Source organism: Enterocloster sp. 210928-DFI.2.20, from assembly GCF_020554465.1.
GTDB lineage: Bacteria > Bacillota > Clostridia > Lachnospirales > Lachnospiraceae > Enterocloster > Enterocloster bolteae.
Window position 1 is genome coordinate 1 of sequence record NZ_JAJCHK010000030.1, and the last position, 56489, is coordinate 56489.

Here is a 56489-nt window from a genome sequence, read left to right on the forward strand (position 1 = left end):
AGAACTATTTCAGGCTCCCGTTTTCCCAAAATATTTTGCCAAAAATGTTGAGAATATTTGCCAAAAATGTTGGGCGCGCACACTTTCAAGTTACGGTTTTAAAGTTATGAAATATCCCTTCCATTTTTATGGGAAATAGGATAAAATGGAAGTTGGTGCCCTCAAAGGCCGTAGAAGTCTCTGATGGCCTGTTTTGTATAATTTTAATTGATATAACATATGATAGGAGTTTGAATTGTGTCTGGAAAAAAAGGTATGAAAACGAAGAAGCTTTTGGAAAGCTTCCTTCCATATTATGGAAGATATAAGAAGATTCTGATATTTGATTTATTCTGTGCGGCTCTGACTACATTGGGAGAACTGATTCTTCCTCTGATGCTGCGCTATATCACAAACCAGGGGATGCAGAATCTGGCATCCATGACAGCCGGAATTGTAATCAGAATCGGCGGTCTGTACCTGCTTCTGCGGATTATTGACTCCCTGGCAGCCTATTACATGGCCTATACAGGGCATGTGATGGGTGTATACATTGAAACAGATATGCGCCAGGACGCCTTTGAGCATTTGCAAATGCTGTCAGACAGTTATTACAGCAACACAAAGGTTGGACAGATCATGTCACGTATCACCAGTGATTTGTTTGACGTGACGGAATTTGCCCACCACTGTCCGGAGGAGTTCTTCATAGCAGCCCTAAAAACCGTGGTCTCCTTCATCATCCTGTCAGGCATCAATCTGGAACTGACCCTGCTCATATTTGTGCTGGTGCCGGTTATGATTATTTCCTGTACCTGGTTTAACATGAAGGTGAAGGAGGCATTCCGCAGGCAGAGAAACCAGATTGGCGAGCTCAATGCCCAGATTGAGGACACCCTGCTGGGCAACCGTGTGGTCAGGGCCTTTGCCAATGAGCCGGTGGAGATTGCCAAGTTCGGCAAGGGCAACCGGGATTTCATGGATATTAAGAAGTATACCTACCGCTACATGGCGGCTTTTCAGATTACCACCAGGTCCTTTGACGGACTGATGTATGTGGTGGTGATTGTGGCAGGAGGCATTTTCATGATTCAGGGCAAGGTGGAGCCGGGAGATTTGGTGGCCTATACCATGTATGTAACCACCCTTCTTACCACTATACGCAGAATCATAGAGTTTGCGGAGCAGTTCCAGCGTGGAATCACCGGTATCGAACGTTTCCAGGAAATCATGGATGTGGTGCCGGATATCAAGGACAGCAAAAATGCAAAGAAGATGGAGCATGTAAAGGGAGCCATTTCCTTTGACCACGTAAGTTTTGAGTATCCGGATGACCATGTGCCGGTACTGGAGGACATAAACATCACCGTAAGGCCAGGGGAGAGGATTGCCCTGGTAGGTCCCTCCGGCGGCGGTAAGACCACCATGTGCAACCTTCTGCCCAGGTTTTATGATACCACCTCAGGCAGCATTGCCATAGACGGGCAGGATATAAAGAACGTTACACTGCAGAGCCTTCGTTCCAACATCGGCGTGGTACAGCAGGACGTTTACCTGTTCTCAGGTTCTGTCTATGAGAATATCAGCTACGGGCGTCCGGGAGCCACCAGGGAAGAAGTTATGGAAGCTGCCAAACTGGCAGGCGCCCATGAGTTTATCACTGAGCTGCAGGACGGATATGATACGTATGTGGGTGAGCGGGGGGTCAAGCTGTCAGGAGGACAGAAGCAGCGTATCAGCATTGCCCGTGTATTCCTGAAGAACCCGGCCATTCTTATTCTGGATGAGGCTACATCGGCTCTTGACAATGAGAGTGAATACCTGGTATCCCAGTCATTGGAGAAGCTGGCAGTGGGCCGTACCACTCTTACTATTGCCCACCGCCTGACCACCATCCAGGGTGCGGACCGCATACTTGTGCTGGCAGGCAATAAGATTGTGGAAGAGGGGAATCATGAACAGCTGCTGGAGAAGAAGGGAATGTATTACCAGTTATATACAACTGCAAACAGGCTGAACCAGGGGATTGCATAAAGGAGAACATTTAATATGAAAATAGCTATTGTTGCGGACAGCAACAGCGGAGTAACGCAGGATGAGGCAAAGGAGCTGGGCATATATGTGCTTCCCATGCCTTTCATGATAGACGGGCAGGTTTTTTATGAGGGAATTGATTTAAGCCATGAAGATTTTTACGCAAGGATGGAGGAAGGGGCTGAAATCACCACATCCCAGCCATCGCCTAAAGACGTGACGGAACAGTGGGAACAGCTTCTGGAGGACCATGATCAGGTGGTGTACATTCCCATGTCCAGCGGACTCAGCGGTTCCTGCCAGACGGCTCTTATGCTGGCGGAAGATTATGAGGGGCGCGTTCAGGTGGTGAACAACCAGAGGATTTCTGTTACCCAGAGACAGTCTGCCCTGGACGCCAGGGATTTGGCAGAGCGGGGATGGAGCGGTGAGCAGATAAAGGAAAAGCTTGAGACAACCAGGTTTGACAGCTCCATTTATATCACGGTGGATACCCTTAAATATCTGAAAAAGGGGGGCAGGATTACACCTGCTGCGGCAGCGCTGGGGACATTGCTCAAAATAAAGCCGGTGCTCACCATCCAGGGAGAAAAGCTGGATGCGTTTGCAAAGGCAAGGACCATGAAGCAGGCCAAGACCATCATGCTGACTGCCCTGGCCCATGACCTGGAGGATCGTCTGGCAGATCCGAAGGCAGAACACACCTATCTGCAGATTGCCCATACATGCAGTGAGCAGGCAGCCCAGGAGCTGGAAGAGACTGTAAGGGAGTTGTATCCCGGGGTTCCCGTGTTTGGGGCTCCCCTGTCCCTCAGCATTGGATGCCATATCGGCCCTGGCGCCCTGGCAGTCGCCTGTACCAGGAAATTAAAGGAGCTGGAATAAGTGTCGGAAAAGAAATTTGTTAAGAAGCTGCGTACCTTCGGCATGAGCATGAAGGTACCGCTGACAGCCATCATCATAGGCGCTGCCCTGATTCCTCTCTTTCTGGAGGCCGGCATTATGCTGGGAACATTCCGGCAGAGCCAGCTGGACGCCAGGTTTATAGAGATACAGAACCAGTGTGTTATACTCAGCAATAAGATGACCCGGTCCGGCTATATGACGGCCGAGAAAAAGAACAATGCCAGCCTGGACAGCCAGATGCAGACCCTGTCTGATGTCTATAACGGAAGAATTGTCATTGTGGGAAGCAATTTCCGGGTGGTGACAGATACCTTTAATCTGGCCACGGGAAAGTATTATTTATCAGAAGAAGTCATCAAGTGTTTCAAGGGTGAGAACAGCAGCCATTACAACAAGGATATGCAGTATTTTGCCCAGACCATTCCCGTGTATGACACGGCGGACGCAAAAGCTGTGAGCGGAGTCATTGTGGTTACCGCATCCACGGAGAACATTCTGTCCCTGACAGATAAGGTTATGGGAAAGTCCCATCTGTTTCTGGTGTGTATGGTTCTTCTTATCAGTGTTTTGGGGGTGGCGGCGGCCCATTTGCTGCTGCGTCCTTTTAAGAAGCTTCAGATGTCCTTTGACAGGGTGGCCCAGGGAGATTTGGATGCGGACATCACAGAGGAGACTTACAGGGAGACCAGGCTCCTGTCCCAGTCAGTCCAGAAGTCCCTGAGCAAGCTCAAGGCTGTAGACCAGTCGCGCCAGGAGTTTGTCTCCAATGTGTCCCATGAGCTGAAAACGCCCATCACCTCTATCCGTGTGCTGGCTGATTCCCTGATGGGGATGGAAGACGTGCCGGTGGAGCTGTACCGGGAGTTTATGACGGATATTTCGGATGAGATTGACCGGGAGAACCAGATCATAGAGGATTTGCTGATGCTGGTCAAAATGGATAAGACAGCCGAGGACCAGATGAACATAGAGCAGGTGAATATCAACGGGGAACTGGAGCTGATTTTAAAACGTCTGCGTCCCATTGCCAAACGTGGAAATGTGGAACTGATCCTGGAGAGCATCCGGGAAGTGACAGCGGATGTGGATAAGGTAAAGATATCCCTGGCAATCACCAATCTGGTGGAAAATGCCATCAAATACAACCGGGATTCAGGTATGGTTCGCGTGACCCTGGATGCAGATCACAAATATTTCTACATCAAGGTGGCTGACACCGGTATCGGGATACCGGAGGACGCGCTGGAACATATATTCGAGCGGTTTTTCCGGGTGGATAAGGCCCGCTCCAGGGAAGTGGGCGGCACCGGGCTGGGACTGGCTATCGCGAAAAATGTCATTCAGATGCACCATGGTATCATAGATGTGGAGAGTACGGTGGGAGAGGGAACCACCTTCAGCGTGAGGATACCCCTTAACTATGTACCGAGACAGGAGGCAAAGCCATGAGCAGAAATACCGCGAGCAGACATACTGTGAGCAGAAATACCGTGAGCAGACATGTCATGAGCAGACATACCATGGGAATACATGCGGTGAAAAGGCTGATACTGCCTTTGATGGCGGTTGTATTCCTGCTGTCGGGCTGCGGAGAGGGGGAAAGCCCTGTCTCCAATCCTGCCGAGGGCAGATATCTGATTTATTATCTGAATGCGTCCATCACCAAGCTGGTTCCCCAGGAGTACGAGACGGAAACAAAGGATAAGGGGGAGCTGGTGAATGAACTGATGGACCAGTTCCTGAATGTGCCAAAGGATTTGGACTGCCAGCCCGGCCTGACGGACCGGGTAACCTACCAGGGGAGCCGCCAGGAGGAACAGGTGCTGTATCTGTACTTCGACATGAATTACACAGCCATGAAGGCGGAACGGGAGATTCTCTGCCGGGCAGCCCTCACCAGGACCCTGACGCAGATTGAGGGAATTGACTATATCAATATTTACTGCGGTGACCAGCCTCTGATGGACCGGCAGGGAAATCCGGTGGGAATGCTGTCGGCCACTGATTTTATCATGAATACCAGCAATGTAAATGCCTACGAAAAGACGGAGCTGACCCTGTATTTTGCCGATGAGACAGGCAACCGCCTGGTGCCGGAGAAACGGGAGGTAGTCCACAACATCAATACCTCCCTGGAACAGCTGGTAGTAGAGCAGCTCATTGCAGGACCGGGACAGGAGGGGCATAATCCCACGCTTCCGCCAGACTGCAAGATACTGAGCCTGTCAGTGACAGATAATGTATGCTATATCAACTTTGATTCCGCCTTTGCCAATACAACTCTGGCAGTGAATGAGTATATCCCGATCTATTCCATTGTGGATTCTCTTTCAGAGATGACAACGGTGACAAAGGTGCAGATTATGATCAACGGCTCCCAGGATGTGATGTTCCGGGATGTGGTGTCCTTAAATACCACCTTTGAGAGAAGCCAGAATTATATTGACGGAAAGAATGAATAGACGAAAGGAAATTTAACTGAATATGAAGAGACCGCTGGTTGTACTGGCAGCAGGTTACGTACTTGGAGAGGTGCTGGCCCTGCAGGTTAAGACGGCGGTGGACTTAGGTGTTCTGGCGTGGCTGTGTGCAGCTGCGGCAGGAATCCTATGGCTTTTGGATACAGGGAGGGGAGTACTGCGCCCTTCTGCTCCAAGAGAGAAGATGCAGGGCAGGAGCAACCGGAAACATAGAGTGCTTCTGCTCTTTTTGGTATGTCTACTGTCTGGTTCGTCTGTGGGAATGACAAGAGGACAGCAGGAAAAAGGGATTCTGGACCATGAGGAGTCCGTGGCCCGGACCATGGCCGGCGTCCGGATATTGGTAAGAGGAGTAATTAAAAAGGCAGAACAAAAGGAAAATACGATTACCCTTATGCTGGAGGAGGTGACGGCCGAGGCAGGTAAAAGGTCTGTGAAGTTCAGGAGGATGGTGGTGTATGCGGAGAACAGGACAACGGAGAAAGATGATTCTGACTTAGGGGAAGAGCTGGCTGTGGGGGTAAAAGTACAGGTGAGAGGCAAGCTGGCTCCGGTGGAAGGGCCGGGAAATCCCGGAGAATTTGATTTCAGGACCTATTACCGAACAAAGGGAACTGCATGCAGGCTGTACGGGGAGAACCTGGCAGTGGCGGGAGGAGAGGCAATCCCTTATTACAAGGGAATCGCAGAGTTTCGGATGCAATGTGCCGGTGTACTTGAAAAGATATGCATGCCGGAGGATGTGGCTGTATTTAAAGCCGTGCTTCTGGGAGATACATCTGATATGAATCCGGAGATGCGGGATATGTACCAGCGCAACGGAATTTCACATCTTCTGGCTGTCAGCGGACAGCATCTGGCTATTATCGGCGGAGGGATCTATCTGATGATTCGTCGGGCCGGAGCCGGATATGGCAAGGCCGGGATGATATCAGCTGTTCTTGTTATCAGCTATGGAATAATGACAGGCAGTTCCGGTTCCGCCATAAGGGCAGTTATCATGATAGTATGCCTGTGGCTGGCGGCGGTTAAAGGAAGAAGCTACGACACCCTGTCGGCGTTGGGAGCGGCAGCCTTAATTCTTCTGTACAGACAGCCCTATCTGCTGTACCACAGCGGATTTGAATTGTCCTTTGGGGCAGTTCTGGCGATCAGCGGATTGGGAGGATGGGTGCAGTCATTCCTTGAATTGGAGCGGGCGTGGGAAAAGACGCTTCTTATCAGCTTGAGCGTACAAATCGTACTTACGCCCATTGTGCTGTACCACTATTTTCAGCATCCGCTTTACGGCATTTTTTTAAATCTTTTGGTTATACCTCTTGTTTCTATCTTAATGTATTCGGGTATTCTGGGGATTGTACTGGGAAGCTTCTGGATTCAGGGAGGAGTGGCAGCAGTGGGGGCCGGACATTATATTTTGAGGTTTTATGAGCTGCTGTGCAAATTTGCGGAAGGGCTGCCCGGATACAGTCTGGTGCTGGGGCGTCCGTCGCCGGGCAGTCTGGTAATGTATTTTGGCATACACGGAATGGGAACAGCAGTTGTGCTGTTTTGTATCAGGGGCCGGAGTGCCTTTATTCGGGCAAAATCTCCTGCAAGGTGTAACGCTTATCTGGCAGAAAGGGATTTACAAACACGCATATCTTCCATCAGTTGTAAATCCATGATGTTAATGTATTTTTTTGGAATTTATGCCCTTAGTTTTGCGGCTTTGGTCCCGCGTCCCGTAAAAGGACTGGAGGTTGTCTGTATGGATGTGGGACAAGGGGACGGCCTGCTGCTCAGGTCTGGTAAGAGGGCGGTGCTCATAGATGGAGGCAGCAGCAGCCAGAAAAAACTGGGGAATATTGTGCTGGAGCCTTATTTAAAAAGCCAGGGAATATCGTGGATTGATTACGCGGTGGTAAGTCATGGAGACAGCGACCATATAAACGGTCTTATATACCTGCTGGAGGAGTCAGAGGACATAAGAATAGGTACCCTGGTGCTGCCAGTGATGGGAAAGGGGGAGGAGGTATATGAAAATCTGGCTGCACTGGCCAGGAGAGAAGGGGCAGCTGTGGTTTATATGAAAACCGGAGACTGGGTGGAAACTGGGGAGCTGACGCTTACCTGTCTGTATGCCGGTGAAGATTTTGGCGGGAAGGACCGTAACAGCCACTCTCTGGTTTTGTGCGGGGATTATAAGGGATTTCATATGTTGTTTACAGGAGATATGGGGGAAGAACAGGAGAGCAGTCTGGTCAGACTGGCAGAACAGGAGGGGGCCCTGCAGGATATACATTTGAATCATGTACAGATACTGAAAACAGCCCATCATGGTTCCAGGACATCTTCATCGGGGGTATTTCTGGACCGATTGAGGATTCAATTAGCTGTGGTTTCCTATGGAAAGGAAAATTCTTATGGTCATCCGTCGCCGGAGACAATGGAGCGTTTCAGGAGGCAGGGGATTGTGGTTCTGGAAACCGGAAAAAAGGGAGCCATAACACTTAAAACAGACGGCACATCGCTGCGGGTCCATGCATTTCTGGAGGAAAAATCTCGTCAGAATTAGCTGGATGAAATACGCTTCTGACAGCCATATTATAAATATGGAAGAGATTGTGGAATCTTGGAAGGAGCAGGGGATGAATTATCAAGAAACAGCTAACGAGATTTTGTCTCACATAGGCGGGGCAGAGAATATCAGGGAGATGACACACTGTTTTACCAGACTTCGGTTTGAATTAAGGGATCCGGAAAAGGCAGAGCGCGGTAAGATAGAGCGGATAGAAGGTGTGATAGCAGTTGTGGAAAGCAGCGGCCAGTTCCAGGTTGTCATGGGGACAAAGGTAGGCCGGATATATGACCTGCTGAAGGAAATGACCGGTACAGAAAGAAAAGCGGGTGAAAAAAGAGAAAAGGTTTATCATAGGGACAGTAAGGACAGAGAGAAAAACACACCGGGAAATCATTTGGGAAACAGAATGATTCAGACGGTTTCCTCCATGTTTACGCCTATGGTACCTGCCATTGCTGCATCTGGCCTTTTGAAAGGATTCCTGACCATAGCCAGGATGCTGGCATCCAATCAGGGCATTGATATTACAGGGAACCATACCTACGTAATCCTGCTGGCTGCCACGGATGCGATTTTCTATTTTATGCCAATCATCCTAGCCTATACCAGCGCCAGGGTGTTTGGGGCCAATGAATTTGTGGCCATGGCTCTGGGGGGAACCATGTGTTACCCTTCTGTTCTCAGTCTTATGGCGGGAGAGGAGCGTATCCGTATGCTGGGAGTGGCATTGACCAGGGCCAATTACACATCATCAGTCATTCCTATTATAATAGGTGTGTTTATCCTGGCTTATGTACAGCGGTTTCTGGAGCGGGTGATACCGGAGGTCCTGAAAATTATTCTGGTACCGGGGATCTCCCTGCTGGTAATGGTGCCTGCAGTATTTATGGTGTTTGGGCCGGTAGGAATTTATCTGGGAAATATAATTCATTTTATCTACACAGGTCTTATGGGAATAAGCCCTGTTTTGTGCGGCGGTTTCATCGGAGGCATGTGGTGTGTGTTTGTTATTTTTGGAGCCCACAGAGCCTTGGTACCCATTGGAATCCAGGATGTGGCACTGAACGGCCGGCAAAACCTGCTTGCATTTGCAGGGGCTGCGAATTTTTCTCAGGGCGGGGCTGCCCTGGGAGTTATGATGCGGACCAGAAGCAGGGAGCTAAAAGCAGTGGCGGCATCGGCATCAGTGGCAGCCTCTGTCTGCGGCATAACAGAGCCGGCCATCTATGGGTGTAACCTGCGGCTTAAACGTCCTATGATTTACGCGGTTATATGTGGAGCCGCAGGAGGGGCTGTCATGGGGGCGGGAGGCGTGTACGGGGATGCTTTTGCAAATAACGGTATCCTTACACTGGCAACCTATGCTGCTTTTGGAATGAAAAAATTCCTCTTTTATCTAGCCGGTATTGGTATATCATTCTTCGGGTCTGCCATTTTGACAATGCTGCTGGGATTTGAGGATATGGACCAGGAACCAGAGGAAACATCATGGGAAAGGAATTAACTGCAGGAGGGAAACAATGCATCAGAAAACGACAGAATTTCCGGAAGGATTTTTGTGGGGGGCTTCATCATCCGCATTTCAGATTGAAGGGGGATGGAATCTGGGAGGAAAAGGGATGACAGTGGCAGATTTCAATTCCTTTAAACGATCCCATATACAGGCAGATACTAAGGTGGCCAGTGACTTCTATCATCACTGGAAGGAGGATATTGATTACATGGCAGAGCTTGGGCTCAAAATGTACAGGTTCTCCATTGCGTGGGCCAGAATCATACCGGATGGCGATGGAGCTGTCCATGAGGAGGGGATTAAATTCTATGACAGAATCATTGACTGCCTGCTGTCAAGGGGAATCCAGCCCTTTGTCACCCTGTATCATTTTGACCTGCCCTACGCGTTGGCGGAAAAATACAATGGCTGGGAATCACGCCGGTGTGTCCTGGCCTTTGAACGGTATGCCAGGATATGCTTCAGGGCTTTTGGCGACAGGGTTAAATACTGGCAGGTCCACAATGAACAGAACCTGATGGTGCGGGTGGATGAGAGGATGAATATTGATGCCGCGGATAAATGGGAGGCAGACCGGCTCAGGGCTCAGATGGATTATCATATGTTTCTGGCCCATGCCCTGGCCGTAAAGGCATGCCATGAGCTGGTTTCCGGAGGAAAGATAGGCCCGGCCGTGTCGTCCTGCTGTACCTATCCGGAAACACCCCGTCCGGAGGATGTGTGGGCTGCGGCTAACAATGATTGGTTTAAGGCGGAATACTGTCTGGACATGCATCAATATGGCAGATATCCGGGATACTACAGGCGGTATCTTAAAGAGCGTAATATTATGCCGTCCGCGGAGGATGGGGATGAGGAGATACTCAAATGGGGCGCTTCTGATTACATTGCTGTCAACTATTACAGGACACTTTGTGTCAGATATCTTCCGGCAGATGAGATTCATCCTGTGGGGGAACGGTGCTTTCCGGGCAATGAGGTGGATTTTGACCAGTATGGATACTTTTCTCATGTGAAAAATCCTCATCTGGTTTCGACAGAGTATGGGGCGCAGATTGATCCAATGGGCCTTCGGATTGTGTTGAACCGTTATTATCAGAAATACCGGCTTCCCCTTCTCATAACAGAAAATGGTCTGGGAGCAGCCGATATCCTTACTGAAAATGGAAAGGTGCATGACAGTTACAGAATTGACTATCTGAGAAGGCACATCCAGGCATGCAGACAGGCGCTGGATGACGGCGTGGAGCTAATGGGGTATTCGCCCTGGTCCTTTATGGATTTACTCAGTTCCCATGAAGGCTTTAGAAAGCGGTACGGATTTCTGTATGTGGACAGGAACGAGCATGAGACAGGCAGCCTTAAGCGCATAAAAAAAGACAGCTTTCACTGGTACCGCCGTGTCATAGAGACAAACGGGGCAACCATATAAGCTGTCAGTAAGGAAGGCAGAGTAATGTTTAAAGACGCTCTGATATATAATCCAGCAGCGCGGCGCAGCCCTCCGTGACGTCGGACCAGGTGGTGTCGAAGTCACCCGTGTACCAAGGGTCGGCCACATCCCTTCCGGAACCGGTGAATTCCATAAGCTTAAAAATTTTGTGGTCCGGATCACCGCCTGCAATACGCTGCATGTTGCGGATATTCCAGCTGTCCATGCCAATCAGGTAATCAAATGATTTATAATCTGCCTTCGTCATCTGTTTTGCCCGGTGCCCCTCGCAGGGAATGCCGGCCTGCTTTAATTTGGCGCGGGTTCCGTGGTGTACAGGATTACCGATTTCCTCGGTGGAGGTAGCAGCGGAATCTGCCTGAATTATGCCGGACAGGCCTCTTTCCTTTAGCAGGCTGCGGAAATAGTAGAGGGCCATGGGGCTGCGGCAGATGTTGCCGTGGCAAATAAATAGTACTTTAATCATCTTTTTATATCTCCATTTAAGTCCAGTATTTCTTCTCAAACGCTTGATATTTCAGGGTTTTCCGACTTTTGAGTTTTCCTTTATTTTCAAGGTATCTTCTCAAATCTTCTCGTATTTTCTTATGTTTTTCCCTGCAATCTTGGTAAATCCGTTGGTAAAGCAAGCGTCCTTACCAACGGGCTTTTTTAACTATTCGCTATCCGATATACTTCTTCCTTTGCATCATCAAAATTCACATGGGTGTAAGTGTTCAAGGTTACACTGATGTCTGCGTGACCCATGATATACTGCAAGGTTTTCGGATTCATCCCGGATTTTGCCATATTAGAGCAAAAGGTGTGCCTGCATACATGAGGGGTAACTTTCGGCATCTGGATACGGTAAATCCTGTTGTATTTCTGAATGATATGCTCCAGATACTTTTCCCAGTGAAGGGCAACCATCGGCATATCGTTTTTATCCAGAAACAAAAATCCTGCATATCCTTCCACCATCGGTTCAACTTTTGGTGTCTTGCGGTTGGCAATGATTCTGCGAAAACACGCTGCGACAGCTTCCGTCATCGGCACATAGCGGATGCCTTTGTCAGTTTTTGGTTCTTCAATTACATACTGCATCTGTGCAGTACGCTGTAACTGATGGTCTACCTTGATACGCATTTCTCCAAACTCGATTTCTGAAACCGTCAGTCCACAGAACTCTGAGATACGAAGCCCTGTGTGAAAAAGAATATAGATTGCATCATAGTATCTGCTAAAATGTTTATCTTCCTGAATAAACTTCAGCAAATCTCTCTGCTGCTTTCGGGTAATCGCTTCTCTGGTAACAGAATCATTGACAATGACGGATGCAAGCTCAAATTCAAATGGATTTTTACGAAGCAAATCATCGTCTACCGCCATCTGAAATGCTGGTCTGAGGACTCCCCGGATAGAATGAATGGAACTGTATCCCCGCCCATCAATTTGTTGGAGCTTAATCAACCATGTCTTGGCGTCTGACAAACGCACCTTATCAATTCGCAGATTCCCAAAACTCTCTTTTTTCAGCATATTGATGACCGTTTTATATCCGGCAACCGTATTGTGACGAACTCCTGTTTTCAATGAAACATACTTTTCTACCAGTTCCAAAACAGTATAGTTGCCACCGTTGGTTACGATACGGTCAAACAAATCCGCTTCAATCTGTTTTTCTTTCTCACGCAGGGAAGGCTCCCGCTTCTTCCCTTTTGGCATTGGGTCATTCTTGTCCAAACGCCAACTGTATACATTTTTCTCTTTTCCGTCCTCATCAATATAGCGGAACCGATACCTCCCATCTTTACGCTGGTACTCGCCCCCTCGCAAAATCCGATTACGGTTATCTCGTCTTTTCTCACTCATCGTGAACTCTCCTTTCAAAAAAAGAGAGCCAGACTTGCACTCTTATCATAGCACAAATCCAGCTCTCCGCATAGTTATATCATGTGAAATCGGTAAATCTGTCAGCTCTGTTTACACAGCAGTAGCCTGATCCAGATACCTCTCAAATTTCTCACGCTTAATGAGGGCACGATTGCCGTTCATCACATAAAAATCCTCATTGGGATGTGTGTCAATAAGCGTTCTCAATTTTCCTTCGCCGATATGATAATATCTGGCTGCTTCCTCAATGGTAAGCGTATATCTACGCCACACCGGAATATCTGAGTAAATTTTTTCTTTAACATTCATCTTGTTATTTGCCATAGGCAGTTATCCTCCATAATTATCATTATCGCAGCATTCGCCAAATGGATACGCAAGCTTATCCGCTCGGCTCATTGCCTGCGCACATGAAAACAGCCAGACAGAGGGTGTCGGCAACGAAGTCCGGCAACGGGCTTCAAAAGACCTTGCAAACAATCCCAGTCTGGCACTACTTACTATTTATACTTTTCTTTTATTTTTCTGTTGTTTTGGTTGTTGTAAGGGAGAAAAGCCCGCAGTTATGGGATTTTTCCCGGCAACCGGCTCGGCAACGGGATAGCAACAGAGGGTGCAACGGGCTGTCATTTTCAGAATGGAAGCTCCATCTGTTCCGTGACCTCCACAAAACCGTCCATCGTTTTTTCAGACGGGTTGCTTAAGTCCGTTGCCGGGTTTTCACGCTCCCAGCCCTTTTGTCTGCCATATTCGGAAAACATTCTTGGGTTCGGGAAGTACCGCCATCCGGTAATGCACTGGTTCATTATTTCGTTGATTTCCCGGATTTCCCATTGCTTCGGCTCGTCAAAGGCATGGTTTAAGGCTTCCTTGTAGAGCTGCTTGGAACAGACCATGCTCCCGGTGTACTTATCAAGATACGCCTGTATCATCCCGGCTTTGGTGTCCTCCGGCATAAAATCCCGCTGGTGTTCTTTGAGATACCGCTGCATAGCGGGGCTGAAAGCTAACTTGAACCTGCCGCTTCGGTAAATCTCCATCGCTTCCGCCCACACCTGCCCGATATAGGCTCTGGAAGCGGCTTCGTCCTCCAAAATGTGAACCTCGGCTTGCTCCGGGTACACCATGACCGGGATAAAGCGGCGGTTGCCGGAACGGTCAAGGGGCAGGAAGTCAAGGGCATTGGAAGTGCCGCCAAACACGCACTGACGGGGGCGGTCTGCCGGGTGGGTTTCATAGGGTATCTTGTAAACCTCTTTCTGTCGGCTTAAAAACGACTTGATTTCCTCAATGCTCTTGGCGTTGGCGGTTGCCATCATTTCCGACATTTCGATAATCCAGTGACCTTGCAGCTTGCGGTACACATTGTCATCGTCCAGCTTCCGCAAATCATCGGAGAACCACTCGTCCCGGACTGCCAGCAGACGGAAGAAAGTGGACTTGCCAGCCCCCTGACCGCCTACCAGACAGAGCATGATTTCAAACTTGCACCCCGGCTGAAAGGCTCGTGAGATTGCACCCAGCAGGAACAGCTTCAACGCTTCATAGGTGTAATCATCTGCGTCAGCCCCCAGAAAATGCCGCAGGCAGAAACGGATTCGTTCTGTCCCGTCCCACACAAGGGCACTTAAATAGTCCCGGATGGGATGGTACTTGTTTTCATTTGCCACAATCCCGATGGCGTTATCAATCTTTTTCTCATTGGTAAGCCCGTAGGTTTCTTCCAGATAAAGAAGCAGATACTTCATATCCGTATCGTTCAGGGCAGTGTTTTCTCTGTGGAAGCCGATGGGCTTTATGATGTCCTTGCGGTCAGTCAGGATGTTGTATGCGATAGCCCCGGAAAGCAGAGGGTCACACTGGAATACGGTCAGGCAGTTCCGTATGCTCTGACGGACACCGCCTTTCTCGGTGGTTTCCAGCCCCGCCTTGATTTCCTCAATGCTCTGGGGCGGCTGCATGGCGTTCATGGTGTTTTTTAGTTCTTGCTGCGTCTGCGGCTGCAAGCTCTGCCATTCGCTGTTCAAGCTGTATCACATCCTTTCCGTAGTCCGTAATCAAAGCCGCTTTTTCCTCTGTCTCCCCGAACAGCAGCACATCCAGCAGATATTCCACTTGGTCTTGCTTCTGTAAGGCTTCCACAAACCGGGGATGAAAGGCTTCCTCCGGGGAGTGCGGGGCGTAGTCCGTTCTCCATGCCATAAGCAAGTGAAGATAATCGGTAAGAATACGGAAGCAGCGGTTTTTTGCTTCCTGAAACTGTTCCTCCGGGGATTTCTGCCGGGGCTTGGGCTTTTTTGCCTTTCCCGGCGGTTTCCAGTCCTCATAGGAAAGCCCGAAGTCCTGTGCCAGCTGTACGGCGACTTCCTTCTTTCCCATCCCATACAGGGCGGCGGCAAAATCAATCACATCCCCATCCGCACCGCAGCCGAAGCAGTGGTAACGCCGATCCAGCTTCATGCTTGGGGTTTTATCGTTATGGAACGGGCAGCAAGCCATCCCGTTCCGACCTACATGGATTCCATAATGCTCCGCAGCCTGTCTTGTTGTGACGGACTGCTTCACAGCTTCAAATACATTCAAATCTATCCCTCCTTGAAAATAAGAAAAGCACCTGACATTCTCTGCTTGAAAATGGCAAGTGCCTGTTAAAGTTCCATATCCTGTTGTCTGTGTTTCGTCTGCGCCGGGGCGGTTCTTTGTGCTTTTTTCTCGTCTGCCTTATCCTGCAAGACTTCCTTGATAGGCTGCTTCCTGGGCGGCTCTTTGCTTTCCTCTGTACCGGGTGTGGCTTTCCGTACCCAGTAGCGGATGTCCCGCAGCTTCTTCAAATCCTCCTGTACCTCGGTCAGCGGTACTTTCAGCTCTGCGATTTCGCTAAGAAGCTTTTCCTGCTCCTGTTGCAGCTCATTTTTCGTTTTATCCTTATCGTCCGGGTGCTTGACAAGATAGGCGGTGGCTTTCGCATACCGGGCAACCTCCGGGTGTTCCTGTTTGAATTTTTCCTTTGTTTTCTTAAAAAATATCTTCTGGTACTTCTCATAGACAGCCTTACATTCTTTGCAGTCTGTCCGGCTGGCAAGAATCCCGTCAATCACTTTGCTTCGGGCTTCCTTTGGCTTCATCTGATTGCGGTAATCTGCGGCTGATTTCCCGGAGGATTCCAGAAATGCTTCTAAGTCCTCCACAGTGGAAAGCCCCTTTTGCCGGAGATAGGACAGGGCTTCGCTGACTGCCTTTAAGTCCTGTGAAGTCCCCCGGTTCTGTCCAGCCCTTGTCCAGTCCTTCCGTTCTTCCTTTCGTATCGCCATATACTTCATCAGCAGATTGGGAAGAAGTGTTGCTTCCTCCGCCGCCTTTTGTGCAAGCAGCTCTTTCCGTTTTTCGCCCAGCTCGGTAATCCAGCCTTTGAGGTTTTGGATAAGCTGCCGGATGGACTTCATCAGATTGTTGGCAGCTCTGATTTCCCGGTTCAGGTTTCCGATATTCGTCTGGATACCACGCTTTTCCATCTGCCGGACAGCAGCCCCCTCATGGACAGTAGGGACAACATCAAGCCCCTGTCTGGCATAGGAACACAAGTCCACACGCTCCGGGCGGTTATTAGCTTCCAGATAGCGGTTCTGGATAACCTCCCATTCATGCCGCCAGATTTCACAATACTTCTGGTCGTTCCAGTCAACCGTATCCTCCTTGTGACTTTTCCACCTGCCGGACGGCAGCTTTATCCGTTCCCCGTTTTCATCAAGGTCATAAACCTTGCGGCTCTTGGGAAGCCATTTTCCATGTTCGTCCATTGCCCTCATAGTGAGCAGGACATGGGCGTGGGGGTTGTGTCCCGGCGGATGGGGGTCATGGATGGCAAAGTCAGCAATCATGCCTTTGGAAACAAACTGCTGTTCACAAAACTCCCTGACAAGGACAGCGTACTGGTCGGGTGGTATCTCTCTTGGGATGGTAAGCACCCACCTCCTTGCAAGCTGGGAGTTCCATTGCTTTTCCACCGCTTCGGCGGCGTTCCATAGGGTATTGCGGTCTGCATACTCCGGCGGGGCATTTGCCGGGAGCAGGATTTCATTGTGGACGATGCCACGCTTTTCCGGGTAGTGCTTCACTTGCTGGTCGTATTCACAGAACAGCTTTTCGCCACTCTGGTAAGCAGCGGCGGCAACCGCAGACTGTCGCTGGCTGCGCTGCACAATCGTGATTTCATTGTGTGGACAGGGCATTTCGTGTCCCTCCTTTCTACGCTTGGTGGATGGGGTGGCGTTTTACCACCTCATTTGGGGCAAAAAAAAGCAGGAGACCTTTTTTCAGATTTCCTGTTCGGTGTGCCGCTGTGTGGGCGGCGGGTATTTAGTTGTAAAAGTTCGGGGCAAGTTGACCCGATGTGTGTGGAATAACAAACTGGGAATTATTTAATTTTCTGTGTACCTAATTGTAATTGTTCAACTGCTATTTTTGCTTTATTGTCATCTTCCTTTTGAAGATTTTCTATTTCTGAACTCCGAATAGTCAAAATGATTTCGTCCCCCACCTGTAAATCATCAAGTGTTATATCTATAACATCTTGTGTATCATAATTACAATAAATCATAGGAATTTGGGAACAATCAATAAGGCAATCATCCCCTAAAACACCTTCTTCTCCGCTATCTTTTGTGGTTATGATTTTATTTTCTTTATCAATTTCTGTTATTATCGCATTGACACCTAAAGTAAGTGGTTCGTTTGTTTGTTGTCCAGAACACGCAACTAAAGTAAACGCACAAATGAATATACATAATGCCATTATCATTTTTTTCATCATAAGTTCCTCCAAATTCCGATTTGTTGTCATCTTCATTATACTTCATTGGCTATCGAAAAGATAGCATATTTTATGAAATTTGTCGGCTGGGAACAGCTTGCAAGGCAAGGTGTCCCCAGATGGCAAGTCCACAAAAGGGTAGCTGGCGGCAGCCAGCGCAGGGGAAGCGTAGCGTCCCCTGTTTGATTTGGAGCAGACCATGACTGCGGAAAATCACAGTCCTCCGGCGAGGAGCCTTCGGAGAACGCAATGCACCAACCTCTGGGTGGTGTATAATTGCGCCCTTAGTAAACTAAGGGGTTTCCGGCTTCTCCCGTTCCAGCAGTTTTTTCAATAGTTCCTGCGTGTCCTGCCTGTGAAAAATGAGTTTCAACAACAGCATGACATCATCATCTGTCAGGCGTTCCGGCTCTTGCAGAAAACTTTCCAGCATACCGCCACGGGTACAGAGCCGGTGCGTCCGTTCCTTTCGGGTAAGCTGCTTCAACTGGTGCTGCAATACCTTTTCATCATTGATGGCTTTCCGCAGTTTCTTTTCGCTTTTCTCCAGCTCCCAGTTTAGCTTTTCCAGCTTTGAGGTATCAGGCAAGGGCAGCGTTCTCCTTTCCCGGTATCAGCACATAAATCCTGTTTGGCTCTCCAACGCCCTGACGCACCCGCATGATCAGTCCGGCGGTTTCCAGTTCATTCAGAGAACGCTTGACCGTCATGGGGCTGCGGGACAGGACTGCGGCAATGGCTGTGACAGGGAAGCAGACAAACAGGATTCCGTTCTCGTCCTCTTGCCCTTTGGATAGCATAGCGTCCAGCATCCGGCAGTACATGACCTTTGCGGTGCTGCTAACTGGAAATCCTGTCAACGCTCTGGGAAATGGCATACATGGCGGCAGTGGTGTGTCTATCGTCATAAATTCAAAATTCATTCTGTGTGTTCCTCCTTTTTCTTTCCTCGTTTGGATAAATAACGGGGGCAGTCAATCACAACCGCCCGGAAGCTCTGCTTGCACCCATGCTGGCATTTCCGGCATAATTCGTTGTAAGTGACACGCCCCCGGTCATTGAGGTAAAAGGAAAGCTCATACTTCCTCTTTTTGCTCATTCTCGGCATATTGCGCTTCCTCCCGTTTTAGTGTATGGTTTCGGGGCGATTTTCGGCAAAATTACAGCCATAGAGCCGCCTAAAATCTCCCGAAGTATCAGCGATAGGGTAGACTGTCCCCCTATCAGATTGTCGTGTTTCGGTATCATTTCGGTGTCAGTTCGCCAGTTCTCCCCGGTGTCGTTCCTCCCCTGAATCTCACAGCGGCGTATCGCTCCCTTTGGTACGCTCGTTTCGGTCCGGGTTCCCCCACATCCCTGCCAAAAGTCATGGCGCTACATCGCCGGGGAAGCATATCCCACACAGGCTGGTCATTCGATTGGAATAATCCATCGATGAACTACCTGTATCATAGAACATTTTTGTGCCCTGTGCCGTATGTCCACAAAGTAGGAATTAAGGGTAAAAATCAGAAATTTCCACGATTGCGGAAATAGTATGTTATAATAAATCCAGCGGACATATATGCCGCTGGAAAGGGGCTGAACCTTATGAAGTGCAATGTTTCCATTCCCGAAAGAATGAAAGATTTACGGGTGGAGCGTCATTTAAGTTTGGAAGAACTGGAAGCTGCCGTTGGCATTTCAAAATCTGCTCTCGGAAGTTATGAATCAACAGAGGGCTGCAAGGAAATCAACCACGGAAGTATCTTAAAACTGGCAGACTTTTATCAGGTGTCCACCGATTATCTGCTTTGCAGGACAGACAACCGCAATCCAGAAAATATAGAACTTACGGAGCTGCATATCAATGATGAAGTTGTGGAACTTCTGAAAAGCGAACGCTTCAACAACCGGCTGCTGTGTGAGATTATCTCCCATGAAAAATTCCGGGAACTGCTGGCAGACGCAGAAATCTATGTGGACGGGATAGCAACCATGCGTTTCCATGACATGAACAGTTCGCTGGCTGCTGTGCGGGCTATGATACTGGAAGCACATCCCGAAGCGGCGGCAGACCGGGCAATCAAAGTATTGGAAGCCTGTCAGGTAGAGGAAGAAGATTTTTTCTGCCATGTGACACATAAAACATGGGACACCATTCTCCATGACATACGCAAGGCACACGAAAATGACAGTGAAAGTGCGCCGGATACCACGCCCGCCGATGAGCTGATCCGGGAAGTCCAAAAGGCTATGCAATCGCCGGGGGACAGGGTGCAGCAATTTACAGAGATATTCTGCAAGGCGTTCCAGCTTAAATATAAGCGGCTCTCGGAAGAAGAACGCACCACCTTGAAAAAGCTGTTCCGCAAGTCCCCGCTTATCAAACACTCCGGCATGAATTTCCGGCGCAGACCTTGGAAATGAAAACTGCCGTTGTGGGAATGGGTGTTCCTACAACGGCAGCGTCTTTTATTCGCCGGTATATGCAATTTCTATTTCATAGCTGCCATCCTCATAGTAAGTGTGGAAAGCATAGTCCCCGATTTGCAAGCCCCCTTCTGTGACAGGGTAAAAGGTCTTTTCCTCTGCGTCATAAATCACAGCTTCGTCTATAAATTCATCTTCAACAATAGTCAGGATTTCCCGGATACAATCATCACAAAAATGTGTTTTCATTTTGTGGGCGCTCACAATGCCCCGTCCCCGGTCAATGGAAGCGGTAGCGCTGCCGCTATTGGGATTTGACATCATCATTAAGTGAGCTTCGCTGATTTCATCATATCCAGAGGTAATCATTGTGCTGCCTCTTTCCCGTTGGCTCTCAATCGGCTCGGTATTATCGAATATTTCCAACCCATAGGCTGCACCGGTATTTAGGAAAACCAGATTGATACGCTCCGGTAGCTCCCGTTCCAGACAGCAACCGTCAGCCGTATTCGGGATATAGCGGATAAGGTTTTCAACATCCTGTCCATACTGGCTGTACACCAAATCATGCCGGATGGTTTGAGCAATTTCCTCATATTCATCATCAGTGGCGGTTGCCATGTAAGTAACAACTGTCCCTAAAAATTCTTCCATATCTTTCTGGTTTTGATGGTTCGTCCATATATTCCCGGCTATAATACCGATTGAGAAAAGTCCAAATGTAGCAACCCCTATCATAAAACCGCCATAAAGCAGGGAACGCTTGTCATGCTGGCTTAAATGTTTTTTATTCATGTCCAGTTCATCATCTTCCCAGAAATCCAGCCAACAGTCCCGCATTTTTCTCCATATATTCTTCATATCCGTACCCTCCAATAAGCCACAAGCTAATATCTTATAGTCTAACAGAAGCTATTGAAAACGGCAATCATATTATAGTCTTAAAGAGTACAAAATGATAACTGATAGCTAATAAACAGATAGGTGGGACTATGGAAAAGAACGGATTAGGAAAGCGTATCAACGCAGTAAGGAAAGACCAGGGCTTAACTGCTGACCGTCTTTCGGAAATGTGCAATATCAACGCTACTTATCTCCGGCAGATTGAGGGCGGCGTAAAAATGCCCAGCCTGTCGGTATTCATAGACATTTGCAAGGCTCTGAAAATCTCGCCTGATTATCTTCTACAAGACGAACTGGAAGAAAACGAAATCAGTACTATCCGGGAAATAGAAGCACTCTGGAAAGATACTTCTCCCAGCAAACAGGAGCTTGCATTTGCCATGATAAAAGCGGTGTTGGAGTATAAGGAATAACAGAACAGCCAGCCGGAATCGGCTGGCTGAATCTCTTTCATGGATAAGTTTATCTGTCCGATAAACTGAAAGTTAGCGATTTCTTTTTCCGGTATTCTCTGTCCCACGGATTTCCTCATGATAGAAATAATCTACGATCACCGGATGTCCCTGCGGGACTCTGCCATAAGGCATTTCATTATCCACAAAGGCACAATCATACTTCTTAGCCATTTTCTCAGCTTTTACTTCAAGCGCTTCAAAGTAGCTGCGGTTATGCTTGTTATAGATCTCATCGTAAAGCGGTACAAGGTCAGGATATTTTCCGGCGATATAATCCATAACCGTCTTCTTGAAGCCGCCCCGAAGATTGAGGTTTTCGAGCCAGAACAGATCACACTGATCCTTTACCCGCTCAAAGATGGCTTCAAAATCCGTGATACCGGGGAATACCGGAGATACGAAACAGACTGTACGGATACCTGCATCATATACTTGCTTCATAGCAGCGATGCGCCGCTCAATGCTCGAAGCAGAGTCCATATCGTTCTTGAAATTTTCATCCAGTGTGTTGATCGACCATGAAACGGTCACTCGTCCAAGCTTCTTCAGCAGATCAATATCCCTTACCACAAGATCAGACTTTGTGCAGATCAGAATATCTGCGTCACTGCTAATCAACTGCTCCAGAAGTTTTCTGGTATTCCCGAATTGCTCCTCCTGTGGATTGTAGCCATCCGTCACAGAACCAATGACCACCCGCTGTCCGGCATATTTCTTCGGATTTTTAATTTCCGGCCAATGCTTCACATCAAGGAAAGTACCCCATTCCTCCGTGTGTCCGGTAAAGCGCTTCATAAAAGAAGCATAGCAATACTTGCAGGCATGTGTACAGCCTACATAGGGATTGACCGAGTAACCGCCTACCGGCAGACTGGACTTGGTCATGATGTTCTTTGTTTCCACCTCACGAATGAGGATTCCATTTATTACTTCTGCCATGATCTCTGTACCTCTAACACTTTATTAAATTCTTCCGGCATTTCCTGAATCATATTTTCATCCCCTATGATAGGGACAAGGTCTTCCTTCATAAACACCGGAATGCCGAGCGTATGTGCCTGGTCTGTCAAAGACCATGCCCACTCCGGCTCCGTATGAATCTTCCTGCTCTGAGCCCCGGTCATAGTTCCGACAACGATCCAGTTGATTCCGGAAAGGTCAACTGTACCGGGATCGTCGAATAACGGTTCAAAGGTAACATGGTAATGCTTTGCTCTGATGTTTTTCCGAAGGGCGTCGATACGCCACAGTTCGGCTTTTCTCGTCACCGTAACGCCAAACCATGCGTTTTCCAGATCGGTATCAAAATCCAGCAGATCGGGGCGCTTGGTAAGAAACAAGAACTGATGCTGTGGATTTTCATAGATCTTTGCAAATACCTCGTCTCTCCATTCCGGCTTCCATCCGGAGAGATCACTCATGCCGGTAAGAAGAAAGTTTTGCGGACGTTTCTTTTCCATCATCTTGAGCTTACCCGGAAAGAACTCAGGATCAGCGAAGTCATCGATCATATGCCAGCGTTTCACATTGTTGCGGGCATAGCAATATGTACACCCCACTGTGCAGCCGATGACGATATTCATGTTCTGAATCTGATCTTTGATACAAATACTCATGACTTCTGCCACTCCTCAAGATTCTTTCTGATGCGGTCGAGGCATTCCTCAAACTGGGTAATTTCTTCCTTTGAAAAACCTTTGTAGTAAATATTTCCCATCTCATCAGATACAGAATCATACTCGCCCTTTAAGGTATGTGCTTTCTCAGTCAGAAACAGGAGTGTTTTCCTTTTGTCCGTTTCAGACTGAACACGGCTTATCAGCCCTTGATTTTCCATTCTTTCCAGCATCGTAGTAAGAGATGTTATCGCTAATCCGCATTTAGTCGAGAGTGACCTGATTGAGATACCATCCTCCTGCCACAGCACATAAAGAATACGTCCCTGGGCTCCATTAAACGCATCAATATTCTTTTCACTGAGAATCTTCTCGAAAATCCGGTCTCCAAGCTGTTTTATTTTGGTGACAAGAAATCCTCCATTCATTTCCATTCAAAAGCTCCTATATAGTAGTTTATTAAAAACATACTATATAGGAGCTTTATTGTCAAGAGTTTATATGTCTTAATAGGTAAATTCCGTTTTTTTCAATTCTCCAAACTGTGATTGTTCGATCTTTTCAAATACTAACGTCCTTAATTCTGTTCAATAATTGATTTATAGTAGTTACCAAAGTCAGCAAGTGAATTAACAATTGGAAGCATTTTTGTTCCGAGTTCCGTTAAGCCGTATTCAACTCTCGGTGGCTGCTCATGGTAATCGTGGCGATATGCCAGCCCATCACTCATCATTTGTCTTAAACTATCTGTTAAAACCTTTTGTGAAATACCATCTATACTTCGTTGTAGCTCATTGAATCTCCATGGACGCTCTTTCAAGTTACGCAAAATCAGCAGTTTCCATTTTCCTCCGATAAGAGATACTGCTGTTGCAACCGGGCATTCCGGTAATTCTTCTTTTGCTCGCATAATTCTCACCTCCGAGTCTATTGTAACACATTCATTTTTGAGTGTACAGTTACAAAAAGGTGCGTACTTGTTTTTGTATGTGTCTCACACTATACTAATACCAAGCAACCAGAAACTACAAATTAACTATGGAGGTATTATTATGGCAAATTACACAAAAACAACTATTGGAAAGGAAAACCGAATTGAGCTACATGAAAAGTTGTCTTTAACAGGTGCAGAAATCAGTTTAAACGAACTACCTGCAGGAGCAAATGTCCCATTTGTTCATTCTCATAAAGAAAATGAAGAAATCTATGGAATTCTTTCAGGTAACGGCAAAGCCATAATTGATGGAGAAGAAATTAGCCTTTCAACTGGAGACTGGCTAAAAATCGCACCTGCTGCAAAGCGTCAGTTTTTTGCATCCGATATTTCTGGAATTACTTATATCTGCATTCAGGTAAAAGAAAATTCTCTGGAACATTTTACAGCAGAGGATGCCGTAATCGGCTAATTAAAAGTATTTATTTACAAAAATGCACAGTTCACGATAAGCTAAGAACTGTGCATTTCTTTTTTGTTCAATATTACGTTTTCTCAATTTTTCAAACAAGAATTTTCAAATTAGTCTTTGCAAATAACCTTTGAACCTTCACCATCAATTACAATTCCCTGACGGTTGTTAATTGGGCATAGATTCAAATCCGAAAATTCAGTCATTATTTTCTCAGTAACTTTCTTAAATGGTGCTGTAAGATAATGCGGAAGAACATAGAAATCAATCAAATCAAGCCCTGCATCATCTTCTTGTGAGTAGTCCTCCGGCTTTTCATCCATTTGCTGGATATATTGGATGCTTGGAGCGCATATAATTGCGCCTGCCGACTCGCCAATCATCAATTTTCCATTTGCCAATTCCTTTTTCAGCAGCCCATCAGTTCCCGTTTTACGGAGACGGTCCATAAGAAAAAAAGAATTTCCGCCGGTAAAATATATCACATTTGCATCTTCAAAAACAGACTGTATCGTTGAATAAGCCTCCGTTGAAATATCAATTTCAGTTACGATTGCTCCCAACTTTTTGAATAATTTTCGAGCCGAGCCGACATAACCGGTGTAGCCTTCACGCAGCGAAGCTGTTGGAATAAATGCGACTTTCTTATTTTCAATTTCTTCCTTTATCAGACTTCCTACACTTGAAAAATGCGAACATAAAAATAGTTTCATCAATATTCTCCTTTATAAATTCAAGTTTGTCATAATCATTCTACCATATCGTTATGAATAAATCATCTCATGCAAAATAATTTCTTCTGCCCGATTGTGAATGTTATTGCAACGCTGCACCCATTCCATCTGACAGATACTCTTTAATTCTTCTGTGACCCCCTCAGCAGCTTTCATCTGCTCTATGATTGTCTCTAATCGCTTTTGTGCCTGTTCGTTCAGATCTGCAAGATATGTCCATAATTCCCCTGTCAGGGTCAATGTATTCAATCTGGCTGGGTGGACTTCTCTTAAATATTCCCGGTGCATCCGTCCGTACTTTCCGATAGGGCGGTGTTCCTCCGGCAATTTCAAATCTGGTAAATAATAATCTCCATTCAGAGTGTAATGCAGTCCGTTTTTCTCTTCATAAATGTGTTTCTTTAATCCGCTCATATTTTTAATCTCCTCATTCTGGTTTGTTGTTTCTGCAAGTCTGACTCTCCAGAAATATTGGTAAATCATTGGTAAAATCGAGAATCGAACACAAGAAATGCTATTTATAGAAGTATTTAAGACGATTTAAGACTTTTTCTCACGAACAGTAAATCCTGCCGTGGCAGACGAAAAGGATTTTAATGTTATTGTTAGATTGCTTCGTCATTTACTGTATCTCCGTTACTTTTTGATAGCTAAAGTCTACTATAAGTTCATGCTTTAAACAAGGGTTTCTTTTTTATTTTCCTATTTACAGCCCGTTTACCTCTTATATAATAGAAGCAGGCAGTTCCTACTGCTGGGTGACTTCCATCTCCGAAAGGGGGTGGTATAACATGAGTACATATGAGACACTTTCTTTAATGATTGCGTTTGGGGTACTTATCGTTATGATTATAGGTACAAAAAAATAGTCACCCGCCCTCCAAAGCAAATGTGACTATTTTTTGAGTTAAAATTCTTTGGAAGCCACTCACTGGAGTGAACTGCCTTTTTTGTACCTTTATTATAAACTAAATTTAGTTTATCTGTCAATCATGATTTTTCAGCGCTTTTCTTGCATTTACTTTCGTATACACTCAATCCTATTGGAATGCTTCGTAGCATATTGCCGTGGCTGACGAAAAGGATGTTAGGTAGTATGATTTCGGTTAGTCATTCGTCAAATCTCCACTTATATTTTGTATATAGAGTTTTACTATAATTTTAAAAGGTATACAAGCGCCTCTTTTTAATTATGCCCTATGCAGTGACATTGCTTTTTTGTATAATTAGTACAGGCAGTTCCTACTGCTGGGTGACTTCCATCTCCGAAAGGAGGTGGTGTAACATGAGTACATATGAGGCACTTTCTTTAATGATAGCGTTTGGGGTACTTATCGTTATGATTATAGGTACAAAAAAATAGTCACCCGCCTCCCAAAGCAAATGTGACTATTTTTATAGATACATAAAATATTTTGGAAGCCACTCACTGGAGTGAACTGCCTTTTTTGTACCTTTATTATAAGCCAATTTCAGTTCGTCTGTCAATCATGATTTTCCAGTGTTTTTTCGTATCTCCCATAGGCTATTTCCAAAACACATATCTCAAAGGCTGCCGGAATGTTTCCATGCATATTTTCATGTGTTTTAATCCGCCCCTCCCATCCCTCCCGGAGCAGCCAGCCTTTTTACATCCGTATCAAATTCATCCCCCGTCACCAGCGAAACCGTATATCTTTCATCGAATAAATCAATCAGGTTTTCCACATCCCTAAAGGTCCTCAGATAAATCTGTCCGTCACGGATATCAAATACTCCCTGCCAGCGGGGGACTGTATTGATTATCTGTATCAGTTCCTCCGCTGTCTTTTCCACCACATGGTAGTGTTTAATCCGCATCATCTTGCGGGAATATTTAGTCTGGTTCCGCTCGATATATGCCGTTAATTTTTCACAATTAGTCACCAGACGGATATCTGAAATATCAGACACCGCTTTTTTGGCTGATGCCTTGATGAAGTCATTGAACCCGAAATGTCTTTGCATCAGGCCTATATCTTTGGTGATGATTTTGTCATCCATGACGAGCAGATCTACTTTTCTTGTGATTACAAAGAGCTGTTCCGGCATTTCCACAAAACAATCAGTCTGTTCCGTATCTAATATCCGGGCAAAAAAGTGCTGGTTTTTCTTATTGGGAATGGTGGCGGGAAGTATATACTGGTAAGCCCAGATGCTGTGAACGCCCCTTCTGAAGCGGAAGAGTATTGCATCGGCCTTGTCCCTGTCATCCATGAAGAAAGGACCCATTTGCTTTTCCGGGGTATTCAGAAGTTCAAACGGCTTATAATCGTCATTCTGTTTTATGATGTAAAAAATATTCTGATTGCCCCCTGCCTGTTCCGCCATTGCATATTCAGCCTCCTCATCAAGAAACAGATCTCTGATACTCTTGACGATGGAGTTTTGGACTTTGAGCTTAAAATCATGTTCCCTGCCAGTGGGTCCCTCATAAAAAGCGAAATGCTTCATGGGGGGCTCCCCGGTTTTCAGCATGATAAACATATCAAACCCAAATTCATCATCCGCAAACAGTTCTGTTAATGAATTTACAATTATTTCCTTTGGCGTTTTTGGGGTAGCATGGTTCGTGCTGTGTTCTCTTTTGTTTTCCATTGTATGTTTCTCCGCTGTTTCAGTTTTTATTGTACATCAGGCAGACATCATCCGATATATATTTCCATTTCACTATTTTTTTCTCTGCAATGCCTGTTCTGCACACTGCAATCATGGTTTTATCCCGGCAGCCGTCCATGACAGGATTGAGGAAGCGGAATTTATATATCCTGTAGCCCAACAGAGTCAATATGGGGTTTTGATAATATAAATGGGTGGTCCACATCAAACGGATGACCAGCCCTAAAATACCGGTAAAAATGATGAAGCCCCTTAAGGTTTCCACATCGTCCAGCAAAAGAGGCAGCACAAAGGTCATGAAAAATGTGATTCCGGAATCCGTTATCTCTTCTTCAATCACGATTTCTTCGCCTGCATCCACAAATCCGGACATCTGCATGCTCTTAAACTGCCACATGGCGGTTATGCCGTAAAGGGAGCATGCCAGTGAAATGAATGCAGCGATAAATGGACCCAGGTATGGATGGTCCCATATCCGGTTCATGACACTGAAATTCCTCTGCATCAATTCACGGATGAAATGGCATATGGATGATATCATCCTGTAATCAAAGTATCTGATAAAAATAAAAATGAACAGCGGCAGGAAGGACTGAACGATAAGCTTCCTTTTCAGTATTAAGTTTTGTTCCCCCATGGTTTCCTCTTGCCTCCTGTTTTTTGCATGAACATGATTCCTTACACCATATATATGTTCCATGATTACAGTCTACTATAAATCCGGGAGATGAACAAGGAAACTTTGAACCTTAATCAGGACGTTTCAAACACTTGGGCAGCGCTTTTCAGACACTTAAGCACCACTTTTCAAACATGCTCTAGTGACAAATCACCTTGCCCTGTGTTATACTGAAATTGGAAAACATCAGCCAATTGACGGGATATGGAAGGACGACCTTTACATGCAGACATTGAATCAGGACATAAAAGACCGTACATTTAAGCCTGTATACCTTCTGTTCGGTGAAGAGGCCTTCTTAAAGAAAAGTTATAAGAGCCGTCTGAGAGAAGCCCTTACCGACGGGGATACCATGAATTATAATTATTTTGAAGGCAAAGGGATGAATGTAAACGAAATCATCGGCCTTGCGGACACCATGCCTTTTTTTGCGGAGAAGCGCCTTATACTGATGGAGGACAGCGGATTCTTTAAAGGCGGGGCAGGAGCGGACGAGCTGACGGAGTATATGGGAGGAATCCCTGAATCCACCTGTCTTGTTTTTGTGGAATCGGAAGTGGACAAGAGGAGCAGACTATATAAGGCAGTGAAGAAATACGGCTATGCGGCGGAACTGAGCCATCAGGAACCGGCCCAGCTTGCCAGATGGGCGGCAGGCATCCTGTCTAAAAACGGCAGGAAGATTACCGGCCGCACCATGGAATTCTTTCTGAGCAAGGCTGGGGATGACATGGAGAACATCAGCTCGGAGCTGGAAAAGCTTATAAGCTATACTCTGGGCCGCGAGGTGATTACGGATGAGGACGTGGAGACCATCTGCACCACCCAGGTAACCAATAAAATATTTGACATGATAACAGCCATAGCGGCACGCCAGACCCGCAAGGCCATGGACCTCTATGAGGATCTTCTGACACTGAAGGAACCGCCCATGCGCATCCTTTTTCTGATAGCAAGGCAGTTTAATCAAATCCTTCAGGTCAAGGACCTGATGGGAAAGGGGATGGATAAAAGCACCATAGCGTCCAGGCTTAAGCTTCAGCCCTTTGTGGTGGGAAAAATCATGCTGCAGGCCAAGACATTTACCAGGGAACAGATCCTGTCCTATGTGAATCTCTGTGTGGATGCAGAGGAAGGCGTTAAGACCGGAAAGCTGCAGGACCGGCTGGCGGTGGAACTGCTCATAGCAAACAAATATGAATAAAAAAAAGAGGAATGAAGGCGATGGATATGATGGAGACAATTGAACTGGAAGATTTAAAGGCTCAGGCCAGGCAGGTGCTGGAGGAGCTTATGGAGGCGGCCCGTCTGAAGCCGGGACAGATTCTGGTGGTGGGCTGTTCATCCAGCGAGATAGACAGCTTCAAGATTGGATCCCACTCAAGCGCGGAGATAGGGATGGCTGTGTATACGGCTCTTTACCAGGAACTAAAGCCAAAGGGAATCTATCTGGCTGCCCAGTGCTGCGAACATTTAAACCGTGCCCTGATTCTGGAGGCAGAGGCAGCTCAGGCTTACGGCTATGAACCGGTGAATGTGGTTCCCCAGCTAAAGGCCGGAGGTTCTTTTGCCACGGCTGCGTATGCCACTCTGGAACACCCCGTGGCAGTGGAGCACATCAAGGCCCATGCGGGAATTGATATCGGGGATACCCTCATCGGCATGCATATGAAGGACGTGGCAGTCCCTGTGCGGATAAAGACAAAAGAGATAGGAAGCGCCCATGTGGTATGCGCCAGGACCAGACCTAAGTTTATCGGCGGTATCAGAGCCCGCTACGACGAGGAGAATATGTAAGGACCGCAGCCGGTTACTGACATAGAATATGAAAATGGGATATGAGGAGGTATGGTTATGAACAGAGCAATTACAATCAGCCGCGAGTACGGCAGCGGAGGACGGGAGATTGGCGAAAAACTGGCTCGGAGATTGGGAATTCCTTTTTATGATAAGGAATTGATAGCCATGATTGCGAAAGAAGGAAATATTGAGACTTCCGTATTAGAGGCCAACGATGAGGTGGACCCGGATTTTGATAATTATTCACCGCGGCAGGTTCCGCCGGACTACCAGATTGCCATGACCCAGCGCATTTATGCGGCCCAGGCAACCGTCATCCGCAACCTGAACGACAAGGGGCCGTGCGTTATTGTGGGGCGCTGTGCAGATGCCATACTTCCGGACGCTGTTAATATCTTTGTATTCTCAGATATGGAAAACCGTATTAACCGTATCATGTCCCTGAATCCCGGACTCACCAGAGAGGAGGCCAAGGCCAGCATCCTGGCAGTGGACAAGAGGCGCAAGGCATATCATGAATATTATTCCACCACCCAGTGGGGTGATATGGATGCATATGATATCTGCCTCAACAGCGGACTGGCAGGCGTGGAAGGATGTCTGGAAGCAGCTCTGACCTATATTAAGTATGTGAAATAATAGGTTTGTGCCAATATGTAAAACCGGTATCCGGAATAAAATGTGAAAAATCCCAGGCAGGAAACGCAGGCAGCCAAAGCAGGCAGCCGCTTATCTGTCTGGGATTTTTCCCTCTTAAAGCCTTACTCTCCGCCAGGGCCGTCACGGCGCGGCCTGAAAGATTCCGGCAGGGGCTCTGCATAAGCGCCCTTGTCCTTCTTCACATGGTCCGTATCGTTGGAACAGTCCCTGTTTTCCGCTGTATCCTCATTCATGGTACGATTCATGATTCTGCCTCCTTTGGATGCTGTCAGCTTCCCTCTTTCACGATTTCATCCAGAACCTTAATCAGGTCCTGCAATGTTTCCAGGTGTACATTGCGCTCCAGAATGCAGTTTTTTAAGTCAACGGAAAGGGTTTCAAATTTGTCCCGAATTTTCGGGGAAACATAGGATGCCATATCTATCACCTCGATGATAGTATGGGCCGGAATCCTCATTTTATGCACTGTATAAAATGGGGAGTCAGAGCTGTATTTAAAGCAAAAAAAATCCTCCCGGTGGGTTGGGCCGGAAGGAAGAGTGTCTGAAATTCCTTAACAATGAATATCTCTATAAATTAAGCGATGGAATTAACAGCCTTGGATAAGCGGGATACCTTGCGGGAAGCATTATTCTTGTGATATACTCCCTTGGTAGCAGCCTTGTCAATCTCAGTGGTAGCAGCCAGCAGTGCAGCCTGGGCAGCAGCCTTGTCCCCAGCAGCAACAGCAGCGTCAACCTTCTTGATTGCAGTTTTAACCTTGGATCTGATCGCCTTGTTTCTTGCAGCCTTAGTTTCGTTTACTAAGATTCTCTTCTTTGCAGATTTAATGTTAGCCAATGAAATACACCTCCGTTCTTCATATTATAATCTTTGTGTTTTCCATCAAAGCCTGGACACGGACAGTTCAATGTAAACATACTATTGTATTCTAGCTAATCTGACCCGGAATGTCAAGTCATATTTGGCGAATTTTTGAAGAAATTTGACATGACATTTGACATGGGATTTTTCTGCTGCAATCATATCCCCAATCGAAAACAGACTCTTTCAAATCCAATCATACATATTTCCGGCCATAATCGCAGAAACTGATGGGAGAATGATATGTGAGGTGGATGAATATGGAGGAAAATGCAGCTGTAAACGCTGTCAATGAGGCTGCGGCCGGTACATTCCAGGTGAGAACGGATCTGGCGCTGGAGCAGCGTGAGAGTTCCATGGGCGAAGGAGGAGACGTATCCGGAGTCCGGCTGAAGGAATGGCATCACCAAAAGAGCGGCTTAAAACTGACAGAGGTAAAAATACTGAATGAACAGGGAGCCAAATCAATGGGAAAGCCCAGAGGTACCTACCTTACTCTGGAGGCAGACCGGCTGTCCAAGGCGGATGACGATTACCACAGTGAGATATCGGAAGAACTGGCGCATCAGATACGCAGGCTTATGGCGGAGATGATTGGGTACAGGGAGGAGGATTTGCCCTCGGTCCTGGTGGTAGGGCTGGGAAATGATTCCGTCACCCCGGATTCCCTGGGTCCCCGGGTACTGGATAACCTGCAGGTAACAAGGCATCTGGACGGACAGTACGGAAACACCTTCCTGAAAGACAGGAAACTTCCTGCTATCAGCGGCATAGCGCCCGGAGTCATGGCGCAGACCGGCATGGAGACGGCAGAGATTTTAAAGGGAATCATACATGAAACCCATCCTGACCTGATAATTGCCATTGACGCCCTGGCAGCCAGGAGCGTGCGGCGTCTGGGAACCACAATCCAGCTTACGGATACGGGAATCCACCCGGGCTCCGGGGTTGGAAATCACCGCCACAGCCTGACAAAGGAAAGCTTGGGAGTGCCGGTGATGGCCATTGGGGTTCCCACCGTGGTGGGGGCGGCGGCCATTGTTCACGATACCGTCTCCGCCCTTGTGGGGGTGCTGGCGGAAAATGAGGGTACCAGGGGAACCGGGAGCTGGATCGAGGAAATGGACCCGGACGGACAGTACCAGCTTATACGGGAGTTACTGGAGCCGGAATTCGGTCCTCTTTATGTCACTCCTCCGGACATTGACCAGTCCGTGAAGCAGTTAAGCTTTACCATATCCGAGGGCATCCATCAGGCTGTTTTTCCGTAAGGTTACGAAACAAGCAATATCCTCCACGTTCCTGCATATCATAATAATAGTATGATGACAGGTGAATGAATTGATGAGAATAAGACGTGGAGGCGTGGACCGGCTCATGCGCCGGTTTCTGACCGGCACGGTCCTTATACTGCTTATGCTCCTGTGCGGCCGGTATATCAGCCGGGCCGCCGGAAGCATAACAAAGAGTGATTACAAAGATATGATATGCGCAGGCGGTCAATGGCTGGTGGAAGCCATATGGAACCAGGCCCATCCCGCAGAAAATGCCGGGATGTCAGGCTCATGGCCGGATGCCTGGGGAAGCACCGGGGCTATCAATGACCCGGATCCTGCTTACCGTAAATACAACGCGGTTAAAACATTTTATGAAGAACACCAGTATCTTGCCTGGTACGGCAATGAGGAATCCGGCCAGCAGACACTGGAGGAACCGGGAGTCCTGGCCTCAGGGGAAGCCGCTGCGGGCGCAGGAGGAACTGCTCAGGGAGGGGAAACTGTCCGGGGCGGAGGAGCTGGCGGTGCGGGTGGCGCCAAAACAGAAAGCAGCCAGGACCTGGCAGCCGGCGCGGGAGGTACGGCATCCGGATACCAGGGGCCAAACCAGTCCCTGGAGACCATAACGGGGACACTGGAGCGCCCCATTACCGGCAATACATATGTGTTGGAACAGCTGATGGATTACGATTTCCTCATAAAACATTTTTACAGTGTCCACACCTCCACCACGGCGGGCCGTGACCTGATGAATGCCAAGGATCTGCTGAGCCGTGACATGACCATGAAGGGGGATGATTCCAAGCCCCAGATACTTATCTACCACACCCATTCCCAGGAAGCCTATAAGGATTCCGGCCCGGGACAGACCGTGGTGGGCGTGGGGGATTACCTGACCCGGCTTCTGGAAGCCAAGGGTTACAATGTATACCACGACACATCGGTTTATGACTTGAAAAACGGCCAGCTGGACCGGAGCAAGGCTTATAATTATGCCCTGGACGGAATCACCAACATACTGCAGCAGAATCCTTCCATCGAGGTGGTGTTAGATATCCACAGGGACGGGGTGGGGGAGAACCTGCATCTGGTCACCCAGGTGGACGGCAGGGATACGGCGCAGATTATGTTCTTTAACGGGCTGAGCCAGACACCGGAGGGCCCCATTGAGTACCTGCAGAATCCGTACCGGGAGGATAACCTGGCATTCAGCCTCCAGATGCAGCTGGGAGCCGCCGCCTATTATCCCGGCTTTACCCGCAAGATATACCTTAAGGGCCTCCGGTACAATGAACACCTGCGCCCCAAGTCCAGCCTGATCGAGGTGGGGGCTCAGACAAACACGTATGAGGAGGCGTTAAACGCCATGGAGCCCCTGTCAGAACTTTTGGATATGGTGTTGCAAGGAAATAGAAAAGATAGTATAATTCAGTAAGCGAACGGAAGCGTTTTCCATATGGATGCACGCAAGTTTCCGGTGAAGAAATACCACAGAAAGAGGATAAAGCATGCCAACAGTTGACCAGAGTAAAATTCGCAATTTTTGCATTATAGCACACATTGACCACGGCAAGTCCACCCTGGCTGACCGTATTATTGAGAAAACAGGACTTCTCACCAGCCGTGAGATGCAGGAGCAGGTACTGGATAATATGGACCTGGAACGGGAGCGGGGAATCACCATCAAGTCCCAGGCAGTCCGTACCGTATACAAGGCCCAGGATGGAAACGAGTACATTTTCAACCTGATAGACACGCCGGGACATGTGGATTTTAACTACGAGGTATCACGAAGCCTGGCTGCCTGCGACGGCGCCATACTGGTGGTGGACGCCTCCCAGGGAATCGAGGCCCAGACCCTGGCCAACGTATACCTGGCCCTGGATCATGACCTGGATGTGTTTCCGGTTATCAATAAAATCGACCTACCCAGCGCGGAGCCGGAGCGGGTGGCAGCGGAAATCGAGGACGTCATTGGCCTGGATGCCAGCGACGCCCCACATATTTCAGCAAAAACAGGCGTTAATATAGAAGAAGTGCTGGAAGCCATAGTCCACAAGATACCTGCTCCCAAGGGAGATCCGCAGGCGCCTTTAAAGGCCCTTATCTTTGATTCCACCTACGATTCCTACAAGGGAGTTATTATATTCTGCCGTATCATGGAGGGTACCGTAAAAAGAGGGACCCCCATCCGTATGATGGCCACCGGATCCGAGGAGGATGTGGTGGAGGTGGGGTATTTCGGCGCAGGCCAGTTCATTCCCTGCGAGGAGCTGCGAGCCGGTATGGTAGGCTATATCACGGCCAGCATCAAGAATGTGCGGGATACCCGTGTGGGCGATACGGTGACTTCCAGGGACAACCCCTGCGCATCTCCCCTTCCCGGTTATAAAAAGGTCACTCCCATGGTATACTGCGGTCTTTATCCGGCGGATGGCGCCAAGTACAATGACTTAAGGGACGCACTGGAGAAGCTGCAGCTCAACGATGCCTCCCTGTTCTACGAGCCGGAGACATCCATTGCCCTGGGCTTTGGATTCCGCTGCGGTTTTCTGGGACTACTGCACCTGGAAATCATAGAAGAACGTCTGGAACGTGAATACAACCTGGACCTGGTGACAACGGCCCCGGGCGTTGTGTACCGGGTGCATAAAACCACGGGCGAGATGATGGAGCTGACCAATCCGTCCAACCTTCCAGATCCTACGGAAATCGAGTACATGGAGGAGCCGATTGTCAGTGCGGAAATCATGGTAACCACGGAATTTGTAGGTTCAATTATGACGCTCTGCCAGGAGCGCAGGGGCAATTACCTGGGTATGGAATATATCGAAACGACCCGCGCCCTTCTGAAATATGAGCTTCCCTTAAATGAAATCATCTATGATTTCTTCGATGCCCTTAAGTCCCGCTCCAGGGGATACGCTTCCTTTGACTATGAGTTAAAGGGGTATGAGCGTTCCAGCCTGGTGAAGCTGGACATCCTGGTGAACCGTGAAGAGGTGGATGCCCTGTCCTTTATTGTACATGCGGATTCCGCCTATGAACGGGGAAGAAAGATGTGCGAGAAGCTGAAGGATGAGATTCCAAGACATCTGTTTGAGATACCGATTCAGGCAGCTATCGGCGGCAAGATCATTGCCAGGGAAACGGTGAAGGCTGTGCGCAAGGACGTGCTGGCCAAGTGCTACGGCGGTGATATCAGCCGTAAGAGAAAACTCCTTGAGAAGCAGAAGGAGGGCAAGAAACGTATGCGCCAGATTGGAAATGTAGAGATTCCGCAGAAGGCATTTATGAGTGTGCTGAAGCTGGATGACGAATAAATAGGTGGGATAAATCATAAGATGACAAACTTACAGAGAAAGCCCCTGGAGCTGTACATCCATGTGCCCTTTTGCGCCAGGAAATGTCTTTACTGCGATTTCCTGTCCTTCAGGGCGCTGGCGTCTGTTCATGAGGCTTATACCGAACAACTGATCCGGGAAATAGAAGTCCAGGGTGCCTGCTGCCGTGAATACCAGGTTAAGACCGTGTTCATAGGAGGAGGCACTCCTTCTGTTATGGAACCATGTCTTATCAGGGATATCATGCAGGCTTTAAACCGGAATTTTGACATAGCGGGAGATGCGGAGATTACCATAGAGGTCAATCCCGGCACCCTGCTTCAGAACAAGCTTCACATCTACCGTGCGGCGGGAATCAACCGGCTGAGCATCGGCCTTCAGTCCGCGGACAATCAGGAACTTAAGGACCTGGGGAGAATCCATACCTTTGAGGAATTCCTGAAAAGCTACCAGTGCGCCCGCATGGCCGGATTCACCAACGTGAATGTGGACCTGATGAGCAGCATTCCGGGCCAGACACTGGAGAGCTGGAAGAATACCCTTAAGAAGGTGACCATGCTGAAACCGGAGCACATATCCGCATACAGCCTTATTGTGGAGGAGGGAACACCCTTCTGGGACCGTTACGGAAAGAGGGAAGGGGAGGAGACCGGCCTTAAAACAGATGATGTCTGTTTTCTGCACCCGCGGGGCGGCGGCCAAACAGAGCAGGCTCCTCTTCCCAGAAAAAGAGCGGCCCTTTATCCCGCCCTTCCGGACGAGGACACAGAGAACCGCATCTATCATTTTACCAGGACCTTTCTGGCTGAGCAGGGGTATGGCCGTTACGAGATATCCAATTACGCCAAGCCCGGCAGGGAGTGCCTGCACAACACCGGTTACTGGAGGGAAGTACCTTATCTGGGCCTGGGTCTGGGAGCATCCTCCTGCATAAACGGAACACGTTTTTCCAATGAACGGGATTTGGACACCTATCTGCACCTGGATTTTTCCGAAGAAGGCGGATCCTCAGCCCTTGCCCTTCTCAGAGGCCCTGTGGAGGAGCTGACCAGGGAAGCCCAGATGGAGGAATTCATGTTCCTGGGGCTTCGCATGACAAAGGGCATATCAGAGATAGACTTCGTATCCATGTTCGGGGTCAAAATAGAAGGCGTATACGGGCCTGTAATAGAGCGTCTCATTGGGGACGGACTTTTAAAGCGCGAGGGTGTCTGGATATCCCTGACCGAGTGGGGAATGGATGTAAGCAACTTTGTACTCAGTGAATTTCTTCTCTAAAGCGTGTCGGCAGGAACTGCTCAGACACGCTCTGAGCCAGCAAACCATTATCATTTAAACCAGGAGATTAATATGCCAGATAAACCAACCATACGTGAAACCGTAAGAAAAAAACTGGAAGAGCTGTCAGACCCGGAATACCGGGAATTCCACAGCCGGCTTCTGCCGGGAATCACCGGCATCATGGGAGTGCGCACGCCGGAACTCCGTGGTATCGCGAAAGACCTGAAAAAAAGCGGATGGCAGGAGTACATAAAAGAGGTATCGTGTGCCTGGAAGGAAAAGGGCCAGGGAGCAGACGGCGTTCTCTACGACGAAATGATAATCTGGGGGCTGTGTATCTGCGGAGGCTGCCGTGACTGGGACATGGCCGGGGAATACGTAACCGCCTTTGTCCCGGCCATCAATAACTGGGCAGTGTGCGATATATTCTGCGGCTCCCTTAAAATCACCGGCCGTTACAGGGAAGAGGTCTGGCAGTTCATCCAGCCTTATTTCCAATCCGGCAGGGAATACGACCTGCGTTTCGGAACCGTCATGCTGTTATCCCATTACACAGACCAGGACTATCTGGACCGCGCCCTAAAACTGCTGGACCGCGTCCGTCATCCGGGTTACTATGCCAAAATGGCCGTGGCCTGGGCTGTCTCCGTCTATTTCGTCAAATTCCCGGACCAGGTAATGGAATATCTGAAGCAGAGCAGCCTGGACGACTGGACCTACAATAAAGCGCTCCAGAAAATCACAGAGTCCTTCCGCGTGGACAAAGAAACAAAGAAGCTGGTGCGGCAGATGCGAAGGGGGCGCTGACACCCCCTTGTCCTCTCCAAAAACTTGTGCTACAATCAAACTGATACTCAGAAAAGTCAGTATATTTACGGATAAACCGGAGTTGTTGTCTCAACAATTGGAGAAAGGAGCATTTTTATGGGGAATCTGATTAACAGGACCATCGGGGAATTTAAGGTACAGGCGTTTTATCAGGGGAAGTTCATGGATGTGACCAGGGAGGACACCCTGGGGCACTGGTCTGTATTTTTTTTCTACCCGGCTGATTTTACCTTTGTGTGTCCCACGGAGTTAGGGGACCTGGCTGATTTTTATGAGGAATTCAAGGAAGCCGGGTGTGAAATTTACTCGGTGTCGGAGGATACCCATTTTGTCCATAAGGCATGGGCGGATGCCTCGGATACCATCAAAAAAATACAGTATCCCATGCTGGGAGACCCGGCGGGGAAGCTGGCCAGGGAGTTCGGCGTGCTGGATGAGGAAGCCGGCCAGGCATTTCGGGGAACCTTTATCCTGAATCCGGAAGGTAAGATTAAGGCGTATGAGATTCATGACATGGGAATCGGCCGGAACGCCCAGGAGCTGCTGCGCAAGGTTCAGGCTGCCCGGTTTGTGGAGGAACATGGAGATCAGGTATGTCCTGCAAAGTGGAAACCGGGAGAAGAGACGCTGACACCCAGCCTGGATTTGGTGGGAATGCTGTAGGGAGGTGGATGTTACGATTGATTTAAATACGATTCCCGAAGAAAGCAGTCTGGTGGACCAGGGGCTTAAGACGCAGCTGGCCGGTATCTTCGGCAGAATGGAGAAAAGAGTGACAATCAGGGCAGTGGTGGATCTGTCCGGGGAAAAGGACCGGGAGATGGCCTCCTTTCTCAGGGCAGTCGTCTCTGTAAGTCCTAACCTTGAGCTGGAGTTATACGGACCGGATGAGGCGGACCAGGTGCCGGAACTGAATACGGCGTGGCTGCCCGTAACAGGACTGTATAAGGACGGGGCCTACGGACGGGCTGCGTTTCACGGGGTGCCGGGAGGCAGGGAAATCAACTCCTTTGTGCTGGCTGTCTATAACCTGGCAGGGCCGGGACAGGAGGTGGCGAAGGGTACCAGAAAGAAAATCCAACGGCTGGACAAAAAGACAAATATCAAGATCTGCGTGTCCCTTGCCTGCCATCACTGTCCTTTGGTAGTGACAGCCTGCCAGCAGATTGCGTTCCTGAATCCGAATATTGAGGCTGAAATGATTGACGCGGCCCTTTATGAGGACCTGGTAGCCCAATATGATATTAAGCGGGTGCCTATGATGATTCTAAATGACAGCAGGATTGTGATGGGAAGCAAGACCATAGACGAAATCGTCACTTTGTTAAAATAATAACTAAAAAATGGTAAAACTCCATTAAAAACTTGTTAAATACTAACGAAAAAAGTGCTCAAATTGATAAAAAATTGTACATTATGTGAGAAAAGAAAATCCTCTATTGAATTTGTATGTGCAATGTGCTATATTGAAAACAGATAAAGACAGACGAATAAAGTTGCTGAGATGATGAGAGCATAGTGAAACGACAGAAATGTTGATTTAGAACTATGCTCTTTTTAGTGGTGAAATTATGTGAGGGGGGATACCGATGAACCAGAAATTATATGACCTGATTGAAGCCAATCCGGTCATAGCAGCGGTGAAGGACATGGAGGGTCTTGACGCCTGCTGCCAGAGAGATGAGATTAAGGTGGTGTTCATCCTTTTTGGGGATATCTGCAATATCAGCACCATCGTCGAACAGATTAAAGCGTCAGACAAAGTGGCCATGGTACATATTGACCTGATAACAGGACTCAGCAGCAAGGAGGTTGCTGTAGATTTCATCAGGAATAATACCAGTGCGGACGGAATCATCTCAACAAAGCCGGCCCTGATAAAACGGGCCAGAGAGCTGTCCTTGTATACCACGCTGCGGGTCTTTGTATTGGATTCCATGGCTTTTGAAAACATCGAGAAACAGATGAGCGTGGCCAGGCCCGACATCATAGAGATACTGCCGGGACTCATGCCCAAGGTGATACGCAGGGTGTGCAGACTGGTGAAGGTGCCTGTCATAGCGGGGGGACTTATATCAGACAAGGAGGACGTGATGGCCGCCCTGTCAGCCGGGGCCATATCCGTATCCACAACGAATCAGAAAGTATGGCTGATGTGAAATTAGAAACTTAAGTCCGCTCTCCTGGGGAAGGAGAATGGGTTTATGTATAAATGATACATATGGTATGTATCAGAACAACAAGAAGGAGGGTTTTTTATGGCAAAGTATGTAATGGCACTGGATTCGGGTACGACAAGCAACAGGTGTATCCTGTTCAATGAAAAGGGGGAAATGTGCAGTGTTGCTCAGAAGGAATTTACCCAGTACTTCCCGAAGCCAGGTTGGGTAGAGCATGATGCCAATGAAATCTGGTCCACACAGTTAGGCGTTGCAGTGGAGGCTATGTCCAAAATCGGGGCAACCGCAGAGGATATCGCGGCCATCGGCATCACCAACCAGCGTGAGACCACCATTGTATGGGATAAGGAGACTGGGGAGCCCGTATACCATGCAATCGTGTGGCAATGCCGCAGGACCTCCGAGTACTGCGATACACTGAAGGAGAAAGGATTGGTCGATACCTTCCGTGCCAAGACAGGACTTGTGATTGACGCTTATTTCTCAGGAACAAAGCTGAGATGGATACTTGAAAATGTGGAAGGAGTCAGGGAACGCGCAGAAAAAGGGGAGCTGCTGTTCGGAACCGTGGAGACATGGCTGATCTGGAAGCTGACCAAGGGAAGAGTACATGTAACCGATTATTCCAACGCATCACGCACCATGCTGTTCAACATCAATACATTAGAGTGGGATGATGAGATTCTGGCCGAGTTAAACATTCCGAAGTGCATGCTTCCGGAAGCAAAACCATCCAGTTTCGTATACGGTGAATCCGATCCGCAGTTCTTTGGCGGCCCAATCCCCATCGGCGGGGCGGCAGGCGACCAGCAGGCAGCGCTTTTCGGCCAGACCTGTTTCAATGCGGGCGAGGCAAAGAATACATACGGAACCGGCTGCTTTATGCTGATGAACACAGGTGAGAAGCCGGTATTCTCCAAGAACGGCCTGGTTACCACCATTGCCTGGGGCCTGGACGGCAAAGTAAATTATGCTCTGGAAGGTTCCATCTTCGTTGCCGGCGCCGCCATCCAGTGGCTGAGGGACGAGATGAGGATTATAGATTCCTCGCCTGATTCCGAGTATATGGCCAAGAAGGTAAAGGACACCAACGGCTGTTATGTGGTTCCCGCCTTTACAGGACTGGGCGCCCCCCACTGGGACCAGTACGCCAGAGGCACGATTGTGGGCATCACCCGCGGCGTCAACAAGTATCACATTATCCGGGCTACGCTGGATTCCCTGTGCTATCAGACCAACGACGTGCTCCAGGCCATGAAGGCGGATTCCGGCATTGAGCTGGCAGCCCTTAAGGTGGACGGCGGAGCAAGCGCAAACAACTATCTGATGCAGACCCAGGCAGACATTATCAATGCTCCGGTGAACCGTCCGCAGTGCGTGGAGACCACTGCCATGGGCGCCGCCTATCTGGCAGGTCTGGCAGTTGGATACTGGGCAAACAAGGAAGAGGTTATCAAGAACTGGGCCATCGACCGCACCTTTACTCCGGAGATTTCAGAGGAGAAGAGGACAGAGATGGTGACCGGCTGGAACAAGGCCGTGAAATGCTCTTACGGATGGGCAAAAGAAGATTAATCAGATATGGGTATGAAACAATGTGATTCAGCATGGCTGCCCGGCCTCCGGCGCCCCTTGGCACAGGGGCCGGAGCCATGCCATACAGATAAGGGGGTTATTATATGTTACCATATATTGCAGAGTTTTTGGGGACCATGATACTGATCATCTTAGGTGACGGCGTTGTAGCAAACGTGACGCTCAACAAATCAGGCATGAAGGGGGCTGGTTCCATCCAGATTACCTTTGCATGGGGCCTTGCGGTTATGCTGCCCGCGTTCATCTTCGGCGCTGCATCCGGCGCGCATTTTAATCCGGCGCTGACCATTGCCCTGGCAGTGGATGGAAGTATGTCATGGGGACTTGTTCCCGGATACATTGTGGCACAGTTTGCCGGTGCTTTTGTGGGCGCTGTCATTGTATACCTTCTGTTTAAGGACCAGTATGACGCAACCGAGTCAGCGGCAACCAAGCTGGGAACCTTCTGTACAGGACCATCCGTTCCTAACATGGGACGCAACATTTTAAGCGAGGCAGTGGGAACATTCGTGCTTGTATTTGCAATCAAAGGCATCGGCCAGGTATCCGGCATTGCACCAGGCGTGGATAAACTGCTTGTATTTGGAATTATCGTATCCATTGGTATGTCTCTGGGCGGTCTGACCGGTTATGCCATCAATCCGGCACGTGACCTGGGACCACGTCTTGCACATGCTGTCCTGCCGATTAAGGGCAAAGGCGATTCCAACTGGGGCTATGCACCGGTTGTCATCATCGGGCCGGTTGTGGGTGCAGTAGTGGCAGCGTTACTGTATCAGGCAATTCCGTGGATGTAATGTTTAGTATGAACTGAATATTGATTGCGTGAGAACAGAGCGGAGCAAATGGGTGTGGAAACACGCCTTGTTTGCTCCGCTTTTTTAACCCTTCGGGGCTGAATGTTGGCCGCCCGGCTGGCTGTTTTAAACCAGGCCGGCGGATTTAAGATAAAAGGCCGGCCCGGTGAGGGCGGCGGCAGGAAGATGCCGGGAGGAACCGGCATTTTCATAAAAAAAGAAGGAAGGGAACAAAACATATGTATGACGTAATAATAATCGGGGCCGGCGTGTCCGGCGCTGCATCTGCCAGGGAGCTGTCGCGGTATAAGGTGAATGCCTGTGTCCTGGAACGGGAGGAGGATGTGTGCTGCGGCACGTCCAAGGCCAACAGTGCCATTGTCCATGCCGGATATGACGCGGCCGAAGGCTCGCTGATGGCCAGGCTGAATGTGGAAGGAAACCAGATCATGCCTGAACTGGCAAAGGAGCTGGATTTTCCCTTTAATCCCTGCGGATCCTTTGTGGTATGTCTGGACGAGGAGTCTCTGCCGGATCTGAGAGCTCTGTATGAGCGGGGAGTTAAGAACGGTGTAAAGGATTTGGAAATCATCACGGATAAGGCGAGAATCAAGGAAATGGAGCCCAATCTGGCAGATGAGGCGGCAGGCGTTCTCTATGCACCTACGGCAGGCATCGTATGTCCCTTTAATCTGAACATTGCGCTGGCGGAAAATGCCTATACCAACGGCGTGGACTTTAAATTTAATACTGAGGTGACAGATATCCGCAGGATAGAGGGCGGATGGGCTCTGGAAACAAACCAGGGTGTGTATGAGACCCGCTGTGTGGTCAACGCGGCAGGAGTCCATGCCGATAAGTTCCACAACATGGTCAGCGGAACAAAGATACACATAACCCCCAGAAGGGGAGATTACTGTCTGTTAGATAAGAGCGCAGGAAATCATGTGAGCCATACCATATTCGCCCTTCCGGGAAAGTATGGAAAGGGCGTCCTGGTATCGCCTACAGTACATGGCAACCTGATTGTGGGGCCCACAGCCATTGACATTGAGGACAAAGAGGCCACAGCCACCACCAGGGAAGGTCTGGATGAACTGATTGCAAAAGCAGGGATGAACGTAAAAGACCTTCCCATGCGCCAGGTTATCACATCCTTTGCCGGACTCAGGGCCCATGAGGATCACCATGAGTTTATTATAAAGGAGCTGGAGGACGCGCCCGGATTTGTAGACTGCGCGGGAATCGAGTCGCCCGGCCTTACCAGCTGTCCTGCCATTGGAAGGATGGTGGCCGGAATCCTTAAGGAAAAGCTGGGACTGGAGCCAAATCCGCAGTTTGACGGCAGCCGCAAGGGAATTCTGGACCCGGATACACTTACAAAAGAGGAGCAGGCAGAGCTGATCAGACAGAATCCTGCTTACGGAAATATCATCTGCCGCTGCGAGATGGTCACAGAGGGAGAAATCCTGGACGCCATCCACAGGCCCCTGGGGGCGCGTTCCCTGGACGGCATCAAGCGCAGGACCAGGGCGGGAATGGGCCGCTGCCAGGCAGGGTTCTGCACGCCCAGATCCATGGAACTGCTTCACCGCGAGCTGGGACTTCCCATGACGGAGATTACAAAGGCCGGCGGGGATTCAAAGCTTGTAGTGGGAACCAACAAGGACAGAATATAGAAAGGGGCGCGCGCAAGATGAGGGAATATGATATTGTCATAATCGGCGGCGGTCCTGCGGGTCTCGCTGCAGCTGTAGCGGCCAGGGATAACGGGATAGAGAGTATCCTGATCCTGGAACGCGATAAGGAACTGGGAGGCATATTAAACCAGTGCATCCACAATGGATTCGGCCTCCATACATTCAAGGAGGAGCTGACAGGCCCGGAGTACGCTGCCAGGTTTGAGGAACAGGTGTATGAGAGGAAGATTGAATATAAGCTAAACACCATGGTCATGGATATCAGCCATGACAAGGTGGTCACGGCCATGAACAGGGAAGAGGGGCTGTTTGAGATACAGGCCAGGGCGGTTATACTGGCCATGGGATGCAGGGAGCGCTCCAGGGGGGCGCTGAACATACCGGGCTACCGGCCCGCTGGCATTTACTGCGCAGGCACGGCCCAGCGTCTGGTGAATATGGAGGGCTTTATGCCCGGACGGGAAGTGGTTATCCTGGGATCCGGAGACATCGGCCTTATTATGGCCAGGCGTATGACCCTGGAGGGCGCCAGGGTGAAGGTGGTGGCGGAGCTGATGCCTTATTCCGGAGGACTGAAACGTAATATCGTACAGTGTCTGGACGATTACGGCATTCCGCTGAAGCTGAGCCATACCGTGGTTGACATACGGGGAAAGGAGCGGCTGGAGGGAATCACCCTGGCAGCCGTGGATGAGAAGGGTAAGCCGATACCGGGAACTGAGGAGGATTATACCTGTGACACCCTGCTTCTTTCCGTGGGACTGATACCTGAGAATGAATTGTCTAACGGAATGGGCGTGAAAATGAACCGCGTCACATCAGGGCCGGTGGTGAACGAAAGCCTGGAAACCAATATCGAAGGCGTATTTGCCTGCGGCAACGTGCTCCACGTCCATGATTTGGTGGATTTTGTGTCAGAGGAGGCAGCGGCGGCAGGTAAGAACGCGGCCAGATATGTGAAGGACGGCAGGTGCTCCGGAACAGGACAGGAGATAGAGTTAAGCGCAGTGGACGGGGTGCGCTATACGGTGCCCTGCACCATCCATCCGGACCGCATGGAGGAAACCCAAATCGTGCGTTTCCGTGTGGGGAATGTTTATAAAAACTGCTATATCGGCGTATACTTTGATGATGAGCAGGTTATGCACAGGAAACGTCCGGTTATGGCGCCCGGAGAGATGGAGGAGATAAAGCTCCAGAAGGAAAAATTGATGTTGCATCCCGGTCTTAAGAAGATTACAATAAAGGTAGAGGAGGCATAGACCATGGAAAAGAGAGAACTTATCTGTATCGGTTGTCCTATGGGGTGTCCTCTGACCGTTGAACTGGAAAACGGGGAAATCAAGACCATCACAGGGTACACATGCAAGAAGGGCGAGACATATGCGCGCAAGGAAGTAACGAATCCGACCCGAATCGTCACCTCCACTGTAAGGGTGGAAGGCGGACGGGCTGACATGGTATCTGTCAAGACCAGGGAAGATATACCCAAGGATAAGATATTCCAGTGTGTAAAGGCCTTAAAGGGCGTAACCGTCAAGGCTCCCATCCGCATCGGAGATGTGGTCGTGGCAGACGTGGCCGGTACGGGAGTTGATATAGTGGCCACCAAGGAAGTGCTATAGTTGTGTGCTCCTGCCGGAGGCGGGACAGGAATATGGTTCCGTTTGAATCAGCAGGGGCGCGCCGGTCGGTCGGCAGCTGCCATATGGCGGCCGCCGGCTTACTGTAGTTTGATGGATGGCGTACCGGCAGAATGGGGCGCTGTCCGAAGAAGAAGGAGGGCTCTAAATGGAGAAGAAACTGGACATCAATAACATGAACGGAATTACCGAGGAAGAGGATAAGACCTGCGGACTCAATGACATGAACTGTCTGGAAGGGGAAGAGGATAAGACCTGCGGACTTAACGACATGAACTGTGTCGAGGAGGAAGAGGACAAAACCTGCGGCCTCAACGACATGAACTGTCTGGGCGAGTAACAGGAAGAACGGAAAGCAGAGGCTTACAGGAGGGGCGCGCAGACGGGTATGAATCCGTCCGGCGCTCCAAATGGCGGCCCCTGCTTTACGTGGTTTAGGAACCAGTGGGGAAACCGCTGCCCGCATTTGGTGCAGCCTATTAAATAAAAGGGGGTTTACGCGATATGAAGAAATTTATCAACGATGTGGCGCTGGTAGAGGATCAGATGATACAGGGTATGGTTAAGGCCTATCCGGGTTATCTGAGAAAACTGGACTGCGGCAATGTGGTGGTCAGAGCCAATAAGAAAGAAGGAAAGGTGGCCCTGATCAGCGGAGGAGGAAGCGGGCACGAACCGGCTCACGGCGGATACGTGGGATGCGGCATGCTGGACGCGGCTGTGGCCGGCGCAGTGTTTACATCGCCTACCCCGGACCAGATTTATGAGGGAATCAAGGCCATTGCCACGGATGCAGGCGTGCTTATGGTGGTCAAGAACTACACCGGCGACGTGATGAATTTTGAGATGGCCGCTGAGATGGCTGAGATGGAAGGCATCACCGTGAAGTATGTGGTGACTAATGACGATGTGGCGGTAAAGGACAGTCTGTATACAGTGGGACGCAGAGGTGTGGCCGGAACCGTGTTTGTACATAAAATCGCAGGCGCCATGGCGGAGACAGGGGCTTCCCTGGACGAGGTCCATGCGGTGGCGCAGAAGGTAATCGACAACGTGCGGACCATGGGTGCAGCCATTGCGCCGTGTACGGTTCCCGCGGCAGGAAAGCCGGGATTCGAGCTGTCAGATGATGAGATGGAAGTGGGAATCGGGATCCATGGAGAGCCGGGAACCCACAGGGAGTCCATGAAGACAGCGGACCAGGTGGCGGATATGCTTCTGGCACAGATTCTGGGAGACATTGACTATGAGGGCCGCGAGGTGGCTGTGATGATCAACGGAGCAGGCTCAACACCTCTCATGGAGCTCTTTATCATCAATAACAGGGTCTCGGATGTTCTGGCTGAAAAGGGAATCAGGGTTTATAAGACCTTTGTGGGAGAGTACATGACTTCCATTGAGATGCAGGGTTTCTCCATCTCGCTGCTGAGGCTGGATGACCAGCTGAAGGAGCTTTTGGATGCCCCGGCGGATACGCCGGCCTGGAAGTAACAGGCATTTCTGAGGTCATAAAAATAAATTGAAATGAAAGGTGGGTCATCATGGCAGACAGTAAAAAAGTATTGGAAATCATCAGGGCAATCGGTCTGAAGATGGAGGCCGAGAAGGAGTATCTCACAGAGCTGGACCAGCCGATTGGAGACAGCGACCATGGCATTAATATGGCGCGGGGATTTGCAGCGGTGGAGGGAAAGCTTCCTGACCTGGAGGGAAAGGATATAGGGACCATTCTGAAAACAGTGGGCATGACATTGGTATCCACTGTGGGAGGCGCTTCCGGCCCCCTGTATGGTTCGGCCTATATGAAGGCAGGCATGGCCCTGGCAGGAAAGGAAGAGATGGATATGGATGATTTCCTGTCTATGATGGATACGGCTGTACAGGCAGTGGAGCAGAGAGGAAAGGCCACTGTGGAGGAAGCCACCATGCTGGATGCCATGGTCCCTTCCCTGAAAACCATGAAGGACGCGGCGGCAGAGGGAAAGAGCGTACGGGAAGCGCTGGAGGCCGGAGTCAGGGCAGCCTGGGCCGGCGCAGAGCACACCAAAGATCTGGTAGCTACCAAAGGCCGGGCCAGTTATGTGGGAGAGAGGGGACTGGGGCATCAGGATCCGGGAGCCACCTCTTATTCCTATATGCTGGAAGTCATTGCGGGGCTGGTATAGAGACTGGTATAGAGACTGGTATAGAGACAGATACCGGAAAACGCTACCGGATACAAAATCCGGCATAGAGCATCGGTGTCCGGCTGAAAGGAGCAGTAGTACATATGGTAGGATTTGTGATTGTGTCCCACAGTGAGAATCTGGCAAAAAGTGTGGTGGAGCTGACTTCCATCATGGCGCCCAACGCCAGGATCGCGCCGGCCGGAGGTATGGACGGCGGCGGTTTTGGAACCAGCTTTGAGAAGATACAGGCAGCCATTGAGTCTGTCTATTCCGATGACGGGGTCCTTGTCCTGGTGGATTTGGGAAGCGCTGTCATGACCACGGAGATGGTCATTGAGATGTTCGAGGGAAAGAAGGTGGAGATGGTGGATTGTCCTCTGGTGGAGGGCGCCGTGGTTGCCACCATTGATTCCGTGGGCGGAATGAGCTTTGAGGATATCAGGACAGCCCTGGCCGGAGTGGGCAGGGCTAAGAAGTTTTAGGACATAGTTTAGGGCATAGAAGGAAGAAATAAATAGAACAGGCGGGGGATTTATTCCCCGCCTGTTATGGTTACAATCATCTGATTGGGAAGGCACACAATAGTGTCGCTGTTTAAATGTTTTTTCCCCTGGTGGACACATACCTTATCAGGGCAGCTGGCCTCGCTGCACCAGATTTCACCGTCCTTTACTATCAGGTGGTTGGTGCCGCCGTTAGAGGATGTAACCGTTATCTCCGTATCCTTGCTGAGATCCAGTGTTTCCACTACGGTTCCGTCCACAGACACCTGGGCAATGGCAGCCGGTGTGCGGCGGATATAGTGGCTGATGCCAAAGGCAGCCGCTGCCAGCAGTAGTATGGCAGCAGCCAGAATCACGTCCCGTTTCTGTAATATGTTCATTTGATTTCAGCCTGACGCAGGCATTCCTCCACTCCGTTCATAAATGGATATACGTTGATGCTGACTGAGGCCACGGCATCGGTGGTGTATCCGTCGTCACCGGCCAGCCCGGCCAGGCGCTGGTGTTCTATCAGGTACCGGCATACGCTGTCGGACTGGGCTTTCCACAGAGGCCCGTCCTCTGTCATGATATATTGGCCTTCCATGGAAAGCTTCTGTTTGCTTTCTCCGTCACTGTTAAAGGAATCCCAGACACAGGATACGATGATACCGTCGGATACGGTCAGGGTGGTTCTGTCCCGAAAGCCGTTTGCGTCTGGTTCCAAAGCTTCATGGGTATAGATCCCGTCGGCCAGGGGCGCCTCGGGGCTGGCCGTGGTCACGGGTCCTCTTAGGGCCTTATACAAAGGGTCTGATACGGCAATTACCGCTAAGGACAACACTGCCATGACTGCAATGCCAATCAAACTTCTGGCGTTGGAGCTGATGGTACTTCTCTTCATGGAAAACACTCCTTTAAAAATATAGTAGTATGCGCCGGAGCGGAATATACGCGGACGGCGCTGGGGTGGGATATATTGTTTATTTTATCACAATAAGCCATTGCATACAATACGTTTTCACACAGGCACAGGTGGTAATTCATTCCTGTCCACGGTTACACACGGAAGCAGGTCATATGGCCGCCGTACATACTCTAAGGCGCTATGGAAGATTTGGGTTATGCATGGTATACTATATGCGTGCTGAGGACAGAGCACAGGAAAAGGATGAAATGCCGCGATGAAGACTGGAGGATCACATGCCGAATCAGAAAAAGACGGTTACAGAATCATATAAAAAATCAGCTGCAGCGGTGAGGAAAGGCCGGGGTACAAAACAGTCACGCAGAACTTCAGCCCAAAATGCGGCCCTTTTTGGAATTCTGACAGCGCTGGCGCTGGTGCTTGGATACGTGGAGTCATTGGTGCCGGTATATCTGGGAGCGCCCGGGGTGAAGCTGGGGCTGGCCAATCTGGTAACCATGGTGGGGCTTTACTGCATGGGAACAAAGGAGACTGCTCTTATCAGCGTGGTGCGTGTACTCTTATCAGGCATCCTGTTCGGGCCGCCTTCGGCCATCCTGTTTGGCCTCGCAGGAACTGCCCTGAGCCTTACCGTCATGGCTCTGTGCAAACGGTTCAGGCTGTTCGGGATGGTGGGAGTCAGCATACTGGGAGGAGTGGCCCATAATATCGGACAGTTTCTGATGGCGGCTTTTGTGGTGAATACATTCGGTGTGTTTTCCTATCTGCCGGTGCTGCTGACAGCAGGCTGCGCGGCAGGAGCCCTGATTGGCCTTCTGGGAGGAATTCTGGTGGGGCGGGTAAACCGTTTGTTTCGCACTATTTAAGAAAATCCGGATATAAAAGTAAAAAAGTGCATTGTGGTTGCGGGGCGTGAGGGATATAATGGAAGAAAACAGCGGTATGTGGCTGTGCTTAGATGGAAGCGTGTACAGGGAGGATATTTCTATGGTTTATGAAGCGGTTGAGGGATTGGTACAGTACGGCCTGGATAAGGGGCTCATATCTGAGGCGGACGCGGTTTATGCCAGGAACCAAATCCTGGATGTGATGGGAATGGATGAGTATGAAGAACCCCAGGGTCCGGTGGAGAGCGGGGATTTGGAGGCCATTTTAAAGGAGCTTCTGGACTGCGCTGCCGGCACGGGCGTGCTTAAGGAGGACAGCGTGGTCTACCGGGACCTTCTTGACACGAAGCTGATGAACTGCCTGATGCCAAGGCCGGGTGAGGTGGTGAAGGAATTCTGGAAACGCTATGAGGAGTCTCCTGAGAAAGCAACGGACTGGTATTATGGTTTCAGCCAGGATTCCGATTATATCCGCCGTTACCGCATTGCAAGAGATATGAAGTGGACCACGGATACCCGCTACGGTACGTTGGACATTACGGTAAACCTGTCCAAACCGGAAAAGGATCCAAAGGCCATTGCAGCGGCCAAGCTGGTCAGGCAGAGCGGCTATCCCAAATGCCAGCTGTGCATGGAGAACGTGGGGTATGCAGGGCGGACCAACCATCCGGCCCGGAATAACCACAGAATCATTCCCATTACCATCAATGACAGTCAGTGGGGATTCCAGTATTCCCCATATGTGTACTATAATGAGCACTGCATTGTATTTAACGGACAGCACGTGCCTATGAAAATTGATAAGGCGGCATTCAGAAAGCTGTTTGACTTTATCAAGCAGTTCCCCCATTATTTCCTGGGTTCCAATGCGGACCTTCCCATTGTGGGAGGATCCATCCTGAGCCATGACCATTTCCAGGGGGGTCATTATACCTTTGCCATGGCAAAAGCGCCCATAGAGAAGCATTTTTCCATAAAAGGGTATGAGGACGTGGAAGCGGGAATCGTATTCTGGCCCATGTCCGTGCTGAGGCTTCGGGCAGCAGACCCGGACAGGCTGATTGAGCTGGGGGATGTTGTTCTGAAAGCATGGAGAGGATATACGGATGAGGACGCATTTATCTTTGCCGAGACAGACGGAGAGCCTCACAACACCATTACGCCCATTGCCAGAAAGGTTGGGGATACCTTTGAACTGGATTTGGTGCTGCGCAATAATATTACCACTGAGGAGTTCCCGCTGGGCGTATACCATCCCCATCAGGAGCTGCACCACATAAAGAAAGAGAACATTGGCCTGATTGAGGTCATGGGACTGGCCGTGCTGCCTTCCAGGCTTAAGACGGAACTGGCAATGCTGGGAGAGTACATGGTGGATGGAAAGGATATACGAAAGGATGAGGTCCTTCTGAAACACGCTGACTGGGTGGAGGAATTCATGCCCGGATATCAGGAAAAGGGCATCCTGGTGACCAGGGATAATGTGTGGTCTATTCTGCAGGAGGAAGTGGGAAAGGTGTTTGCACGGGTTCTGGAGGATGCAGGCGTCTATAAATGCGATGAGAGGGGACGGAGAGCATTTGCCGGATTCCTCCATTCTGTTGGATTTGAGGAGGTATAATCAGCCTGGCGGTAAGGTACATTTCCAGGTCTGTGGGAATTGATAATCATGAGTTACAGGGTCATGCAGCGGAACCGCGTCCGTTTTCATGGCCCTGTTTTCGTGTGCGGTTCGATTTGTGTTCGTGATTTTGTTTGTGTTCGCGCCCATATGTATTTCTGTACCGGTGTTGATTTGTGTAAAAAATTTTTGCAAATCTTCTATCTGTTCAAAAACCTGGTCCGGGATTATGATAATGCATGTAAGGGATGGCACAGAACAGACAGAAACAAAACAGTGCCTGACACATTTTCTTAAGCGCTTAAGAAGAAACAAACAGCAGCGGCAAACAGGTAAGAGAATAAAAGACAAATTCCGGAAGAACCGGAAGGAGGCAAGGGATGAGTAAGTTAATTAATGAGAACTGTATCGTATTCGATATGGAAGGCAGTAAAAAGGATATCATAAGAACCCTGTCAGGGGAGCTGTACAGGGCGGGAAAAATCACGGACACAGAGGAATTTTATCAGGATGTACTGGCAAGGGAAGCGATTACCCCAACCTTTGTGGGATTTGACATGGGACTTCCCCATGGCAAAACAGACCATGTGCTGGAGGCCAGTGTATGTTTCGGACGTACCAAGGAACCGGTGGTTTGGAATGAGGAGTCAGGTGAGACAGCAGATTTAATCATTCTCATCGCAGTGCCCTTAAGCGAGGCAGGGGACACCCACTTAAAGATACTGGCCAATCTTTCCAGAAGGCTTATGCATGAGGAGTTCAGGGAGTCTTTGAGAAGCAGCACCAGGGAACAGGTATACACCATATTAGAAGAAGTTCTGGAGGGGTAAGAAAATGAAAGAGCAGCTGAAGATTTTAAAGAAACATATATTGACAGGTACATCCCACATGATTCCGTTTATTGTGGCCGGCGGTATCCTTTTTTCTCTGGCAGTCATGCTGAATCCGGCCGGCGCAGCCACACCTGAGACCGGCTGGCTGGCAGGTCTGGCGCAGATTGGCCTGGGCGGACTGACACTGTTTGTCCCGGTACTGGGCGGTTATATCGCTTACTCCATTGCCGACAAACCAGGTCTGGCACCCGGTATGATTGGGGCGTATCTGGCAAAGGAGATGGGCGCCGGATTCCTTGGCGGCATGGCGGCCGGCTTAATTGCAGGCGTTGTGGTAAAGGAACTGAAGAGAATCAAGCTTCCGATTTCACTGAAAACATTAGGCTCCATTTTCATCTATCCTCTGGTGGGCACCCTGGTAACAGGCGGTATCATTGTGTGGGGAATCGGCGGACCCATTGCCGCTATTATGAACGGACTTACCAACTGGCTGTCCAGCCTGGGGGATGTGGGCAAGGTGCCGCTGGCCTCCATACTCGGAGCCATGACTGCCTTTGATATGGGCGGTCCTGTCAACAAGGTTGCCACCCTCTTTGCACAGACACAGGTGGATACGCTTCCCTACCTTATGGGCGGCGTGGGCGTGGCTATCTGTACACCGCCCATCGGCATGGGCATCGCTACCCTGCTGGCACCCAAGAAGTACAATGTGGAGGAAAAGGAAGCAGGAAAGGCAGCTATTCTAATGGGATGTGTGGGAATCACAGAAGGAGCCATTCCGTTTGCGGCCAACGACCCCTTAAGGGTAATCCCGTCCCTGATTGTGGGAGCCGTGGTAGGCAATATCATCCCATTCCTGGCAGGCGTCTTAAACCATGCTCCATGGGGCGGACTCATTGTGCTTCCGGTGGTGGAAGGCCGTATCTGGTACTTTATTGCAGTGCTGGCAGGTGGATTTGTGACCGCACTTATGGTAAACTTACTTAAGAAGAACTATGTGGAAGAATCCGCGGGAAATGACACGGACCTGGATGACCTGGACGAGATAACATTTGACGAATTATAATAAGTGACTAGTGGTAATAAATAGAGATTAGAAAAGGATAAGGAGGATTTTACAATGAAGGTAGTTGGTATTACATCGTGTCCATCGGGAGTAGCTCATACATATATGGCAGCTGAGGCGTTAAAGCTGTCCGGCGAGAAGCTGGGAATGGAAGTGCTGATTGAGACTCAGGGCGGCGCAGGAGTGGAGAACCAGTTAAAGCAGAAGGACATTGACGAGGCGGTGTGCGTGGTTTTGGTCAATGACGTGGCCCTGGAGGGACTGGACCGCTTCAAGGGAAAGAAAGTCCTGAAAATGGGCGTGTCAGACCTGATTAAGAAGTCTGACGCGGTGATGAAGAAGATTCACGATTCTTTCCAGTAAAATTTCCGGTTGGATTTCCGGCTCGTTCCGGTAAAATGGAATTCAGGGGAGCATATAAAAATACCATATGATAACAGATAAGAGGAGTGGGGAGCGCTCCTCTTGTCTGCATATGCAGACAGGAGAAGAACGAGATGTTTAATGGGAGAATGCTGAACATTATCCGGTATCTGAAGGAGCACGGGGAGGCCACCTACAAGGAGATGGCCAAGGCTCTGGGGATATCGGAGCGGAGCATCCGCTACGATGTGGACCGGATCAACGACATATTGTCTCTGGAGCGCCTGCCGGAGATAGAAAAACACTCCAAGGGGCTGCTGCGATATCCCCAGTCCCTGGACCTTAAGGGCCTGGAAGACGGAAACGAGGTGGTCTATACCGGCAAAGAGCGGATGTCCATTCTGCTGCTGATCCTGCTTATGAGGAATGAGGACTTAAAGATTAACCAGCTCAGCGGGCAGTTCAGGGTTTCGCGCTCCACGGTAAAGAACGATATGGCTGCACTGGATGAACGGCTTAAGAAGGACGGAATGGGAATCGGGTATTCCGGCCATTTTTATCTGTCCGGCCCGAAGCTTAAGCGCACCACCCTGATGAACCAGGAATTCAGGAAATACATCGAATACCTCATAAACCCCTTTACGGAGTACAATTCCTATGAATTTTACTGTATCCACATCATCCATAAGGCCTTTGAGGGCATCTCCATTGCCAACGTGGTGATGGCGGTGGACGGACTGCTGGAGGAGCTTAAGTGCACCCTGACCAGCAGCTCTTACCTGTGGTATATGTCGAATGTGGTGGTTCTGGTGTGGTTCATTCTCCATGACAAGGACTATCCTCTGGATATCACGGTGGTGCCTGACTATGACCGGGAGGTGTATCAGCGTTTCGGAGAAAAGCTGGGGGCCATCATCGGAAAGCCTGTGTCAGAAGAACATATGGCAATGATGGCGAAGATGTTTGACTTTACCAATAAAATGGCGGGCGGTACAGCGGAGGTGGACCCGGTGCATACCCAGGAGGTGACATTTTCCCTGATTTCCGCTATGTCAAAGCGGATGAACATGCCCTTTGACAAGGACACAAACCTGGTGGAGGGACTGCTGAACCACATGATTCCCCTGATTCAGAGAATCAATAACCATGTGGATATCCACGACAATGTCAGTTCCCTTATGCGGCCTGAGGAGCAGCAGTTTCTAAGTATTGTAAAGCAGTGCTGCAAGGAGACGGACACCCTTGAAAAGCTGGAAAATGAGGATGAGCTGGTATATCTGACCATCTGCTTCATGGCCAGCATCCGGAGGATGAAGGGAGCACCCTATAAGAAGGTGCTGCTGGTGTGCGGCCATGGGTATGGAACCACCACCATGCTGAAAGAATCACTGCTGAGCGAGTACCAGATACATATTGTGGACACGCTCCCTATTTATAAGCTCTCATCCTACCCGGACTGGGCGGCCATTGATTATGTGCTGTCCACCATCCGCATTAACAACAGCCTGCCAAAGCCCTGCCTCACGGTGAATCCGATACTGCAGAGCGAGGACAGAGCTGCCATGGACCGGCTGGGCATACCCAGGAAATCCCTTTTATCCAGCTATTACTCCATTGAGGAGAAACTGGGATTCCTGGACGAGAACACCAGGGCCAGGGTTATGGACGTGGTGAAAAAGGAACTGGGATATCAGACCGTCCAGGTATTTCACAGCCCGA

62 protein-coding genes (1 of these 62 running past the window's edge) are annotated in these 56489 nt (G+C 49.3%); 38 read left to right on the forward strand and 24 right to left on the reverse strand.

All coding sequences use genetic code 11. The features are described from left to right. Positions 1-237: 237 nt before the first annotated feature. The 7 genes from LI015_RS21315 (at position 238) to LI015_RS21345 (ending at position 10907) form a co-directional block, all read left to right on the forward strand. The gene (locus LI015_RS21315) at positions 238-2013 is read left to right on the forward strand and encodes an ABC transporter ATP-binding protein (protein ID WP_002571215.1); all 1776 of its coding nucleotides are present in this window, start codon (positions 238-240) and stop codon (positions 2011-2013) included. A gap of 15 nt (positions 2014-2028) precedes the next feature. Further along, complete coding sequence (locus tag LI015_RS21320) at positions 2029-2898, forward strand: DegV family protein (protein ID WP_117626342.1); 870 nt, start codon at positions 2029-2031, stop codon at positions 2896-2898. Beyond that, positions 2899-4368: a sensor histidine kinase gene (locus LI015_RS21325; RefSeq protein ID WP_002569441.1), complete on the forward strand. Its 1470-nt coding sequence runs from the start codon at positions 2899-2901 to the stop codon at positions 4366-4368. Further along, positions 4365-5381, forward strand: coding sequence for a GerMN domain-containing protein (locus tag LI015_RS21330; RefSeq protein ID WP_227126339.1), 1017 nt, complete (start codon positions 4365-4367; stop codon positions 5379-5381). Before LI015_RS21325 ends, LI015_RS21330 begins: the two co-directional genes overlap by 4 nt. Positions 5382-5403: 22 nt before the next feature. Next, positions 5404-7956, forward strand: a complete 2553-nt coding sequence (locus tag LI015_RS21335) for a DNA internalization-related competence protein ComEC/Rec2 (RefSeq protein ID WP_227126341.1) — start codon at positions 5404-5406, stop codon at positions 7954-7956. Between the two features lie 73 nt (positions 7957-8029). Continuing rightward, positions 8030-9466, forward strand: a complete 1437-nt coding sequence (locus tag LI015_RS21340; protein ID WP_227126343.1) for a PTS transporter subunit EIIC — start codon at positions 8030-8032, stop codon at positions 9464-9466. 16 nt (positions 9467-9482) lie between these two features. Further along, positions 9483-10907 (forward strand): glycoside hydrolase family 1 protein, encoded by a 1425-nt coding sequence (locus tag LI015_RS21345; RefSeq protein WP_002569437.1) that lies wholly within the window; start codon positions 9483-9485, stop codon positions 10905-10907. A 28-nt stretch (positions 10908-10935) separates the two neighbouring features. Here the strand turns inward: LI015_RS21345 and LI015_RS21350 are convergent, their stop codons facing one another. From LI015_RS21350 to LI015_RS21395, 10 genes are all read right to left on the reverse strand, one after another. After that, on the reverse strand, positions 10936-11394 hold the full coding sequence (locus LI015_RS21350; RefSeq protein ID WP_227126345.1) for a low molecular weight protein-tyrosine-phosphatase: 459 nt from the start codon (positions 11392-11394) through the stop codon (positions 10936-10938). Between the two features lie 185 nt (positions 11395-11579). Then, the gene (locus tag LI015_RS21355; RefSeq protein ID WP_227126347.1) at positions 11580-12779 is read right to left on the reverse strand and encodes a site-specific integrase; all 1200 of its coding nucleotides are present in this window, start codon (positions 12777-12779) and stop codon (positions 11580-11582) included. A gap of 111 nt (positions 12780-12890) precedes the next feature. Continuing rightward, positions 12891-13124: an excisionase gene (locus tag LI015_RS21360; protein WP_227126349.1), complete on the reverse strand. Its 234-nt coding sequence runs from the start codon at positions 13122-13124 to the stop codon at positions 12891-12893. A 308-nt stretch (positions 13125-13432) separates the two neighbouring features. After that, on the reverse strand, positions 13433-14770 hold the full coding sequence (locus tag LI015_RS21365; protein WP_227126362.1) for a virulence-associated E family protein: 1338 nt from the start codon (positions 14768-14770) through the stop codon (positions 13433-13435). Continuing rightward, complete coding sequence (locus LI015_RS21370) at positions 14739-15383, reverse strand: CHC2 zinc finger domain-containing protein (protein ID WP_227126351.1); 645 nt, start codon at positions 15381-15383, stop codon at positions 14739-14741. Before LI015_RS21370 ends, LI015_RS21365 begins: the two co-directional genes overlap by 32 nt. A gap of 65 nt (positions 15384-15448) precedes the next feature. Further along, the gene (gene mobQ, locus LI015_RS21375; RefSeq protein ID WP_227126352.1) at positions 15449-17029 is read right to left on the reverse strand and encodes a MobQ family relaxase; all 1581 of its coding nucleotides are present in this window, start codon (positions 17027-17029) and stop codon (positions 15449-15451) included. Positions 17030-17214: 185 nt separating this feature from the next. Beyond that, positions 17215-17610 carry a hypothetical protein gene (locus LI015_RS21380; RefSeq protein WP_117576424.1) on the reverse strand — a complete coding sequence of 132 codons (396 nt, stop codon included), beginning with the start codon at positions 17608-17610 and terminating at the stop codon, positions 17215-17217. A 292-nt stretch (positions 17611-17902) separates the two neighbouring features. Further along, positions 17903-18199, reverse strand: coding sequence for a DUF3847 domain-containing protein (locus LI015_RS21385; RefSeq protein WP_064786540.1), 297 nt, complete (start codon positions 18197-18199; stop codon positions 17903-17905). Further along, complete coding sequence (locus LI015_RS21390) at positions 18192-18533, reverse strand: DeoR family transcriptional regulator (RefSeq protein WP_227126353.1); 342 nt, start codon at positions 18531-18533, stop codon at positions 18192-18194. Before LI015_RS21390 ends, LI015_RS21385 begins: the two co-directional genes overlap by 8 nt. Continuing rightward, positions 18530-18718, reverse strand: coding sequence for a hypothetical protein (locus LI015_RS21395; RefSeq protein ID WP_064786541.1), 189 nt, complete (start codon positions 18716-18718; stop codon positions 18530-18532). The genes LI015_RS21390 and LI015_RS21395 overlap by 4 nt, the downstream gene beginning before the upstream one ends. A 482-nt stretch (positions 18719-19200) precedes the next feature. On the opposite strand from LI015_RS21395, the gene LI015_RS21400 reads away from it, so the two are divergent. Further along, on the forward strand, positions 19201-20019 hold the full coding sequence (locus LI015_RS21400) for a helix-turn-helix domain-containing protein (protein WP_069432586.1): 819 nt from the start codon (positions 19201-19203) through the stop codon (positions 20017-20019). Between the two features lie 45 nt (positions 20020-20064). On the opposite strand, the gene LI015_RS21405 is transcribed toward LI015_RS21400, so the two are convergent. Beyond that, positions 20065-20883, reverse strand: a complete 819-nt coding sequence (locus LI015_RS21405) for a hypothetical protein (protein WP_117576423.1) — start codon at positions 20881-20883, stop codon at positions 20065-20067. A 131-nt stretch (positions 20884-21014) separates the two neighbouring features. Here LI015_RS21405 and LI015_RS21410 point away from each other — a divergent pair, with 131 nt between their 5' ends. Beyond that, positions 21015-21338 (forward strand): helix-turn-helix domain-containing protein, encoded by a 324-nt coding sequence (locus LI015_RS21410; protein WP_227126354.1) that lies wholly within the window; start codon positions 21015-21017, stop codon positions 21336-21338. 72 nt (positions 21339-21410) lie between these two features. On the opposite strand, the gene LI015_RS21415 is transcribed toward LI015_RS21410, so the two are convergent. The 4 genes from LI015_RS21415 to LI015_RS21430 form a co-directional block, all read right to left on the reverse strand. Continuing rightward, positions 21411-22319, reverse strand: coding sequence for a radical SAM mobile pair protein B (locus tag LI015_RS21415; protein ID WP_118036393.1), 909 nt, complete (start codon positions 22317-22319; stop codon positions 21411-21413). Beyond that, positions 22307-22996 (reverse strand): radical SAM mobile pair protein A, encoded by a 690-nt coding sequence (locus LI015_RS21420; RefSeq protein ID WP_117576421.1) that lies wholly within the window; start codon positions 22994-22996, stop codon positions 22307-22309. Before LI015_RS21420 ends, LI015_RS21415 begins: the two co-directional genes overlap by 13 nt. Then, positions 22993-23430: a radical SAM mobile pair system MarR family transcriptional regulator gene (locus LI015_RS21425; RefSeq protein WP_117576420.1), complete on the reverse strand. Its 438-nt coding sequence runs from the start codon at positions 23428-23430 to the stop codon at positions 22993-22995. Before LI015_RS21425 ends, LI015_RS21420 begins: the two co-directional genes overlap by 4 nt. A 143-nt stretch (positions 23431-23573) precedes the next feature. Next, the gene (locus tag LI015_RS21430) at positions 23574-23906 is read right to left on the reverse strand and encodes a winged helix-turn-helix transcriptional regulator (RefSeq protein WP_008373705.1); all 333 of its coding nucleotides are present in this window, start codon (positions 23904-23906) and stop codon (positions 23574-23576) included. 142 nt (positions 23907-24048) lie between these two features. On the opposite strand from LI015_RS21430, the gene LI015_RS21435 reads away from it, so the two are divergent. Further along, positions 24049-24402 carry a cupin domain-containing protein gene (locus tag LI015_RS21435; RefSeq protein WP_004614173.1) on the forward strand — a complete coding sequence of 118 codons (354 nt, stop codon included), beginning with the start codon at positions 24049-24051 and terminating at the stop codon, positions 24400-24402. Positions 24403-24512: 110 nt separating this feature from the next. Here LI015_RS21435 and LI015_RS21440 read toward each other — a convergent pair whose 3' ends face one another. Continuing rightward, positions 24513-25115, reverse strand: coding sequence for a Type 1 glutamine amidotransferase-like domain-containing protein (locus tag LI015_RS21440; RefSeq protein WP_117576419.1), 603 nt, complete (start codon positions 25113-25115; stop codon positions 24513-24515). A gap of 51 nt (positions 25116-25166) precedes the next feature. Continuing rightward, the gene (locus LI015_RS21445) at positions 25167-25550 is read right to left on the reverse strand and encodes a TnpV protein (RefSeq protein WP_227126355.1); all 384 of its coding nucleotides are present in this window, start codon (positions 25548-25550) and stop codon (positions 25167-25169) included. Positions 25551-25954: 404 nt separating this feature from the next. On the opposite strand from LI015_RS21445, the gene LI015_RS28865 reads away from it, so the two are divergent. Then, positions 25955-26005 carry a hypothetical protein gene (locus LI015_RS28865; protein ID WP_235622266.1) on the forward strand — a complete coding sequence of 17 codons (51 nt, stop codon included), beginning with the start codon at positions 25955-25957 and terminating at the stop codon, positions 26003-26005. A 416-nt stretch (positions 26006-26421) separates the two neighbouring features. After that, positions 26422-26499: a putative holin-like toxin gene (locus LI015_RS28870; protein ID WP_227126364.1), complete on the forward strand. Its 78-nt coding sequence runs from the start codon at positions 26422-26424 to the stop codon at positions 26497-26499. Between the two features lie 224 nt (positions 26500-26723). Here the strand turns inward: LI015_RS28870 and LI015_RS21460 are convergent, their stop codons facing one another. Together LI015_RS21460 and LI015_RS21465 are read right to left on the reverse strand one after the other, a co-directional pair. Further along, positions 26724-27752: a DUF4868 domain-containing protein gene (locus tag LI015_RS21460; RefSeq protein WP_227126356.1), complete on the reverse strand. Its 1029-nt coding sequence runs from the start codon at positions 27750-27752 to the stop codon at positions 26724-26726. A gap of 19 nt (positions 27753-27771) precedes the next feature. Next, positions 27772-28410, reverse strand: coding sequence for a hypothetical protein (locus tag LI015_RS21465; protein ID WP_227126357.1), 639 nt, complete (start codon positions 28408-28410; stop codon positions 27772-27774). Between the two features lie 265 nt (positions 28411-28675). On the opposite strand from LI015_RS21465, the gene holA reads away from it, so the two are divergent. The 3 genes from holA to LI015_RS21480 are packed head-to-tail and all read left to right on the forward strand — an operon-like array spanning position 28676 to position 30891. Beyond that, positions 28676-29656, forward strand: a complete 981-nt coding sequence (gene holA, locus LI015_RS21470; protein WP_002569429.1) for a DNA polymerase III subunit delta — start codon at positions 28676-28678, stop codon at positions 29654-29656. Positions 29657-29676: 20 nt separating this feature from the next. Then, on the forward strand, positions 29677-30249 hold the full coding sequence (locus tag LI015_RS21475) for a TIGR01440 family protein (RefSeq protein ID WP_002571204.1): 573 nt from the start codon (positions 29677-29679) through the stop codon (positions 30247-30249). Between the two features lie 57 nt (positions 30250-30306). After that, positions 30307-30891: a cytidylate kinase-like family protein gene (locus LI015_RS21480; protein WP_002569427.1), complete on the forward strand. Its 585-nt coding sequence runs from the start codon at positions 30307-30309 to the stop codon at positions 30889-30891. Between the two features lie 122 nt (positions 30892-31013). Here the strand turns inward: LI015_RS21480 and LI015_RS21485 are convergent, their stop codons facing one another. The 3 genes from LI015_RS21485 to rpsT form a co-directional block, all read right to left on the reverse strand. Further along, on the reverse strand, positions 31014-31157 hold the full coding sequence (locus LI015_RS21485; RefSeq protein ID WP_002569426.1) for a hypothetical protein: 144 nt from the start codon (positions 31155-31157) through the stop codon (positions 31014-31016). Between the two features lie 23 nt (positions 31158-31180). Beyond that, positions 31181-31330: a hypothetical protein gene (locus tag LI015_RS21490; protein WP_002569425.1), complete on the reverse strand. Its 150-nt coding sequence runs from the start codon at positions 31328-31330 to the stop codon at positions 31181-31183. A gap of 158 nt (positions 31331-31488) precedes the next feature. Further along, entirely contained in the window at positions 31489-31752 is a 264-nt protein-coding gene (gene rpsT / locus LI015_RS21495) for a 30S ribosomal protein S20 (RefSeq protein WP_002569424.1), read from the reverse strand. Positions 31753-32036: 284 nt separating this feature from the next. On the opposite strand from rpsT, the gene gpr reads away from it, so the two are divergent. The 17 genes from gpr (at position 32037) to dhaM (ending at position 49072) form a co-directional block, all read left to right on the forward strand. Next, a complete protein-coding gene (gene gpr, locus LI015_RS21500) occupies positions 32037-33047 on the forward strand; it encodes a GPR endopeptidase (protein ID WP_002569423.1) in 1011 nt (336 codons plus the stop codon). A gap of 73 nt (positions 33048-33120) precedes the next feature. Continuing rightward, the gene (locus LI015_RS21505; protein WP_007037749.1) at positions 33121-34488 is read left to right on the forward strand and encodes a stage II sporulation protein P; all 1368 of its coding nucleotides are present in this window, start codon (positions 33121-33123) and stop codon (positions 34486-34488) included. A 73-nt stretch (positions 34489-34561) separates the two neighbouring features. Continuing rightward, complete coding sequence (gene lepA, locus LI015_RS21510; protein WP_002569421.1) at positions 34562-36376, forward strand: translation elongation factor 4; 1815 nt, start codon at positions 34562-34564, stop codon at positions 36374-36376. 21 nt (positions 36377-36397) lie between these two features. Then, a complete protein-coding gene (locus tag LI015_RS21515) occupies positions 36398-37675 on the forward strand; it encodes a coproporphyrinogen-III oxidase family protein (RefSeq protein WP_002569420.1) in 1278 nt (425 codons plus the stop codon). 72 nt (positions 37676-37747) lie between these two features. After that, entirely contained in the window at positions 37748-38485 is a 738-nt protein-coding gene (locus LI015_RS21520; protein WP_227126358.1) for a DNA alkylation repair protein, read from the forward strand. A gap of 117 nt (positions 38486-38602) precedes the next feature. Next, complete coding sequence (gene ahpC, locus LI015_RS21525; protein WP_002569418.1) at positions 38603-39169, forward strand: alkyl hydroperoxide reductase subunit C; 567 nt, start codon at positions 38603-38605, stop codon at positions 39167-39169. 4 nt (positions 39170-39173) lie between these two features. Beyond that, positions 39174-39839 (forward strand): thioredoxin family protein, encoded by a 666-nt coding sequence (locus tag LI015_RS21530; protein ID WP_002569417.1) that lies wholly within the window; start codon positions 39174-39176, stop codon positions 39837-39839. A 256-nt stretch (positions 39840-40095) separates the two neighbouring features. Then, a complete protein-coding gene (locus tag LI015_RS21535) occupies positions 40096-40665 on the forward strand; it encodes a glycerol-3-phosphate responsive antiterminator (RefSeq protein WP_002571201.1) in 570 nt (189 codons plus the stop codon). Between the two features lie 99 nt (positions 40666-40764). Next, a complete protein-coding gene (glpK, locus tag LI015_RS21540; RefSeq protein ID WP_002569415.1) occupies positions 40765-42261 on the forward strand; it encodes a glycerol kinase GlpK in 1497 nt (498 codons plus the stop codon). A 104-nt stretch (positions 42262-42365) separates the two neighbouring features. Beyond that, positions 42366-43079, forward strand: a complete 714-nt coding sequence (locus tag LI015_RS21545) for an MIP/aquaporin family protein (protein WP_002569414.1) — start codon at positions 42366-42368, stop codon at positions 43077-43079. 239 nt (positions 43080-43318) lie between these two features. Continuing rightward, positions 43319-44758: an NAD(P)/FAD-dependent oxidoreductase gene (locus tag LI015_RS21550; RefSeq protein WP_002569413.1), complete on the forward strand. Its 1440-nt coding sequence runs from the start codon at positions 43319-43321 to the stop codon at positions 44756-44758. A 17-nt stretch (positions 44759-44775) separates the two neighbouring features. Next, positions 44776-46041: an NAD(P)/FAD-dependent oxidoreductase gene (locus tag LI015_RS21555; RefSeq protein ID WP_002569412.1), complete on the forward strand. Its 1266-nt coding sequence runs from the start codon at positions 44776-44778 to the stop codon at positions 46039-46041. 3 nt (positions 46042-46044) lie between these two features. Beyond that, complete coding sequence (locus LI015_RS21560) at positions 46045-46404, forward strand: DUF1667 domain-containing protein (protein WP_002569411.1); 360 nt, start codon at positions 46045-46047, stop codon at positions 46402-46404. Between the two features lie 166 nt (positions 46405-46570). Further along, on the forward strand, positions 46571-46762 hold the full coding sequence (locus LI015_RS21565; protein WP_002569410.1) for a hypothetical protein: 192 nt from the start codon (positions 46571-46573) through the stop codon (positions 46760-46762). Between the two features lie 164 nt (positions 46763-46926). Next, positions 46927-47913, forward strand: coding sequence for a dihydroxyacetone kinase subunit DhaK (dhaK, locus tag LI015_RS21570; protein WP_002569409.1), 987 nt, complete (start codon positions 46927-46929; stop codon positions 47911-47913). 50 nt (positions 47914-47963) lie between these two features. Further along, positions 47964-48587 (forward strand): dihydroxyacetone kinase subunit DhaL, encoded by a 624-nt coding sequence (gene dhaL / locus LI015_RS21575; RefSeq protein WP_002569408.1) that lies wholly within the window; start codon positions 47964-47966, stop codon positions 48585-48587. A gap of 104 nt (positions 48588-48691) precedes the next feature. Then, a complete protein-coding gene (gene dhaM, locus LI015_RS21580) occupies positions 48692-49072 on the forward strand; it encodes a dihydroxyacetone kinase phosphoryl donor subunit DhaM (RefSeq protein ID WP_002569407.1) in 381 nt (126 codons plus the stop codon). A gap of 50 nt (positions 49073-49122) precedes the next feature. Here the strand turns inward: dhaM and LI015_RS21585 are convergent, their stop codons facing one another. Together LI015_RS21585 and LI015_RS21590 are read right to left on the reverse strand one after the other, a co-directional pair. Next, positions 49123-49473 carry a NusG domain II-containing protein gene (locus LI015_RS21585; RefSeq protein WP_002569406.1) on the reverse strand — a complete coding sequence of 117 codons (351 nt, stop codon included), beginning with the start codon at positions 49471-49473 and terminating at the stop codon, positions 49123-49125. Then, the gene (locus LI015_RS21590; protein ID WP_002571196.1) at positions 49470-49976 is read right to left on the reverse strand and encodes a hypothetical protein; all 507 of its coding nucleotides are present in this window, start codon (positions 49974-49976) and stop codon (positions 49470-49472) included. Before LI015_RS21590 ends, LI015_RS21585 begins: the two co-directional genes overlap by 4 nt. A gap of 299 nt (positions 49977-50275) precedes the next feature. Here LI015_RS21590 and LI015_RS21595 point away from each other — a divergent pair, with 299 nt between their 5' ends. The 6 genes from LI015_RS21595 to LI015_RS21620 all read left to right on the forward strand — a co-directional run. After that, the gene (locus LI015_RS21595; RefSeq protein ID WP_002569404.1) at positions 50276-50866 is read left to right on the forward strand and encodes a Gx transporter family protein; all 591 of its coding nucleotides are present in this window, start codon (positions 50276-50278) and stop codon (positions 50864-50866) included. Between the two features lie 58 nt (positions 50867-50924). Further along, positions 50925-52508, forward strand: a complete 1584-nt coding sequence (gene galT, locus LI015_RS21600) for a UDP-glucose--hexose-1-phosphate uridylyltransferase (RefSeq protein ID WP_227126359.1) — start codon at positions 50925-50927, stop codon at positions 52506-52508. Positions 52509-52888: 380 nt separating this feature from the next. Continuing rightward, the gene (locus LI015_RS21605) at positions 52889-53338 is read left to right on the forward strand and encodes a PTS sugar transporter subunit IIA (RefSeq protein ID WP_002571194.1); all 450 of its coding nucleotides are present in this window, start codon (positions 52889-52891) and stop codon (positions 53336-53338) included. Positions 53339-53342: 4 nt separating this feature from the next. Further along, positions 53343-54407, forward strand: a complete 1065-nt coding sequence (locus tag LI015_RS21610) for a PTS fructose transporter subunit EIIC (RefSeq protein ID WP_002569401.1) — start codon at positions 53343-53345, stop codon at positions 54405-54407. 54 nt (positions 54408-54461) lie between these two features. Next, positions 54462-54770, forward strand: coding sequence for a PTS fructose-like transporter subunit IIB (locus LI015_RS21615; RefSeq protein ID WP_002569400.1), 309 nt, complete (start codon positions 54462-54464; stop codon positions 54768-54770). A gap of 134 nt (positions 54771-54904) precedes the next feature. Beyond that, a protein-coding gene (locus LI015_RS21620) for a PTS sugar transporter subunit IIA (RefSeq protein ID WP_002569399.1) crosses the window boundary here: on the forward strand, positions 54905-56489 show its 5' portion. The gene runs 452 nt beyond the window's last position; only the first 1585 of its 2037 coding nucleotides appear in the window; the start codon lies at positions 54905-54907; the stop codon falls past the right edge of the window.

Coding starts and splice junctions, on each gene's coding strand:
- LI015_RS21615 (WP_002569400.1), top strand. CDS start 54,462: ATGAAGGTAGTTGGTATTACATCGTGTCCATCGGGAGTAGCTCATACA.
- LI015_RS21490 (WP_002569425.1), bottom strand. CDS start 31,330: ATGGCATCCTATGTTTCCCCGAAAATTCGGGACAAATTTGAAACCCTT.
- LI015_RS21480 (WP_002569427.1), top strand. CDS start 30,307: ATGAACAGAGCAATTACAATCAGCCGCGAGTACGGCAGCGGAGGACGG.
- LI015_RS21330 (WP_227126339.1), top strand. CDS start 4,365: ATGAGCAGAAATACCGCGAGCAGACATACTGTGAGCAGAAATACCGTG.
- LI015_RS21345 (WP_002569437.1), top strand. CDS start 9,483: ATGCATCAGAAAACGACAGAATTTCCGGAAGGATTTTTGTGGGGGGCT.
- LI015_RS21605 (WP_002571194.1), top strand. CDS start 52,889: ATGAGTAAGTTAATTAATGAGAACTGTATCGTATTCGATATGGAAGGC.
- LI015_RS21550 (WP_002569413.1), top strand. CDS start 43,319: ATGTATGACGTAATAATAATCGGGGCCGGCGTGTCCGGCGCTGCATCT.
- LI015_RS21560 (WP_002569411.1), top strand. CDS start 46,045: ATGGAAAAGAGAGAACTTATCTGTATCGGTTGTCCTATGGGGTGTCCT.
- mobQ (WP_227126352.1), bottom strand. CDS start 17,029: ATGCCCTGTCCACACAATGAAATCACGATTGTGCAGCGCAGCCAGCGA.
- LI015_RS21520 (WP_227126358.1), top strand. CDS start 37,748: ATGCCAGATAAACCAACCATACGTGAAACCGTAAGAAAAAAACTGGAA.
- LI015_RS21590 (WP_002571196.1), bottom strand. CDS start 49,976: ATGAAGAGAAGTACCATCAGCTCCAACGCCAGAAGTTTGATTGGCATT.
- LI015_RS21415 (WP_118036393.1), bottom strand. CDS start 22,319: ATGGCAGAAGTAATAAATGGAATCCTCATTCGTGAGGTGGAAACAAAG.
- LI015_RS21565 (WP_002569410.1), top strand. CDS start 46,571: ATGGAGAAGAAACTGGACATCAATAACATGAACGGAATTACCGAGGAA.
- LI015_RS21340 (WP_227126343.1), top strand. CDS start 8,030: ATGAATTATCAAGAAACAGCTAACGAGATTTTGTCTCACATAGGCGGG.
- LI015_RS21595 (WP_002569404.1), top strand. CDS start 50,276: ATGCCGAATCAGAAAAAGACGGTTACAGAATCATATAAAAAATCAGCT.
- glpK (WP_002569415.1), top strand. CDS start 40,765: ATGGCAAAGTATGTAATGGCACTGGATTCGGGTACGACAAGCAACAGG.
- LI015_RS21485 (WP_002569426.1), bottom strand. CDS start 31,157: ATGAATCGTACCATGAATGAGGATACAGCGGAAAACAGGGACTGTTCC.
- LI015_RS21555 (WP_002569412.1), top strand. CDS start 44,776: ATGAGGGAATATGATATTGTCATAATCGGCGGCGGTCCTGCGGGTCTC.
- LI015_RS21465 (WP_227126357.1), bottom strand. CDS start 28,410: ATGGGGGAACAAAACTTAATACTGAAAAGGAAGCTTATCGTTCAGTCC.
- LI015_RS21475 (WP_002571204.1), top strand. CDS start 29,677: ATGGATATGATGGAGACAATTGAACTGGAAGATTTAAAGGCTCAGGCC.
- LI015_RS21515 (WP_002569420.1), top strand. CDS start 36,398: ATGACAAACTTACAGAGAAAGCCCCTGGAGCTGTACATCCATGTGCCC.
- ahpC (WP_002569418.1), top strand. CDS start 38,603: ATGGGGAATCTGATTAACAGGACCATCGGGGAATTTAAGGTACAGGCG.
- gpr (WP_002569423.1), top strand. CDS start 32,037: ATGGAGGAAAATGCAGCTGTAAACGCTGTCAATGAGGCTGCGGCCGGT.
- LI015_RS21535 (WP_002571201.1), top strand. CDS start 40,096: ATGAACCAGAAATTATATGACCTGATTGAAGCCAATCCGGTCATAGCA.
- LI015_RS21410 (WP_227126354.1), top strand. CDS start 21,015: ATGGAAAAGAACGGATTAGGAAAGCGTATCAACGCAGTAAGGAAAGAC.
- LI015_RS21505 (WP_007037749.1), top strand. CDS start 33,121: ATGAGAATAAGACGTGGAGGCGTGGACCGGCTCATGCGCCGGTTTCTG.
- LI015_RS21350 (WP_227126345.1), bottom strand. CDS start 11,394: ATGATTAAAGTACTATTTATTTGCCACGGCAACATCTGCCGCAGCCCC.
- LI015_RS21440 (WP_117576419.1), bottom strand. CDS start 25,115: ATGAAACTATTTTTATGTTCGCATTTTTCAAGTGTAGGAAGTCTGATA.
- LI015_RS21335 (WP_227126341.1), top strand. CDS start 5,404: ATGAAGAGACCGCTGGTTGTACTGGCAGCAGGTTACGTACTTGGAGAG.
- LI015_RS28870 (WP_227126364.1), top strand. CDS start 26,422: ATGAGTACATATGAGGCACTTTCTTTAATGATAGCGTTTGGGGTACTT.
- dhaM (WP_002569407.1), top strand. CDS start 48,692: ATGGTAGGATTTGTGATTGTGTCCCACAGTGAGAATCTGGCAAAAAGT.
- LI015_RS21430 (WP_008373705.1), bottom strand. CDS start 23,906: ATGCGAGCAAAAGAAGAATTACCGGAATGCCCGGTTGCAACAGCAGTA.
- LI015_RS21365 (WP_227126362.1), bottom strand. CDS start 14,770: ATGAACGCCATGCAGCCGCCCCAGAGCATTGAGGAAATCAAGGCGGGG.
- LI015_RS21360 (WP_227126349.1), bottom strand. CDS start 13,124: ATGGCAAATAACAAGATGAATGTTAAAGAAAAAATTTACTCAGATATT.
- LI015_RS21445 (WP_227126355.1), bottom strand. CDS start 25,550: ATGAGCGGATTAAAGAAACACATTTATGAAGAGAAAAACGGACTGCAT.
- LI015_RS21610 (WP_002569401.1), top strand. CDS start 53,343: ATGAAAGAGCAGCTGAAGATTTTAAAGAAACATATATTGACAGGTACA.
- dhaK (WP_002569409.1), top strand. CDS start 46,927: ATGAAGAAATTTATCAACGATGTGGCGCTGGTAGAGGATCAGATGATA.
- LI015_RS21420 (WP_117576421.1), bottom strand. CDS start 22,996: ATGAGTATTTGTATCAAAGATCAGATTCAGAACATGAATATCGTCATC.
- LI015_RS21390 (WP_227126353.1), bottom strand. CDS start 18,533: ATGAATTTTGAATTTATGACGATAGACACACCACTGCCGCCATGTATG.
- dhaL (WP_002569408.1), top strand. CDS start 47,964: ATGGCAGACAGTAAAAAAGTATTGGAAATCATCAGGGCAATCGGTCTG.
- LI015_RS21435 (WP_004614173.1), top strand. CDS start 24,049: ATGGCAAATTACACAAAAACAACTATTGGAAAGGAAAACCGAATTGAG.
- galT (WP_227126359.1), top strand. CDS start 50,925: ATGGAAGAAAACAGCGGTATGTGGCTGTGCTTAGATGGAAGCGTGTAC.
- LI015_RS21380 (WP_117576424.1), bottom strand. CDS start 17,610: ATGATGAAAAAAATGATAATGGCATTATGTATATTCATTTGTGCGTTT.
- LI015_RS21460 (WP_227126356.1), bottom strand. CDS start 27,752: ATGGAAAACAAAAGAGAACACAGCACGAACCATGCTACCCCAAAAACG.
- holA (WP_002569429.1), top strand. CDS start 28,676: ATGCAGACATTGAATCAGGACATAAAAGACCGTACATTTAAGCCTGTA.
- LI015_RS21405 (WP_117576423.1), bottom strand. CDS start 20,883: ATGAAGAATATATGGAGAAAAATGCGGGACTGTTGGCTGGATTTCTGG.
- LI015_RS21400 (WP_069432586.1), top strand. CDS start 19,201: ATGAAGTGCAATGTTTCCATTCCCGAAAGAATGAAAGATTTACGGGTG.
- LI015_RS21320 (WP_117626342.1), top strand. CDS start 2,029: ATGAAAATAGCTATTGTTGCGGACAGCAACAGCGGAGTAACGCAGGAT.
- LI015_RS21545 (WP_002569414.1), top strand. CDS start 42,366: ATGTTACCATATATTGCAGAGTTTTTGGGGACCATGATACTGATCATC.
- LI015_RS21585 (WP_002569406.1), bottom strand. CDS start 49,473: ATGAACATATTACAGAAACGGGACGTGATTCTGGCTGCTGCCATACTA.
- LI015_RS21395 (WP_064786541.1), bottom strand. CDS start 18,718: ATGCCGAGAATGAGCAAAAAGAGGAAGTATGAGCTTTCCTTTTACCTC.
- LI015_RS21425 (WP_117576420.1), bottom strand. CDS start 23,430: ATGGAAATGAATGGAGGATTTCTTGTCACCAAAATAAAACAGCTTGGA.
- lepA (WP_002569421.1), top strand. CDS start 34,562: ATGCCAACAGTTGACCAGAGTAAAATTCGCAATTTTTGCATTATAGCA.
- LI015_RS21355 (WP_227126347.1), bottom strand. CDS start 12,779: ATGAGTGAGAAAAGACGAGATAACCGTAATCGGATTTTGCGAGGGGGC.